The 56,762-nt window shown below is 51.6% G+C and carries 56 protein-coding genes and 6 tRNA genes (2 of these 62 only partly in view); 22 read left to right on the forward strand and 40 right to left on the reverse strand.

Features of this window, described 5'->3' with window-relative positions:
- Nucleotides 1-437, forward strand: partial view of a tRNA 5-methoxyuridine(34)/uridine 5-oxyacetic acid(34) synthase CmoB gene (gene cmoB / locus PGQ95_RS12225; RefSeq protein ID WP_430918238.1) — the 3' portion only. Its footprint begins 580 nt before the window's first position; the window shows 437 of its 1,017 coding nt (coding positions 581-1,017); its start codon lies beyond the left edge, outside the window; the stop codon is at nt 435-437.
- Nucleotides 438-568: 131 nt separating this feature from the next.
- Here cmoB and cutC read toward each other — a convergent pair whose 3' ends face one another.
- Entirely contained in the window at nt 569-1,309 is a 741-nt protein-coding gene (gene cutC, locus PGQ95_RS12230) for a copper homeostasis protein CutC (RefSeq protein ID WP_087860534.1), read from the reverse strand.
- Nucleotides 1,310-1,388: 79 nt separating this feature from the next.
- Nucleotides 1,389-1,958, reverse strand: a complete 570-nt coding sequence (locus PGQ95_RS12235) for a VOC family protein (protein ID WP_430918240.1) — start codon at nt 1,956-1,958, stop codon at nt 1,389-1,391.
- Between the two features lie 229 nt (nt 1,959-2,187).
- Between PGQ95_RS12235 and argS the strand changes: the two genes are divergently transcribed.
- Nucleotides 2,188-3,921, forward strand: coding sequence for an arginine--tRNA ligase (gene argS, locus PGQ95_RS12240; protein WP_113373564.1), 1,734 nt, complete (start codon nt 2,188-2,190; stop codon nt 3,919-3,921).
- 79 nt (nt 3,922-4,000) lie between these two features.
- Here argS and PGQ95_RS12245 read toward each other — a convergent pair whose 3' ends face one another.
- Both PGQ95_RS12245 and PGQ95_RS12250 read right to left on the reverse strand, forming a co-directional pair.
- Nucleotides 4,001-5,140, reverse strand: a complete 1,140-nt coding sequence (locus PGQ95_RS12245; RefSeq protein ID WP_430918243.1) for a glycoside hydrolase family 88/105 protein — start codon at nt 5,138-5,140, stop codon at nt 4,001-4,003.
- A gap of 4 nt (nt 5,141-5,144) precedes the next feature.
- Nucleotides 5,145-6,728 carry an MFS transporter gene (locus tag PGQ95_RS12250; protein WP_032714837.1) on the reverse strand — a complete coding sequence of 528 codons (1,584 nt, stop codon included), beginning with the start codon at nt 6,726-6,728 and terminating at the stop codon, nt 5,145-5,147.
- 358 nt (nt 6,729-7,086) lie between these two features.
- Between PGQ95_RS12250 and uspC the strand changes: the two genes are divergently transcribed.
- Nucleotides 7,087-7,509, forward strand: a complete 423-nt coding sequence (gene uspC, locus PGQ95_RS12255; protein WP_113373562.1) for a universal stress protein UspC — start codon at nt 7,087-7,089, stop codon at nt 7,507-7,509.
- A 28-nt stretch (nt 7,510-7,537) separates the two neighbouring features.
- On the opposite strand, the gene otsA is transcribed toward uspC, so the two are convergent.
- From otsA to PGQ95_RS12280, 5 genes are all read right to left on the reverse strand, one after another.
- On the reverse strand, nt 7,538-8,953 hold the full coding sequence (gene otsA / locus PGQ95_RS12260; RefSeq protein WP_113373561.1) for an alpha,alpha-trehalose-phosphate synthase: 1,416 nt from the start codon (nt 8,951-8,953) through the stop codon (nt 7,538-7,540).
- Nucleotides 8,928-9,731 (reverse strand): trehalose-phosphatase, encoded by an 804-nt coding sequence (gene otsB / locus PGQ95_RS12265; protein WP_113373560.1) that lies wholly within the window; start codon nt 9,729-9,731, stop codon nt 8,928-8,930. The genes otsA and otsB overlap by 26 nt, the downstream gene beginning before the upstream one ends.
- Before the next feature lie 161 nt (nt 9,732-9,892).
- Nucleotides 9,893-10,873, reverse strand: a complete 981-nt coding sequence (araH, locus tag PGQ95_RS12270) for an L-arabinose ABC transporter permease AraH (protein WP_045390289.1) — start codon at nt 10,871-10,873, stop codon at nt 9,893-9,895.
- 14 nt (nt 10,874-10,887) lie between these two features.
- Nucleotides 10,888-12,402 carry an L-arabinose ABC transporter ATP-binding protein AraG gene (araG, locus tag PGQ95_RS12275; protein ID WP_087860526.1) on the reverse strand — a complete coding sequence of 505 codons (1,515 nt, stop codon included), beginning with the start codon at nt 12,400-12,402 and terminating at the stop codon, nt 10,888-10,890.
- 61 nt (nt 12,403-12,463) lie between these two features.
- Nucleotides 12,464-13,444, reverse strand: a complete 981-nt coding sequence (locus PGQ95_RS12280; RefSeq protein WP_087860664.1) for an arabinose ABC transporter substrate-binding protein — start codon at nt 13,442-13,444, stop codon at nt 12,464-12,466.
- A 777-nt stretch (nt 13,445-14,221) separates the two neighbouring features.
- On the opposite strand from PGQ95_RS12280, the gene PGQ95_RS12285 reads away from it, so the two are divergent.
- Complete coding sequence (locus PGQ95_RS12285) at nt 14,222-14,725, forward strand: non-heme ferritin-like protein (protein ID WP_032711938.1); 504 nt, start codon at nt 14,222-14,224, stop codon at nt 14,723-14,725.
- A gap of 56 nt (nt 14,726-14,781) precedes the next feature.
- Here PGQ95_RS12285 and PGQ95_RS12290 read toward each other — a convergent pair whose 3' ends face one another.
- Complete coding sequence (locus PGQ95_RS12290) at nt 14,782-15,033, reverse strand: DUF2766 family protein (RefSeq protein WP_015365964.1); 252 nt, start codon at nt 15,031-15,033, stop codon at nt 14,782-14,784.
- Nucleotides 15,034-15,160: 127 nt separating this feature from the next.
- Here PGQ95_RS12290 and PGQ95_RS12295 point away from each other — a divergent pair, with 127 nt between their 5' ends.
- Complete coding sequence (locus tag PGQ95_RS12295; protein ID WP_430918245.1) at nt 15,161-16,585, forward strand: MFS transporter; 1,425 nt, start codon at nt 15,161-15,163, stop codon at nt 16,583-16,585.
- A gap of 44 nt (nt 16,586-16,629) precedes the next feature.
- On the opposite strand, the gene PGQ95_RS12300 is transcribed toward PGQ95_RS12295, so the two are convergent.
- Nucleotides 16,630-17,268, reverse strand: a complete 639-nt coding sequence (locus PGQ95_RS12300) for an RpiB/LacA/LacB family sugar-phosphate isomerase (protein ID WP_430918247.1) — start codon at nt 17,266-17,268, stop codon at nt 16,630-16,632.
- Nucleotides 17,269-17,652: 384 nt separating this feature from the next.
- Between PGQ95_RS12300 and ftnA the strand changes: the two genes are divergently transcribed.
- On the forward strand, nt 17,653-18,150 hold the full coding sequence (ftnA, locus tag PGQ95_RS12305; protein WP_430918249.1) for a non-heme ferritin: 498 nt from the start codon (nt 17,653-17,655) through the stop codon (nt 18,148-18,150).
- 35 nt (nt 18,151-18,185) lie between these two features.
- Here ftnA and PGQ95_RS12310 read toward each other — a convergent pair whose 3' ends face one another.
- Entirely contained in the window at nt 18,186-18,425 is a 240-nt protein-coding gene (locus PGQ95_RS12310) for a YecH family metal-binding protein (RefSeq protein ID WP_047037243.1), read from the reverse strand.
- 191 nt (nt 18,426-18,616) lie between these two features.
- Between PGQ95_RS12310 and tyrP the strand changes: the two genes are divergently transcribed.
- Nucleotides 18,617-19,828: a tyrosine transporter TyrP gene (gene tyrP, locus PGQ95_RS12315; protein WP_113373557.1), complete on the forward strand. Its 1,212-nt coding sequence runs from the start codon at nt 18,617-18,619 to the stop codon at nt 19,826-19,828.
- A 25-nt stretch (nt 19,829-19,853) separates the two neighbouring features.
- Here the strand turns inward: tyrP and PGQ95_RS12320 are convergent, their stop codons facing one another.
- From PGQ95_RS12320 to uvrY, 8 genes are all read right to left on the reverse strand, one after another.
- The gene (locus tag PGQ95_RS12320) at nt 19,854-20,522 is read right to left on the reverse strand and encodes a YecA family protein (RefSeq protein WP_015705973.1); all 669 of its coding nucleotides are present in this window, start codon (nt 20,520-20,522) and stop codon (nt 19,854-19,856) included.
- 119 nt (nt 20,523-20,641) lie between these two features.
- Nucleotides 20,642-21,208: a DUF805 domain-containing protein gene (locus PGQ95_RS12325; protein ID WP_087860523.1), complete on the reverse strand. Its 567-nt coding sequence runs from the start codon at nt 21,206-21,208 to the stop codon at nt 20,642-20,644.
- 298 nt (nt 21,209-21,506) lie between these two features.
- Nucleotides 21,507-21,593 (reverse strand) — tRNA-Leu (locus PGQ95_RS12330).
- Between the two features lie 13 nt (nt 21,594-21,606).
- Nucleotides 21,607-21,680 (reverse strand) — tRNA-Cys (locus tag PGQ95_RS12335).
- 40 nt (nt 21,681-21,720) lie between these two features.
- Nucleotides 21,721-21,796: transfer RNA gene (locus PGQ95_RS12340), tRNA-Gly, on the reverse strand.
- A gap of 151 nt (nt 21,797-21,947) precedes the next feature.
- Entirely contained in the window at nt 21,948-22,496 is a 549-nt protein-coding gene (gene pgsA / locus PGQ95_RS12345) for a CDP-diacylglycerol--glycerol-3-phosphate 3-phosphatidyltransferase (protein WP_045390257.1), read from the reverse strand.
- Between the two features lie 57 nt (nt 22,497-22,553).
- Complete coding sequence (gene uvrC / locus PGQ95_RS12350) at nt 22,554-24,386, reverse strand: excinuclease ABC subunit UvrC (RefSeq protein ID WP_087860522.1); 1,833 nt, start codon at nt 24,384-24,386, stop codon at nt 22,554-22,556.
- The gene (gene uvrY, locus PGQ95_RS12355; RefSeq protein WP_087860521.1) at nt 24,383-25,039 is read right to left on the reverse strand and encodes a UvrY/SirA/GacA family response regulator transcription factor; all 657 of its coding nucleotides are present in this window, start codon (nt 25,037-25,039) and stop codon (nt 24,383-24,385) included. Before uvrY ends, uvrC begins: the two co-directional genes overlap by 4 nt.
- Nucleotides 25,040-25,504: 465 nt before the next feature.
- On the opposite strand from uvrY, the gene PGQ95_RS12360 reads away from it, so the two are divergent.
- The gene (locus PGQ95_RS12360; protein WP_015365908.1) at nt 25,505-25,729 is read left to right on the forward strand and encodes a DUF2594 family protein; all 225 of its coding nucleotides are present in this window, start codon (nt 25,505-25,507) and stop codon (nt 25,727-25,729) included.
- Between the two features lie 68 nt (nt 25,730-25,797).
- Here the strand turns inward: PGQ95_RS12360 and sdiA are convergent, their stop codons facing one another.
- Nucleotides 25,798-26,520 carry a transcriptional regulator SdiA gene (gene sdiA / locus PGQ95_RS12365; protein ID WP_087860520.1) on the reverse strand — a complete coding sequence of 241 codons (723 nt, stop codon included), beginning with the start codon at nt 26,518-26,520 and terminating at the stop codon, nt 25,798-25,800.
- Nucleotides 26,521-26,665: 145 nt separating this feature from the next.
- On the opposite strand from sdiA, the gene PGQ95_RS12370 reads away from it, so the two are divergent.
- Nucleotides 26,666-28,024, forward strand: a complete 1,359-nt coding sequence (locus tag PGQ95_RS12370) for a CoA transferase (RefSeq protein WP_430918252.1) — start codon at nt 26,666-26,668, stop codon at nt 28,022-28,024.
- Between the two features lie 3 nt (nt 28,025-28,027).
- Here PGQ95_RS12370 and tcyN read toward each other — a convergent pair whose 3' ends face one another.
- The 4 genes from tcyN to tcyJ form a co-directional block, all read right to left on the reverse strand.
- A complete protein-coding gene (gene tcyN, locus PGQ95_RS12375; RefSeq protein ID WP_113373554.1) occupies nt 28,028-28,780 on the reverse strand; it encodes an L-cystine ABC transporter ATP-binding protein TcyN in 753 nt (250 codons plus the stop codon).
- On the reverse strand, nt 28,777-29,445 hold the full coding sequence (gene tcyL, locus PGQ95_RS12380; RefSeq protein ID WP_015705981.1) for a cystine ABC transporter permease: 669 nt from the start codon (nt 29,443-29,445) through the stop codon (nt 28,777-28,779). The genes tcyN and tcyL overlap by 4 nt, the downstream gene beginning before the upstream one ends.
- A 14-nt stretch (nt 29,446-29,459) precedes the next feature.
- A complete protein-coding gene (gene dcyD / locus PGQ95_RS12385; RefSeq protein ID WP_430918255.1) occupies nt 29,460-30,446 on the reverse strand; it encodes a D-cysteine desulfhydrase in 987 nt (328 codons plus the stop codon).
- 94 nt (nt 30,447-30,540) lie between these two features.
- Nucleotides 30,541-31,341, reverse strand: coding sequence for a cystine ABC transporter substrate-binding protein (tcyJ, locus tag PGQ95_RS12390; protein WP_045376245.1), 801 nt, complete (start codon nt 31,339-31,341; stop codon nt 30,541-30,543).
- 201 nt (nt 31,342-31,542) lie between these two features.
- Between tcyJ and amyA the strand changes: the two genes are divergently transcribed.
- A complete protein-coding gene (gene amyA, locus PGQ95_RS12395; RefSeq protein WP_113373553.1) occupies nt 31,543-33,030 on the forward strand; it encodes an alpha-amylase in 1,488 nt (495 codons plus the stop codon).
- Nucleotides 33,031-33,068: 38 nt separating this feature from the next.
- Here the strand turns inward: amyA and yedD are convergent, their stop codons facing one another.
- Nucleotides 33,069-33,488, reverse strand: a complete 420-nt coding sequence (gene yedD, locus PGQ95_RS12400) for a lipoprotein YedD (protein ID WP_162750162.1) — start codon at nt 33,486-33,488, stop codon at nt 33,069-33,071.
- Nucleotides 33,489-33,943: 455 nt separating this feature from the next.
- Here yedD and rcsA point away from each other — a divergent pair, with 455 nt between their 5' ends.
- Complete coding sequence (gene rcsA / locus PGQ95_RS12405; protein ID WP_087860515.1) at nt 33,944-34,576, forward strand: transcriptional regulator RcsA; 633 nt, start codon at nt 33,944-33,946, stop codon at nt 34,574-34,576.
- Between the two features lie 42 nt (nt 34,577-34,618).
- On the opposite strand, the gene dsrB is transcribed toward rcsA, so the two are convergent.
- Nucleotides 34,619-34,807, reverse strand: a complete 189-nt coding sequence (gene dsrB, locus PGQ95_RS12410; protein ID WP_015365898.1) for a protein DsrB — start codon at nt 34,805-34,807, stop codon at nt 34,619-34,621.
- A 134-nt stretch (nt 34,808-34,941) separates the two neighbouring features.
- Between dsrB and yodD the strand changes: the two genes are divergently transcribed.
- The gene (gene yodD, locus PGQ95_RS12415) at nt 34,942-35,169 is read left to right on the forward strand and encodes a YodD family peroxide/acid resistance protein (RefSeq protein ID WP_087860514.1); all 228 of its coding nucleotides are present in this window, start codon (nt 34,942-34,944) and stop codon (nt 35,167-35,169) included.
- Between the two features lie 326 nt (nt 35,170-35,495).
- Here the strand turns inward: yodD and dgcQ are convergent, their stop codons facing one another.
- The 3 genes from dgcQ to PGQ95_RS12430 all read right to left on the reverse strand — a co-directional run bounded on the left by dgcQ (nt 35,496) and on the right by PGQ95_RS12430 (nt 38,430).
- Nucleotides 35,496-37,163, reverse strand: a complete 1,668-nt coding sequence (dgcQ, locus tag PGQ95_RS12420; protein ID WP_430918257.1) for a cellulose biosynthesis regulator diguanylate cyclase DgcQ — start codon at nt 37,161-37,163, stop codon at nt 35,496-35,498.
- 99 nt (nt 37,164-37,262) lie between these two features.
- The gene (locus PGQ95_RS12425) at nt 37,263-37,442 is read right to left on the reverse strand and encodes a YodC family protein (protein ID WP_045390229.1); all 180 of its coding nucleotides are present in this window, start codon (nt 37,440-37,442) and stop codon (nt 37,263-37,265) included.
- A 76-nt stretch (nt 37,443-37,518) separates the two neighbouring features.
- Nucleotides 37,519-38,430: a DUF808 family protein gene (locus tag PGQ95_RS12430; RefSeq protein ID WP_113373550.1), complete on the reverse strand. Its 912-nt coding sequence runs from the start codon at nt 38,428-38,430 to the stop codon at nt 37,519-37,521.
- Nucleotides 38,431-38,613: 183 nt separating this feature from the next.
- On the opposite strand from PGQ95_RS12430, the gene yedA reads away from it, so the two are divergent.
- Nucleotides 38,614-39,525: a drug/metabolite exporter YedA gene (yedA, locus tag PGQ95_RS12435; RefSeq protein WP_087860511.1), complete on the forward strand. Its 912-nt coding sequence runs from the start codon at nt 38,614-38,616 to the stop codon at nt 39,523-39,525.
- Here yedA and PGQ95_RS12440 read toward each other — a convergent pair.
- Genes PGQ95_RS12440 through drpB form a run of 4 tightly spaced genes read right to left on the reverse strand, consistent with a single transcriptional unit; the run spans nt 39,500 to nt 42,467 of the window.
- On the reverse strand, nt 39,500-39,985 hold the full coding sequence (locus PGQ95_RS12440; RefSeq protein ID WP_087860510.1) for a very short patch repair endonuclease: 486 nt from the start codon (nt 39,983-39,985) through the stop codon (nt 39,500-39,502). The two genes, yedA and PGQ95_RS12440, sit on opposite strands and share 26 nt — an antisense overlap.
- Nucleotides 39,966-41,390 carry a DNA cytosine methyltransferase gene (locus PGQ95_RS12445; RefSeq protein ID WP_430918260.1) on the reverse strand — a complete coding sequence of 475 codons (1,425 nt, stop codon included), beginning with the start codon at nt 41,388-41,390 and terminating at the stop codon, nt 39,966-39,968. The genes PGQ95_RS12440 and PGQ95_RS12445 overlap by 20 nt, the downstream gene beginning before the upstream one ends.
- A 57-nt stretch (nt 41,391-41,447) precedes the next feature.
- Nucleotides 41,448-42,143 (reverse strand): phosphohydrolase, encoded by a 696-nt coding sequence (locus tag PGQ95_RS12450; protein ID WP_087860508.1) that lies wholly within the window; start codon nt 42,141-42,143, stop codon nt 41,448-41,450.
- Between the two features lie 42 nt (nt 42,144-42,185).
- Nucleotides 42,186-42,467 (reverse strand): cell division protein DrpB, encoded by a 282-nt coding sequence (drpB, locus tag PGQ95_RS12455; protein WP_213316858.1) that lies wholly within the window; start codon nt 42,465-42,467, stop codon nt 42,186-42,188.
- 550 nt (nt 42,468-43,017) lie between these two features.
- Between drpB and ompC the strand changes: the two genes are divergently transcribed.
- Together ompC and PGQ95_RS12465 are read left to right on the forward strand one after the other, a co-directional pair.
- The gene (gene ompC / locus PGQ95_RS12460) at nt 43,018-44,160 is read left to right on the forward strand and encodes a porin OmpC (protein ID WP_213794517.1); all 1,143 of its coding nucleotides are present in this window, start codon (nt 43,018-43,020) and stop codon (nt 44,158-44,160) included.
- Between the two features lie 908 nt (nt 44,161-45,068).
- The gene (locus tag PGQ95_RS12465; protein ID WP_430918262.1) at nt 45,069-46,817 is read left to right on the forward strand and encodes a hypothetical protein; all 1,749 of its coding nucleotides are present in this window, start codon (nt 45,069-45,071) and stop codon (nt 46,815-46,817) included.
- Nucleotides 46,818-47,402: 585 nt separating this feature from the next.
- Here the strand turns inward: PGQ95_RS12465 and PGQ95_RS12470 are convergent.
- Nucleotides 47,403-47,492: transfer RNA gene (locus tag PGQ95_RS12470), tRNA-Ser, on the reverse strand.
- Between the two features lie 90 nt (nt 47,493-47,582).
- Here PGQ95_RS12470 and mtfA point away from each other — a divergent pair.
- Both mtfA and PGQ95_RS12480 read left to right on the forward strand, forming a co-directional pair.
- The gene (gene mtfA, locus PGQ95_RS12475) at nt 47,583-48,383 is read left to right on the forward strand and encodes a DgsA anti-repressor MtfA (RefSeq protein ID WP_183269054.1); all 801 of its coding nucleotides are present in this window, start codon (nt 47,583-47,585) and stop codon (nt 48,381-48,383) included.
- A gap of 100 nt (nt 48,384-48,483) precedes the next feature.
- A tRNA-Asn gene (locus tag PGQ95_RS12480) sits at nt 48,484-48,559 on the forward strand.
- A 53-nt stretch (nt 48,560-48,612) separates the two neighbouring features.
- On the opposite strand, the gene ldtA is transcribed toward PGQ95_RS12480, so the two are convergent.
- From ldtA to PGQ95_RS12500, 4 genes are all read right to left on the reverse strand, one after another.
- Nucleotides 48,613-49,554 (reverse strand): L,D-transpeptidase, encoded by a 942-nt coding sequence (gene ldtA / locus PGQ95_RS12485; protein ID WP_430918264.1) that lies wholly within the window; start codon nt 49,552-49,554, stop codon nt 48,613-48,615.
- 76 nt (nt 49,555-49,630) lie between these two features.
- Complete coding sequence (cbl, locus tag PGQ95_RS12490) at nt 49,631-50,581, reverse strand: HTH-type transcriptional regulator Cbl (RefSeq protein ID WP_045390486.1); 951 nt, start codon at nt 50,579-50,581, stop codon at nt 49,631-49,633.
- Nucleotides 50,582-50,687: 106 nt separating this feature from the next.
- The gene (nac, locus tag PGQ95_RS12495; RefSeq protein WP_087860503.1) at nt 50,688-51,605 is read right to left on the reverse strand and encodes a nitrogen assimilation transcriptional regulator NAC; all 918 of its coding nucleotides are present in this window, start codon (nt 51,603-51,605) and stop codon (nt 50,688-50,690) included.
- 39 nt (nt 51,606-51,644) lie between these two features.
- On the reverse strand, nt 51,645-51,815 hold the full coding sequence (locus PGQ95_RS12500) for a hypothetical protein (protein ID WP_430918266.1): 171 nt from the start codon (nt 51,813-51,815) through the stop codon (nt 51,645-51,647).
- 105 nt (nt 51,816-51,920) lie between these two features.
- On the opposite strand from PGQ95_RS12500, the gene PGQ95_RS12505 reads away from it, so the two are divergent.
- From PGQ95_RS12505 to PGQ95_RS12515, 3 genes are all read left to right on the forward strand, one after another.
- Nucleotides 51,921-51,996, forward strand: a tRNA-Asn gene (locus PGQ95_RS12505).
- A 117-nt stretch (nt 51,997-52,113) separates the two neighbouring features.
- On the forward strand, nt 52,114-52,827 hold the full coding sequence (locus PGQ95_RS12510; RefSeq protein ID WP_213794513.1) for a 4'-phosphopantetheinyl transferase family protein: 714 nt from the start codon (nt 52,114-52,116) through the stop codon (nt 52,825-52,827).
- Between the two features lie 67 nt (nt 52,828-52,894).
- Complete coding sequence (locus tag PGQ95_RS12515) at nt 52,895-53,827, forward strand: nucleoside recognition domain-containing protein (RefSeq protein ID WP_430918268.1); 933 nt, start codon at nt 52,895-52,897, stop codon at nt 53,825-53,827.
- Here PGQ95_RS12515 and PGQ95_RS12520 read toward each other — a convergent pair.
- Entirely contained in the window at nt 53,816-55,306 is a 1,491-nt protein-coding gene (locus PGQ95_RS12520) for an alpha/beta hydrolase (RefSeq protein ID WP_430918314.1), read from the reverse strand. The two genes, PGQ95_RS12515 and PGQ95_RS12520, sit on opposite strands and share 12 nt — an antisense overlap.
- 157 nt (nt 55,307-55,463) lie before the next feature.
- Here PGQ95_RS12520 and PGQ95_RS12525 point away from each other — a divergent pair, with 157 nt between their 5' ends.
- Both PGQ95_RS12525 and PGQ95_RS12530 read left to right on the forward strand, forming a co-directional pair.
- Nucleotides 55,464-55,703 carry a histidine kinase gene (locus PGQ95_RS12525; RefSeq protein WP_087860499.1) on the forward strand — a complete coding sequence of 80 codons (240 nt, stop codon included), beginning with the start codon at nt 55,464-55,466 and terminating at the stop codon, nt 55,701-55,703.
- 128 nt (nt 55,704-55,831) lie between these two features.
- Nucleotides 55,832-56,762, forward strand: partial view of an AMP nucleosidase gene (locus tag PGQ95_RS12530; protein WP_015365878.1) — the 5' portion only. 524 nt of this gene lie beyond the right edge of the window; the window shows 931 of its 1,455 coding nt (coding positions 1-931); it begins with the start codon at nt 55,832-55,834; its stop codon lies off the right edge, out of view.

Raw genomic sequence — 56,762 nt, forward strand, 5'->3', positions numbered from 1 at the left:
TTTCGATGGGCGTGCTCTATCACCGCCGTTCCCCGCTGGATCATCTGTGGCAGCTCAAAGATCAGCTAGCCCCCGGCGGCGAGCTGGTACTGGAGACGCTGGTCGTTGAAGGCGATGAAAATACGGTGCTGGTGCCCGGTGACCGCTACGCGCAAATGCGTAACGTTTATTTCATTCCTTCCGCAGCCGCGCTGAAACAGTGGCTGGAGAAGTGCGGATTCATCGATGTGCGCATTGTTGACACCTGTGTGACCACCAGCGAAGAGCAGCGCCGCACCGAATGGATGACGACGGAATCACTCGCCGATTTCCTCGATCCGCGTGACAGCAGCAAAACGCTGGAAGGTTACCCCGCGCCGCTGCGTGCGGTGATCGTCGCCACTAAACCAGAAACGCAGCAGTCGCTGGCCAAAAAAGCGGCCGCGGCCAGGGCGTAATTCACCTCAGCCGACCACTGGTGGCGCTCGCGGGATAAAAAAAGGCCCCTGTTGAAATTGCAGGGGCCTGGTACGGGCAATCATCATATTGGGCGACATGATGTGCAGCAAAAAACGGTTAGCTTCGCGGGTTAACCCCGCGCGGCAGAAATAATCTGTTTCATTTCCGCCACCGCCTCGCCGTTAACGGCATAGCGGCAATATTCGTCGGCATCTGCGTCGGTGGACATCGATAACCCCGGATTACGAAAGCGCATCGGCGATGGCAACCACTGCCCCGCGGAACTATGCACCTCTTTGAGGCCTGCCTGCAGAAATTGTTGCAGATTGGCAGCCCGCACTCCCGCTCCGGCCATAATGATTGGAGTATCACCCAGGGCAATTAGTTCCATAATTTTTGCAAGACCTTGTTCCGCCGTTGGCCGTTGACCGGAAGTGAGGATCCGAGCAACGCCCAGTTCAGCAAGCGAATGCCAGGCCTGACGCGGGTCGGCGCACATATCAAAGGCCCGATGGAAGGTCACCGCCAGCGGCCCCGCCGCCGCCATAATTTTTTGCATGCGGGCGATATCCACCTGGCCGTCAGCATCGAGCACGCCAATCACCAGACCCGCAAAACCCAGATCTCTGACCGTCGCCACATCATCCAGCATGGCGGCAAATTCGCCCTCGGTGTAACAAAAATCGCCGCCGCGCGGGCGAATAATCGGATGAACCGGAATCGAGATACTCGCTCGCGCCGAACGCAGTACGCCCAGCGACGGCGTTAATCCGCCCTCCTGCGGCGCGGCGCACAGTTCAATGCGATCGGCGCCGCAACGCTGCGCCTCCAGCGCGCACTCCATGCTATAGCAGCAGACTTCCAGCAACATCGTTCCCTTCTCCATTTTCATTACGGGCAACACAGCATGTCACGATTTATCCTCACAGACGCCGCGCCGCTTCACACTGTTAAGTATCGGATCGCTCGCTGGCGACGATTTGCTCGATCGACCAGGGATGGAATTTAATGGTCACTTTGCCGTCCGTGACCGCCAGCGTCGGGTTCGGCAAACGTTCACGCTCCCCTTTCGGCGCACTGGTTTTCACAAAAATCCCCGGCTGGCTGAGTCCATCATCAGAAAGTAGCGCCAGGGCGCGGGCATTCAGCGTCTCCGGCTTGCCCGGCAGAACGATTTCGATATGCTCCCAGCCTTCGTGCGGGTAACGTTTTTCACCCGGCCAGGGCAACTCCACAACCGTAAAGCGCCAGTGGGCGACACAAATGGGTTCGGCAAGCTTAAATAAGCAAATGGGGCGGCCATTAATGATATTTTCCGATAGCAACGTGCTGCAACGCTCCAGCCCCTGCCGCCAGCGCTCCGCCGTCGTATTTTGATGACAACGCAGCGAAATATGGTCGGCGTCCAGCGGCGCAAGCTCCAATCCCAACCGTTCGGCCAGCGCTTGCAGCGCATCGCTAAAACGCGGTAAATCCGCCGAAATATCATTCAGTTCATCAATTTGCTGCCAGTTCGCCATCTTGCGCCTCGGTGATCGCTAAAAAGGCTAATTTATCCTGTTTCACCGCCCCGACCAACCGCCAATCCGCGCGCCGAAACAACGAATGGTTATTGATTAAGCGTGCTGCCCGGCAACTTACGTGTGGTGCTGACGACGGGGCGCAAATGCAGTATACTCCCGCCTTAATTTGTCCATGTTCCGGCGCCGCCCCACAGGGGTTCTCGCGCCTTAAAAGTAAGGTATTCCGGTGAATATTCAGGCTCTTCTCTCAGAAAAAGTCAGCCAGGCCCTGATCGCGGCAGGCGCGCCTGCCGATTGCGAACCTCAGGTCCGCCAGTCAGCAAAAGTTCAGTTCGGCGACTATCAGGCCAATGGCGTGATGGCGGTGGCCAAAAAACTGGGCATGGCGCCGCGACAACTTGCAGAGCAGGTACTGTCTCATCTCGATCTGAACGGCATTGCCAATAAAGTCGAAATCGCCGGACCGGGCTTTATCAATATTTTCCTCGATCCAGCTTTCCTGGCGGAAAACGTCAATCTCGCGCTGCAGTCCGAGCGCCTGGGCGTGGCGAAACCACAGCCGCAGACTATCGTTGTTGACTACTCCGCGCCGAACGTGGCGAAAGAGATGCACGTCGGCCATCTGCGTTCAACCATCATCGGCGATGCCTCGGTACGTACGCTGGAGTTCCTCGGCCATCGCGTTATCCGCGCCAACCACGTCGGTGACTGGGGTACCCAGTTCGGTATGCTGATCGCTTATCTGGAAAAGCAGCAGCAGGAAAACGCCGGCGAAATGGCGCTGGCCGACCTCGAAGGTTTCTACCGCGAAGCGAAAAAGCACTATGACGAAGACGAAGCCTTCGCCGAGCGCGCGCGTAGCTACGTGGTTAAGCTGCAGGGCGGCGACGAGTACTTCCTGCAGATGTGGCGCAAACTGGTCGACATCACCATGTCGCAAAACCAGATCACCTACGATCGCCTGAATGTCACTCTGACCCGCGATGATGTGATGGGTGAAAGCCTGTACAACCCGATGCTGCCGGGGATCGTTGCCGATCTGAAAGCAAAAGGCATGGCCGTCGAGAGCGAAGGCGCGACCGTGGTCTTCCTTGATGAATACAAAAACAAAGAAGGCGAACCGATGGGCGTCATCATCCAGAAAAAGGATGGCGGCTACCTCTACACCACTACCGATATCGCCTGCGCAAAATACCGTTATGAAACGCTGCATGCCGACCGCGTGCTCTACTACATCGACTCTCGTCAGCATCAGCATCTGATGCAGGCATGGACTATTGTCCGTAAAGCCGGCTATGTACCGGAGTCCGTACCGCTGGAACATCACATGTTCGGCATGATGCTCGGTAAAGACGGTAAACCGTTTAAAACACGCGCCGGCGGTACCGTCAAACTGGCCGATCTGCTGGACGAAGCGCTGGAGCGCGCACGCCGCCTGGTGGCCGAGAAGAACCCGGATATGCCGGCCGATGAGCTGGAAAAACTGGCCAATGCGGTGGGTATCGGCGCGGTGAAATATGCCGATCTGTCGAAAAACCGCACTACCGATTACATTTTCGACTGGGACAACATGCTGGCGTTCGAAGGTAATACCGCGCCTTACATGCAGTATGCCTATACCCGTGTGCTGTCGGTGTTCCGTAAAGCCGGTATCGACGAAAGCGCGCTGGCTGCCGCGCCGGTAGTTATTAGTGAAGATCGTGAAGCGCAGTTGGCTGCCCGCCTGCTGCAGTTCGAAGAAACGCTGGCCGTCGTCGCCCGTGAAGGTACTCCGCACGTAATGTGCGCCTACCTGTACGATCTGGCCGGTCTGTTCTCTGGTTTCTACGAACACTGCCCGATCCTCAGCGCCGAAAGCGAAGAGGCCCGTAATAGCCGCCTGAAACTGGCGCTGCTGACGGCGAAGACGCTGAAGCTGGGTCTTGATACTCTGGGTATTGAGACCGTAGAGCGGATGTAAAAACAAACCCGGTGAAAGCCGGGTTTGTTTTATTCGTCGCCCCGGTCCGCACAGCGCGGCCGGGGAATCAATGCCGCTATCAGAAATATTTGCGCAGATACTCCGTCAGACAAAGAATCGCCATCGCCTGGCCGTACGGCATCGAGGTGAGCGGAATTTGCCGGTAAAAATCGAGATCGGAGCCCATTCCGGTACCAAACGAGGTTTGCAGCAGTTCCCCCTCTGGTGAAATATGTCGCACAATCCCGCGTATCGCCTTTTCGGCAACCTCGGTGTACTCCGCCCCGACATAACGCTTGCGTATCGCTTTCAGGATGCCGTAAGCGAAGCCCGCCGTCGCTGACGCTTCAAGATAGGAATGCGGATCGTCGAGCAGGGTATGCCAAAGCCCGCTCTCATCCTGACATTTCGCTAACGCGGCAATTTGCGCATTCAGCACCTGTAGCAGATAGCGGCGTACCGCACTGCCCTCTGGCAAATCCACCAGCTCAAGGAAGTCCGGGATCACGATGGTGAGCCAGCTGTTACCTCGCGCCCAGCGCGCACGCGCAAAGTTGTGCCGACCGTCGTAATTCCAGCCGTGGAACCACAGGCCAGTCTCTTTATCCATCAGGTTCTGTACGTGCAGCAAAAACTGATAGGTTGCTTCTTCAATGTACTGCGGACGATTTAGTAATTTACCGATTTTGGCTAGCGGCAGCACCGTCATCATCAGCGTGTCATCCCACATCTGCTGATGGTTCTCTTCCGCCAGGGTAATGTGCTGCATGCCTCCCTGCTCGGTGCGCGGCATCTCATGCATCGCCCACTCGGCCCAGCTATCGAGCCATGGTAGATACTCCTGACGCCCGGTCTCTTCATAGCGATAAGCCAGCGTCAGAAACGGCGCCATGGTATTGACGTTTTTGGTAGTAGCCCCTTCGGCGAAGCGGTCGGCGAACCAGCCGTCAATGATATCGCGCATCGCGATATCGCCGGTTTGTTGATAATACTGGTAGATGCCGTACAGCCCAACGCCGTGGGTCCATTCCCAACCGGCCCAGCCTTTGGTATCGATGACTCGCCCGTCGTCCAGCCGAAGTAAAAACTGCCCGCTTTCATCCTTTATATTCACCAGGTTTTGCGTCACATTACGGATCAATGCCTGAAGCTCACTGCGAGCGATAAAGCGCTCAGGCTGACGCAATAATGGGCTATGTTTGACCGGCCAAACTTTCATGTTCTTAACCTCTGGTATATGTCGAATTCAAAGTGCCGCCCTGATTCAGCGCCGGGGCGGCAGGTTTATTGCGATTCAGGTAACCAATATTGTTATTGCCCCACAGGCAGTCGTAAGGCATTCCCGCCAGCATCTCAACTACCGCGCGGTTTTCCGCCGTCGCCTGCTCGGGCTGTGCGTAACCGATATCACGCATCACCAGCGTCTCGGCGCGGAGCACACTGTGCGTATGTAAATTGAGTTTAAAGCGCAGGGAGACCAGGAAGCCGCAGGCCAGCACCACTAAAGTACCGACGCTAAGGATCAATAGAATGGTGTGACTAACGCCTTCCGGCTGAATTTTTTGCCCGGAAACAAAGCCCGATAATTGCATGATGATACCAACCAGCATCACCGCCCCCGCCTGGGATGCTTTGCGGGTCAGCGTCATAATACCGGCGAAAATGCCCTCCCGACGCTGGCCGGTAATGACTTCGTCGACGTCGGCAATATAGGTGTAGGTATTCCACGGCACGTAATTAATGCCGCCGCGCCCCAGGCCCGCGATCGCGGAAATGAGCAGTAATAATGAATAGACGTCGCTCAGCCCCGCGTAATAGAGCACGGCATAAGAGAGAGAGCTCAAACCAAACAACACCACTACCATGCGGTATGAAGGCGCCGGGCCAAAGCGGATGCAGAGCGGGATCATGGCGATAACCGCGATGAACTGGAAGATAGCCATCGTGCCGAGCAGGTTAGAGGCGACAGAGGCGTCCTGCATCAGCACAAAGACCACGTAATAGGTAAACACGGCGTTGAACACGTCCTGCGCGATATAGCCGCCCAGATACATACCAAGATGCTGGCGGAAGATTTTAATGCGCAGCGTAGAGCTGAGCTCAATAAAGAGGCGATTAAGACTCTGCGCGAGGGTTAAGTTGCGCTTTTCTTCTTCCGCACGTAACGCCGCTTCAGACCACGCTTCCCGCGGGCGTTCCCAGGTGAAAAACCAGACGAAGGTCAGCATTAGCGCGCACAGCACCGAAAAGACCAGGCTTGCGTAAAAAAATGAGCTGGCGTTATCTTTACCCAGTTGGGTGAGCAGGATCCCCGGTAAAAACGAGGCTAAAATCGCCGACATTTGCGCCATGGAAATACGCGCGCCGGAAAATTTGGTTTTCTGTTTGAAATCATCGGTCATCTCCGGCACCAGCGTCTCGTAAGGCACCAGAATCATGGTATAGACAATATCAAACAGCAGATAAGTTGCGAGGTAGTACCAGAATCCCATATCGCCTACCCACATCATTGAGTAGCTAAAAACGCAGGGAATCCCGAGCAAAATAAAAAATTTGCGTCTGCCGAACCGCTTACCCAGCCAGGTAGAGCCAAAGTTATCGGTTAAGAAGCCCATCAGCGGGCTGACGACCGCGTCGAGCACGCGCGCGGTGGCGAAAATGAGCGTCGCCTCAATGGGCGATAGCCCGCAGAAGGTGGTGTAAAAATAGAGTAGCCATGCTGCGGTTAGCGCGGTGGTTCCCGCGCCGAGAAAATCGCCGGAACCATAGGCGAGATAATTAGCCAAACCGATTTTTCGTGTTTTCATCGCCGTAAATCCTGTCTCTTTTTTATTAGATAACTTCGGTCTTACCACGGGCTATACCGAAGTTTTGCGGATACATGGCTACAGTAAGATCATGAAAACCGGCTTACCTTTGCATTTTTGCCAGTACCAATCATTCAGTGGCAAAAAAACAAAGGGCCGGGCAACATGCGTCACCGATTTATAAAACAGCGTTTCTTTTAAAGCAAAAGAGGGAATCATTTTTGCGAGTCAGCTGCCAGAATCTGATACCACACGTTCGCAGAAAGGCGTTTTCAACCGCGCGAATACCCCTTGTGGAAAAATGGAATTAGGAGTAAAGAAAGTAGAAAGGTCCCGTTGCGTATCTCAAGGAGGCTAGATGCCCTACTCTCATCTGTTAGTCGCCGTCGCCCCAACGCCGGAAAGCCGCATGTTGGTCAATAAAGCGGTGTCTATAGCACGTCCGTTCAATGCGCAGGTCAGCCTGATCACTCTGGCTACAGATCCGGAGATGTATAATCAGTTCGCCGCGCCGATGATGGAGAATTTGCGTGAGATTATGCAGGAGGAGACACGTAGCTTTCTTAATGAACTCGCCGCCCAGGCGGAGTATCCCATCAGCAAAATGACTATCGCCAGCGGCGAGCTTTGTCATCACGTGAAGGATTTTTGCCGTCAGCATCACGTCGACCTGGTGATCTGCGGCAACCATAACCAGAGCCTGTTTTCCCGCGCGACCTGTTCAGCGAAGAATATCGTCGGCAGCAGCGGCGTTGATGTGCTGTTGGTTTCCCTGGAATAAGCTGATGCCGAAGCATCAGCCGTTTTGACTACGCGGAGGGAGTAACTACGGTTGGCTGCTGGCAGCTATCTTCATGCGACTTTACCCGCTTTAGATCGGCAACAAACTGCGCCTGCCAGTTATCAATATCATTACTCTCGATCGCCTTGAGCATTTTGCCATGGCGAATAATTCGCTCGGCAAGCGGCATCGTAAGTGCGCGATCCAGCGCCGCCGCCACTTCATCGCGATCGTAGGGGTTGACGATGAGCGCGGAAGTCAGTTCATTAGCCGCGCCAGCGAACTGCGATAACACCAGCACCCCTGGGTTTGCGGGATCCTGTGCGGCGACAAACTCCTTGGCTACGAGGTTCATGCCGTCGCGCAGCGGCGTGACAAGCCCCACGTCGGAATAACGAAATACCTTCATGAGCAGTTTGCGATCGAAATGCTGATTCAGATAATACAGCGGCGTCCACCCCAGTTGACCATAGTGGCCGTTGATTCGTCCGGCGGCCGTTTCCAGCTGATGGCGGATATCCTGATACGCCTGAACATCACCCCGCGAAGTGGGCGCTATCTGGGTATAGCGAATTTTCCCACGATGCTGGGGGTAGTTTTCCAATAGCGCCTCGTAAGCCTGAAAACGCTCCGGCAACCCCTTGGAGTAATCCAGCCGCTCAACGGAAAAAATATTCTTAACGCCTTTTAGTTCAGCTTTCAATTGAGCCAACTTCGGCGGCAACGGCCCGCTGGCGCTGCGCGCGACCTCCTGAGGCTCAATGCTTATCGGATAGACGGCAGTACGGAACGTCTTGCCCCAGGCGCGGTATTGCTGATGCCCCACTTCGCATAAGGTGGTTTGCTGGGCGACGCAATCAACAAATGCCTGTCGGTCATTTTCGGTCTGAAAGCCGAGCAAATCATAATCACAAAGCTGTTCAAGAAGCTCCGCATGTGGAGGTAAGGCGTTGAATATTTCAGGCGTCGGGAACGGAATATGCAGGAAAAAGCCGATGCGGTTCTTCACACCGTTTTTGCGTAATTCGCTGGCAAATGGCAACAGATGATAATCATGAACCCAAATCATATCGTCGTCGGCTAGCAGCGGCAGCAGCTTTTGCGCCACGGCAGCGTTAACGCGTAAATAGCCATCCCAGGCCGGACGCTGAAAATTGACTAAGTCGAGACGATAGTGAAAAGCGGGCCATAGCACCGCATTGGAAAATTGATTGTAGTAGAGTTCGTGGTCTTCTTCGCTCAGGTTGAATGAGGCCCAGGAAATATCCCCCTTACTCACCTTCTTCAACGGCTGGTTATCATCGCCGATTTCCCCACTCCAACCAAACCACGTGCCGCCGCTCGCCTTCAGCGCACCTAAAATGCCCACCGCCAGGCCGCCTGCGCTGGCCTTTTTATCATTCGGCGTTGCAATACGGTTAGATACTACGACTAAACGACCCATGGTCATCCCTCCCGTTAGTGAATACATCCAGGCATTGCGTATTGTCGACGACATGACGTAACCACTGATGTACGGCGGCAACATTTGCCAGCCGCCAGCGCGCCTGTGTGTCGCCTTGTCCAACTTTTATCGATATTCCGCCTAATTGATTAACCATAGTAAAACCCGCCTCATCAGTCAGGTCATCGCCGATAAATACCGGCGTTCGTCCCGCAAAAGGCGCTTCCCGCATAAACGCGGCAATCGCTTCACCTTTGTTGATGCCACGTGGCTTGATCTCTACGACACACTTCCCTTGCTGAATGGCCAGAATCGGATAACGCTGTACGATTTCCTGCGCCAATGCCAGGATGGCGCTCTGGTGTTGTGGCGCCTGGCGATAGTGCAGCGCAAAAGCGATGCCTTTATCTTCCAGTTCACTGCCAGGCAACGTCTGGAGCGCCGACGTTAATGCTTCGCCGACTTCACGGCTGAGCGCCGGCGGTAGTGATACGTCATGTCTTTTTCCATTGATATCGCGGCGTTCAGCCCCGTGGACGCCGGCAAGCGGTAATCGCCAGTGACGGGTAAGTGCATCGAGCTCTGCGAGTGAGCGCCCTGAAATCAATGCCACAGCGTCATGTTGCTGCTGTGCCAGTAATCGCAACATCTGAAGGACGTCTTCGGGGATAACAACCTGATCGGGATGAGGTTTGATATCGGCAAGCGTGCCGTCAAGATCCAGAAAAAAAGCGTGGTTTCCGGTTAGCTCAGGCGGTACAGATATCTGGTCAGCCACCCTGTGTTCCTCCTTATCATGGCCAGCGTTATGCTGGTTGTTAACTAATTGTTAGCCATGTAAGTATAGACAGTGTGACCAGCCTCGCCATTTTTGATAGTCACCGCCAGCGCAGCGGGCGCCGGCGGGACATTAGGAGTAGACTTAAAAGTTGCGCGCAATTAATGCGAACGTTTCGCTTTTTGCTTGTAACGGTCGAAGATAACCGCTGCCAGCAATATTACCCCACGGACCACATATTGCGAGAATGGCGAGATGTTCAGCAGGTTCATCGCATTCTCCACGGTACCCAGGATCAGGATCCCGGCCACCACATAAGAGATCTTACCGATCCCGCCTTTTAGCGAGACGCCGCCCAGGACACAGGCCGAGATCACAATCAGTTCATAACCAATTGAGGTCATAGGCTGCCCGCTGGTCATGCGCGAAGCCAGGATAATCCCCGCCGCCGCCGATACCAGACCTGAAAGAACGAAGATGATGATCTTGGTACGAACAACCGGCACCCCTGCCAGGCGCGCCGCCTCTTCATTGCCCCCTATGGCCAGCGTGTTGCGGCCAAAGGTGGTTTTATTCAGTAGCAGCCCAAAGACGATCAGGCAGGCAACCGTCAGCCAGATAGGCGCCGGCAGACCAAGCCAGTTGGCATAACCCAGGGTGAAGAAACGTTCATCCTCAATGCCAACCGCTTTACCATCGGAAATAATATAGGCCAGCCCGCGGACGATTTGCATGGTAGCCAGAGTTGTGATTAGCGCGTTGATTTTCAAACGCGCAATAACAAAACCATTCACCAGCCCGCTGACCGCCCCCAATAGTAATCCGGCGGCAATACCAATCCACAGACTTTCGGTGAGATTAATAACGACTGCTGTCGTCACACCGGCACAGGCAATGACCGAAGCGACTGACAAATCAAAATCCCCGGAGGCCAGGCAGAACAACATACCGCAGGCAACCATTCCCGACATGGAAATCGCCAGCCCCAGCCCTTTCATATTGACGAAAGAGGCAAAGTTAGGAACAAAGATCACGCAGCCGATGAACAACACGGCGAAGACCACCAGCATACCAAACTGATCCCAGATTCGGCCGAAGCTGAAAGAGGATCGTGCGGCGCTGGGCGTAGTTACAGATGACATCATTCACTCCTTAATCAGGCTACGGCCTGGCTGACTTTAGGCATCGCAAGGCTCAGCGCCTGCTGTTCATTCGCGTCTTCATGCAGCAATTCACCGGCCACTTCACCTTCGCGCATGACGACGATGCGGTCAGCGACGCCGAGCACCTCTGGCAGGTCGCTGGAGGCAAAAACGACCGCCACGCCAGAAGCCGCCAGCGCATAGATAACGTTGTAGATTTCATGCTTTGCGCCAACATCGATGCCGCGGGTCGGTTCATCAAGCAGGATGACCTTCATCTCTTCCGACAACCAGCGACCAAGAATAGCCTTCTGCTGATTACCACCGGAGAGATTCATAATTAACTGTTCAGCTCCTGGGGTTTTGATATTGAGCGATTTGATATGCTGTTCGGCATTACTCGCTTCCCAGGCGTTGTTAATCAGGCAGCCGGCATGAATATGCTTACGTCGCGCGCTGATATTGATGTTGTCGCGCACCGAATGTACCGGAATGATGCCCTCGGCTTTGCGATCCTCCGGACACAGCATCATTCCCGCCTGAATCGCCTGCGCGGGTTTGCGAATGTTTATCGCCTGACCGTCGATATAGACCTGACCGCCGGTAATTCTGCTGCCGCCAAACAGCCCTTTCATTAATTCACTGCGTCCGGCCCCGACCAGACCGAACAAGCCGACGATTTCGCCGCTGCGTACCGATAAACTGATCGGCATTCTGACGCCTGGCGCTTTAACCTGATCCAGTCGTAACCGCTCGCTGCCATATTCACGCGCTTTCCAGCCATAGATATCGCCAAGATTACGCCCCACCATCGCTTGCACGAGGGCATCGTGATCCACCAGCCGCATGTCGTCAAAGGTCCGCACGTAGCGGCCATCTTTAAACACGGTAATAGCATCGCTGAGGGCGAAAATTTCCTCCATACGGTGCGAGACGTAAATAATCACTCGCCCTTCTTCACGCAGTTCGCGGATGACGCGAAACAAATTGTCGATTTCGCGTGCAGAGAGTGAGCTGGTAGGTTCATCGAAAGCGATGATCTTCGCGTTACGCGCCAGCGCCTTGGCGATCTCTACCATCTGCCACTGGCCGATCGACAAATACTTCAGCGGCGTTTCCGGGTCGATATCCAGCCCCAGATGCTCCAGCTGCAGCCGCGCTTCATAGTTCAGCAATGACCGGTTCACAATGCCGCCTTTATGCGGCAACTGGCCCAGATAGATATTCTCCGCCACGGTCATTTCCGGGATCAGATGAAGTTCCTGATAAATAATCGCTACGCCAGCATTCAGCGCAGCGGTAGTATTCGTGAATGCCATTTGTTGGCTATCGATTTGCAAATGCCCGGCGGTTGGAATGTAATTACCGCTGAGAATTTTTAAGAGAGTGGACTTCCCGGCGCCGTTTTCACCCATCAGCGCATGGATCTGCCCGCGATAGCAGTCAAAGCTAATGTCAGACAGTGCTTTAACGCCCGGGAACGTCATGGTGATACCGCGAAATGAGAGATAAGGGGTAGATTGTTGCATAACGACTCCGCTCAACTACGCATAACCTCCCGCCAGCGCGGGAGGCAGAATGAACCCGGCCTTACAGCCCTTTCTTAGCCAACTCTTGCTTAAAGTTGTCGCGGGTAATCAGCACCACGTCCGTCACGGCGGTAAATTTCGGCGGCTCGGTACCTTTGGTCACCCAGTTGTAGAGCATCTCACTAGTTTTATAGCCATGGATATCCGGGCTTGGCAGCAGAGAACCATAGAACCCTGTCGGCTGGGCTTTCGAAAGCTCGTTCACCGCGTCGACGCCGTTAATACCGATGCCGATAACATCCGGCGCTTTAAAGCCCTGGCCTTCAGTTGCCCGTACGCCGCCCAGCACGGTGTTATCGTTCATACCAACAATTAACCAGTGTTTCACCTGCGGATGCTGAACCAGCATGGAGTTGCCAGCATCAAAGGCCCCTGGGATATCATTGGATTTGGTTGGCACGCGATAGATCTGTTTTTCCGGGAACCCCGCTGCTTTCAGTGCGTCAATCGAGCCGGTGGTGCGGCGGCGGGCAGTATCCAGTTCATCGGCGGTAATCGCCATCACGCCGGTATCTTTCACGTCCCAGCCGCGTTTTTGCATCTCTTTATACAATTCCTGCCCCTGACGAGCGCCGATTTCGCTGGCGGCCATCATAACCAGCGGCACGCTCTCCATCGGCTTACCTTTGGCATTAACAAACTGATCGTCGACGGTGATAACTTTCATGTCATAGCCGCGAGCCTTGGCAACAATCGCCGCCCCCAGTTTTGGGTCCGGGGTGCAGATGACAAATCCCTTCGCGCCGCTGGCGGCGAGGCTGTCGATTGCATTAAGCGTTTTTTCACCATCTGGCACCGCGATTTTAATCACCTCAAAGCCCAAATCCTTGCCGGCTTTATCAGCAAATTTCCACTCGGTCTGGAACCAGGGCTCCTCTGGCTGCTTCACCAGGAAACCGAGCTTGAGGGTTTCAGCCATAGCTGATTGTGACATAACCGCCGCGAGACCAATGGCCGCCAGCGCTTTAGTAAATTTGTGCATGGTAAACTCCAGCTTTAATTCGCTTTTCTGTAGGGAAAAATCGGACTTAAATTTTTTATCAGTCTTAAAACAAGGCATTAGAAAAAACGCAATCAACATTGCCGTTGTTAAAATAGTTTTAACTGGAAATTATTTATCCATACGAGAGCGTCATCACACCGCAGAATTACAGTAATTGCGTACATAAATTCAGCAAAAAATGACATAAAAAAAACGCTAATTGTCAGACAATTAGCGTTATGTGTGGCACAATAGTCCATATCACCAGCAGACTTATCCTTGTGGGTTCGCTAACGCCATCCCGGGCTACTCTACCCTTCGATTCTCCGTCAGCTTATACGTTATTCTTCCACTTCTAACAAAAAATGATCTATCACAAGTTCATTATCATCTCGCTATTTCCGAATAATGAATAAGCTATGATCGATATATGAATTTACCGTTAAATCACCTTCATTAATAAAAATTAACTAGCTCTACGAACTATTAAATATAACCATTTAAATTCAATTCGTTACGATTTAAAAACCACAAAAAAGACAATAAAAACAAGCAGTAAAACTGATATTGTAACAAATCGTAAATAACGCATGTTGAGAGTTTTCTTATTCGACATCTAAGGGTATTCTTGATGTATCGGCAGATATAAATAAATAGTCACGTGCAAATGGAATGCACCGTATTTATTTCCTGCCTATTGCGTTGCGCTTGCAAAACTCGCCCGTGAGGCGATGGTAGCGCGTCATACTTCCCATGCGGATAAATAAGGATATTGTTATGGCAGTTCCAGGAATGGTTCAGAAATTAAATACCCAGATTAATCTCGAGTTTCACGCATCAAATGTTTATCTACATTTAGGCGAATGGTGCGCGCAGCAGCGTCTCAACGGCACCGCCACCTTCTTGCGTACCCGAGCTCAATCAAGCGTGACGTTAATGATGCAGGTTTTTGACTATATGAAAAAGGCCGGCGCCTGGCCAATTGTCAAAGCCGATGAAAGCTATCCCCCGCAATGCACAACGCTTGAAGAAGTGTTTGCCAAAACCCTTGAAGAGTATCAGCAACGTAGCAGCATGCTGTCCGGTCTGGCGCAGGAAGCCAAAGCGCAGCGCGATGACACGACGTGGCGTTTTTTGACGCTGCTGGAGAAAGAGCAGCAGCAAGATGGGCTGTTACTACAAACCGTTCTTGAAGAAATACGGACTGCTGATAAAGCCGGGCTCGGTATGGAGCAAACGGACCGCCGACTTCTCAATCTCATCTCGCCTCAACAGCACTAATTGAATCTGGCCGTTTCAGACTGCAACGGCCAGGCAATCAACTTCTCAGAGATAATCTAGTGTGCTTCACCCTGCGGGGTAAACTTCAGCTCAATCAGCGCAATTGCTTTTTGCACTGCGCGCAGCGTCACCGGATCCGCCGAAGCAGGGTTACTCGCAAAATCAATCGCTTTTAACTGCGTCGCCATTTTTTCGCGCACCTCGACCGGGGCGATAACGTCAATCACATCGAGGATCTGTTTGATGACCAGCTGGCATGCGACGACATCGGATACCAACTCATCTTGTTCAGTGAAAGGTTGAGACATTTTTTACTCCTATTTTCAGGAGCGTAATAGTAACCTAAATCGCACCAGATAAAAAAACATGTGCGGGAGCGGCGAAAAGAAAACGTACCGCAAAGATACTTATTCACTTTGCTATGGCAACGAATCAATGGGTACAACAACAATTACGCCGAAAAAAGGCGCTTTTTCCGTCCCGGCATTATTGGTGGCTGGCGCTTTCTTTATGGAGTTTCTCGATGGCACGGTCATCGCTACCGCCCTGCCTGATATGGCGAAGGAGTTTGGCGTAGCGGCGGTCGCGCTCAATATTGGCATCAGCGCCTACCTGATCACCCTCGCGGTGCTGATCCCGGCCAGCGGCTGGATTGCTGACCGCTTCGGCGCGCGGAAAGTGTTTACGCTTGCACTCGCCATTTTTACCCTCGCCTCCGTTTTCTGCGGTTTATCGCGCAACCTCGAAAGCTTTGTGACAATGCGCATTCTACAGGGCGTCGGCGGCGCGCTAATGGTCCCCGTCGGGCGACTGGCGGTGTTGCGCACCACGCCCAAAGATCAGCTCATCAAAGCAATCGCCACGCTAACCTGGCCGGCGTTGGTCGCACCGATAATCGGCCCGCCGCTCGGGGGCTTCATTACCAGTTACGCCAGCTGGCACTGGATCTTTTTTATTAACGTTCCGCTCGGGCTACTGGCGATGGCGCTTTCGCTACGCATCATTCCCAATATCCGTGAAGAAGAACGTCGCCCTTTCGATCTACCCGGTTTTGTGGCGACATCATTGGCAATGATAAGCCTGGTGGCGGCGATGGAACGACTCGGCGACCAACAGCCGCAAAGCTGGCAAACGCTGGCGCTATTGGCGACGGGTATTGGATGTATGGCTTTTGCGCTACGTCATTTCCGCCGCGCCGCCTGGCCAATGGTACGGTTGGACGCTCTGCGGGTTCCTACTTTCCGGGTAACCATGTACGGCGGTTCACTATTTCGCGCCTCGATAAGCGCCGTCCCGTTTCTGCTTCCGCTACTATTCCAGGTAGGGTTCGGTATGGATGCTTTTCATTCCGGGCTACTGGTGCTGGCCGTTTTTGTCGGCAATCTCACTATCAAGCCCGCAACTACGCCGCTCATCCGCTGGTTGGGGTTTCGCCGCTTATTGCTGATTAACGGTGCGCTGAATGTCGCCTCGCTACTTGCCTGCGCGCTGTTAACGCCGCAAACGCCGGTATGGCTGATAATGTTGATCCTCTATCTTGGCGGGGTGTTCCGTTCCATCCAATTTACCGGCGTCAGTACGCTCGCTTTTGCCGACGTTCCTTCCGCCCAGATGAGTTATGCCAATACGCTGTTCAGCACCGCTTCACAGCTGGCGGTTGGGCTCGGAATCACTCTCGGCGCTATCGGCATTCGCATCGGTGAACAGTTGAGCGAGTGGTTTAACCTGACGACGCTACCGGGAATTGATTTCCGTTTGGCGTTTGTCTTTATCGCGCTGATTTGTTTGATAGGGATGATTGATACGCTGCGACTTACGCGAGATGCCGGTAGCACGGTATCCAGTAAAGCACGACCATAACAAACAGGCCCGCATATTGATGCAGGCCTGTTTGAAAAGCCCTATCAGCCAATAACCTGGCGGACAAAAGCTTCGATTTCTTTATCCTGGCAGTTTTCGAAGAAGCATTGCTGGAACCGCGGCCCGGAAACGGCGGTTTTTACCAGTTCCGGATCGATAGCTCGTAAGGTATCAAGATAATTTTCTTTCACCACCGCCGCTTTCACTTTATTCAGAATCCCAGCATTGCGAACCTGCGGCTCTTTACGTTCCGGCGGATAGCCCTCGCCATTACGGCCGGTGAAGGCCTTCTCGAAGATAAAGCGCACGTTAAGCTCCGCCCCCCAGCCAAAGCCTTTAGCAAAAGGCAGCGACAACGCGTTACCGTTGTTGATTTGGGCAAACAGGAAGGCATCCGCCGGGTCAATACAATAACCACAGACCACTCCGGGATGGATGTTCAACGACATCAGCGCCCCCTGCCCGGTTCCACAACCGGTCACCACAAAATCGACCGCTTTGGAATTCAGCAGGATGCTGGCCATGATACCCAGATGGATATAGGTGAGATGATGATCGTGTTCATCGCTCATTCCTACGTTGTAAACCGGGAAGCCTTTTTCATCGGCAACGGCATTAAGCTCGTTGAGAATGATAGCATTTTTGCTGGCCTGGCTGTTTTCCATCATCAGTGCGATTTTCATGCTGAACTCTCCTGAATACTGTCCGGGCGCTGCCCGATATGTGTTAGCGTTATCAGGACTCTACTACTTCATAAATGCTTTTTCAAACTTTATGAAAAGGTGTTTTATAAAAAGCATGACGCTTCACACTTCCAGCCTCACTCGGCCCGACCCTACCGTTCCATGTTCACACCACTTAATATTTGTAGTTTCTCTTTGCGCGATAATTTACGAAATAAATATCAAATTAAAACCATTCTCATTTATTATTATATTGCCAATGCGTTTTATTCCCATTTGCATTTTTACTAATTGATTTTTTTAATTTACTTTTTGCAAATAAATTACTAACAAATTATAGTGACGGCACAATATGATTTAATCTTTATTTCCGGAGTGGACGCCATGCTGAAAGCAGAAATGATCGAAAAACTTAATGAGCAAATGAATCTTGAGCTTTATTCTTCTTTGCTTTATCAGCAGATGAGCGCATGGTGCAGCTACCATAGCTTTGAAGGTGCAGCCGCCTTTCTCCGCCGCCACGCGCAGGAAGAAATGACGCACATGCAGCGCCTGTTCGACTATTTGAACGATACCGGCAGCCTGCCGCGCATTAATGCCATTAGTTCGCCGTTTGCCGAATATGCTTCGCTGGATGAACTGTTCCGCCAGACCTATGAACATGAACAGTTAATTACGCAAAAAATTAATGAACTGGCGCATGCGGCAATGACCAACCAGGATTACCCGACCTTTAATTTCCTGCAATGGTACGTAGCAGAACAGCATGAAGAAGAGAAATTATTCAAATCTGTTATTGATAAACTGACCCTTGCCGGTAAAAGCGGTGAAGGCTTGTACTTTATCGATAAAGAACTGGCAACCCTCGATACGCAAAACTAATTCCCACAGCGGCGGCCTCCCCGGCCGCCGCGCGCTCAATGACGGCAAATTTTACTCTCGCTGGTATTGAAACCCTCTTCAACTGCGATGAATTTTCCTTTCCGCTGCAAAAACGTCACCAGTTGCGCCGCGTCCAGATCCTGCGCCGAACAGGTGTGAAAGCGGGCATCTTCGCCAAATTGTCTCTTAATGGCCGCTTCGAGACTGGCAACGCTGTACGACTCGCCCGATGCGATCATCATCTGCAGTACTTCATGACCATGAATAGATGACATAACTCCTCCTGTAAAGCGTGCAGCATATATCAGCATGCGCCTGGCGGCTTTGCGCCAACGCAGCCTTTTCCGCCCCCATAAATGTAAAGATATAATTACACCAATTGTAACCATCATTTGACGAAATCACTCATTTCACATACTCTGCGCGACATAATTATTCGTTCATTCCTTCATAGATAGAGAAAAGCGTGAAGAACCGCACTCTGGGTAGTATTTTAATCGTTGCCGGTACCACCATTGGCGCCGGTATGTTGGCGATGCCGCTCGCTTCAGCGGGAGTCGGTTTTGGCGTCACCCTGGTATTACTGATCTCGCTGTGGGCGCTGATGTGCTACACCGCCCTGCTGCTGCTGGAGGTTTATCAACATGTCCCTGCGGATATGGGATTAGGCTCACTGGCGGCACGCTATCTCGGCCGTTACGGTCAATGGATTACCGGTTTCTGTATGCTTTTTCTGATGTATGCGCTAACGGCGGCCTACATCAGCGGCGCTGGAGAGCTGCTGGCCTCCAGTCTTAATCAGTGGCTGAACTGGAGCCTACCGCCTTCTGCTGGCGTATTGCTCTTTACCGGCATTGGCGGCGCGGTGGTGTGCATCGGTACTTCTCTGGTCGATCTGTTTAACCGCTTTTTATTTAGCGCCAAAATTATCTTCCTCGCGGTGATGCTGGTGCTGCTGCTGCCCCATATTCACCAGATAAATCTTCTGACGCTGCCGCTACAGCAGGGCCTGGCGCTATCCGCTATTCCGGTGATTTTCACCTCGTTTGGTTTTCACGGTAGTATTCCCAGCATCGTTAGCTACCTGAATGGCGATATTCGCAAACTGCGCCGCGTGTTTATCATCGGTAGCTTTATTCCGCTGGTAGCCTACATCTTCTGGCAACTCGCCACGCTTGGCAGCATTGACTCTCCGGCCTTTACCGCCGTGCTGGCGAAGAACTCCGGCCTGAACGGCCTGCTGGCAGCGATCCGCGATGTTGTCGCCTCGCCGCATGTAGAGGTGGCGGTACATCTGTTTGCCGATTTCGCCCTGGCGACGTCTTTCCTCGGCGTCGCACTGGGTTTGTTTGATTACCTTGCTGATTTGTTCCAACGTAAAAATACGCCTGCCGGGCGTGTTCAGAGCGGCGTCATCACTTTCCTGCCGCCGCTGGCGTTCGCCCTGTTTTATCCGCAAGGTTTCGTGATGGCGCTGGGGTACGCCGGCGTGGCGCTCGCCGTACTGGCGCTGATGCTGCCATCATTGTTGGTAATGAAGAGCCGAAAACTGCACCCGCAGGCGACATGGCGTGTACCGGGCGGCTCGATTGCGCTATGGCTGGTATTGGGCTGTGGAGTGGCGATTGTGGCCATTCAATTCGGCATTGTGGCGGGATTACTCCCCGCGGTGGGATAACAAAAGGGGCCATTTGGCCCCTTTTTTATTTAGCTAAGCAACACTGCTTATACTTTTTGCCGCTACCGCAGGGGCAAGGATCATTACGCCCCACCTTGGTCTCATTTCTTACCGGTTGCTGCACGGCCGTCGGCTGAGCATTTTCCATCCAGTAATTATATAAAGCCAGCGCAGCGGGCTTGATGCTATCAACGCTTTCGACAAATTCATCCGCGGTCAGCGTATCGAGCGCTTCGAAACGTTCTTCCGTTCCGTGCAGCGCAATGGCATCGAGCTGTGGCTGCAGTTCTGCAGGTAACGTCGACCAGTCGCACAGCGCAACGCCACGCATATAGCCAAAGCACCACTCTTCAACGATGGTCAGCTCCTGGCCTTCAAACTCGCGGGTGCCGAACAGGGGGTCAAATTGCTCCGGGTAGTCGGCCAAACGTTCGGCGATGTCGCTCATATGCTGCAGCGTCAGGTTGACGAAACGATCGCGTTCACGATCGTTAGCCCAGCGCGGCACGTTATCCGCTCCACCCCAGATAGCCAGCAGCCACTGCGCGGGTTCGATTTCACTCGGCCCGGATAAGATAGCCGTCAACAGACCATCAAGTTCGGAGACATCAAGGATGGCACCCTCGGTGGCATATTTCGACAGGATCTCATCCAGCCACTCAAGTTCACTTTCGTTCAGGGGTCCGGTTTTCATTACAGGCTCATGATGGTAGAAAAATGGCGCTTACAGTAGCGAAAATGGGAGGAGAAAACCACCCGCTCTCGCTCACACAGGTGAATTTATTAACGCCGGCAGACCCGGCGGCGCATCAATTACATATCTTTAATGATATTAGCACGCATCACTTCGTATTCACTTGCGCTTATAACGCCCTCATCGAGCATTTTCTTAGCCTGTGCCAGGCGCTCTCTGACATCATCCGCGGCAGAACTCTTGCCCATCGTATTACCGCCGCTGTTGTCATCGTTCTGTTCATCACCAAAGCGATTACTGCCAATAGTGCCACGGGTGAAAATCATCCAAATCGACATTATCAACGCGGCCAGGCCGCCCAGCGCGATCACCCATACCCATACTGCGGCTCTGCCCTCTTCGACGGTAGCGGCAATACCAATCAGACCAATTAGCATAATGCCGTACGGCGCCAGCAACCACCAGCCGGATTTGTTGAGATCGTGCAGACGGCGCACCGCAACCGCGATCCCCGGAATGATAATAATTAACCCGAAGATACCGCCAACGACGGGGATCAATCCCAGGATCGCGGACAATATAAAGTTAGCAATGGTAAAAACCACATATTCCTGGCGCGCGGAGCGGCCGCGGAAAGTGGCGTATTTTCGAAAACAGTTCCCGTAGCTTTCAAGCAACGTGGCCATAAGATCCCTCATATATAATTATCATTGCCATTAAGGCGTCACATACCCAAAGGATATCAATACAGCGTTAACATTAACGTCAGTGATATATTACCTTAAATGGTTTGCAAATTTCCTGATAAAAATAGGTAAGGGAAACGCGGTAGATTTCAGCGTATTCATGACCGATTTATAGCGCTCAAAGCCTAACCCGGCTGGTGGGAAGGATGTCAAAAAAGGACAATTCAGAAATGAAAAAACCACCCGGAGGTGGTTTCACGACACTGCTTATTGCTTTGATTATTCTACTTTATCCCAATGGTACCCGGAGTGGGACTTGAACCCACACAGCGCGAACGCCGAGGGATTTTAAATCCCTTGTGTCTACCGATTCCACCATCCGGGCTCGGGATATAAAGTGGAGGCGCGTTCCGGAGTCGAACCGGACTAGACGGATTTGCAATCCGCTACATAACCGCTTTGCTAACGCGCCTTTAATACCTAAACACCCGCTACTGCCGATGCTTTCAATTTGGAGCGGGAAACGAGACTCGAACTCGCGACCCCGACCTTGGCAAGGTCGTGCTCTACCAACTGAGCTATTCCCGCATCATCAAGTAGATTAGGTAATCACTTGATTTTGTTATCGTCTGGAAGACTGTGCCGCCGTTCGATGCGTTGCATTCTACTTATCTCACGCGGTGAGTCAACGGTATTTTTCGCAACTTCGTCTCGTTTGCTGAAATTTGCGTCGAAACGATCACTGTTCAAGCAAATCGCCGCGTGCAGCGTTCAAATATTGCAGCATTGACCACAGCGTCAACACCGCAGCAACCATGAACAGAACGATACCTGCCCACTCCACCCACATATTCGGCCGCCACAGCATCCAGACCAGCGCCGCCATCTGAGCTGTCGTTTTCACTTTACCAATCCATGATACGGCTACGCTGCTGCGTTTACCCAGCTCTGCCATCCACTCGCGCAGAGCAGAAATAATAATTTCACGCGCGATCATCGTCGCTGCCGGCAATGTCACCCACCAGGTGTGGTAGTGTTCGGCAACCAGCACCATGGCAATCGCCACCATTACTTTATCCGCGACTGGATCAAGGAAAGCGCCAAAACGCGTGCTTTGGTTCCAGCGACGCGCCAGATAGCCATCGAACCAGTCGGTAACGGCAGCCACAAAGAAAATTAACGCGCAAACGAAAGGTGCCCAGCTGAAAGGCAGATAAAACGCCAGCACGAAAAACGGTATCAGAATAACGCGAAACAGAGTGAGCAACGTCGGAATATTAAATTGCATGGTAACGGGTAACTATATGTTGTAAGTGTAAATTAGCCCTATGGTGCTACAGAGCCCCTAATGTTTCAACGAGTAGAAGATCTTTTCTGCCAGTCCGTGAGATATACCCGGTACTTGCGCAATTTCTTCTACACTGGCCTTCTGCAAACCCTGCAGACCGCCCATATACTTCAACAACATCTGTCGGCGTTTCGGGCCAACGCCTTCAATCGTCTCAAGAGTACTGGTACTTTTCACTTTCGCCCGTTTTTTACGGTGCCCTGAGATAGCATGATCGTGCGATTCATCGCGAATGTGCTGGATAACATGTAAAGCAGGAGAATCCGGCGGCAGACTAAAGCCCTCGCCTTCTGGTTCAAAGAATAAGGTCTCCAACCCGGCTTTACGATCGCTCCCCTTCGCCACCCCCAGTAGCAGAGGATGATTTTTATCCCACGGTACGTCCAGTTCGGCAAAAACGGCTTTGGCCTGGCCAAGCTGGCCTTTACCACCGTCGATCAGGATAACGTCAGGGATTTTGTTCTCTTCTATAGCTTTACCGTAGCGGCGGCGTAACACCTGATTCATTGCCGCGTAATCATCACCAGGGGTAATACCGGTAATATTGTAGCGGCGGTATTCTGCCCGCAGCGGACCATTGCTATCGAACACCACACAGGAAGCGACGGTTTGCTCCCCCATGGTGTGGCTGATATCAAAACACTCCATCCGCTTTACAGCTGGCAGTTTCAGCAACGTTGCCAACGCCTGCAAACGTTGGCTGACCGTTGATTGCTGTGAAAGCCTGGTGGTCAGCGCGACGGCGGCGTTGGTGCGCGCCAGTTTCAAATAGCGCGCGCGATCGCCGCGGGGTTTGGTCTGCACATTCACCCGACGACCGGCCAGTTCGGAAAGCGAATCGGCAAGCAGGGTTTTATCGCCCAGGTTGAAATCGAGTAAAATTTCCCCCGGTAAGGTTCGCATCTGGCTGCCCTGCAGGTAGAACTGCCCCACGAAGGTTTCCACGACCTCACCCAACTCGGTACCACCCGGAACTTTCGGGAAATAACTGCGGCTACCAAGCACCTTGCCCTGGCGAATAAACAGCACATGCACGCAGGCCATTCCGGCATCAAAAGCCACGCCGATAACATCCAGATCGTCGCCGGTATTGGAAACGAACTGTTTCTCAGTCACCCGGCGTACCGCCTGGATCTGATCGCGAATACGGGCGGCTTCTTCAAATTCCAGCGCCTGGCTGGCCTTTTCCATCCGGGAAATCAGTTGCGTCAATACCTGGTCGTCTTTGCCCGCGAGAAACAGCCTTACGTATTCTACCTGCTGCTCATACTCTTCTTCACTCACCAGCCCGGCGACGCACGGCCCTAAACAACGACCGATTTGATATTGCAGACAAGGACGCGAACGGTTGCGATAGACGCTGTTTTCACACTGGCGAATGGGGAAGATTTTTTGCAACAGCGCGAGCGTTTCGCGAACTGCGTAACCGTTAGGGAACGGACCAAAATATTCGCCTTTGGCGTGTTTAGCACCGCGGTGCATCGCCAGTCGCGGATGGGTGTCGCCGCTGAGAAAAATAAAAGGATAAGATTTATCGTCGCGCAGCAGCACGTTGTAACGTGGTTGATATAGCTTGATGTAGTTATGCTCAAGCAATAACGCTTCCGTTTCGGTATGGGTAACGGTTACGTCAATTTGCGCGATCAGCGCCACCAGAGCCTCGGTTTTACGCGAAGCCAGGTTGCTGCGAAAATAGCTGCTAAGCCGCTTTTTCAGGTCTTTAGCTTTACCAACATAAATGACGGTACCGCCGGCATCATACATACGATAAACGCCCGGTTGGCTGGTAACCGTCTTGAGGAAAGCTTTTGCGTCAAAAACATCACTCACTGACTTGCTAACGACTCCGCATTGCACAGGCCATGGCGAATTGCCAGGTGAGTTAGTTCCACGTCACCATGAATGTTTAGTTTACTGAACATTCGGTAACGATAGCTATTCACCGTCTTGGGACTCAGGTTTAACTGTTCTGAGATCTCATTGACCTTTTGGCCCTTGGTGATCATCAGCATAATCTGCAATTCGCGTTCAGACAAACTGGCAAACGGCGATTCCGTTTTTTCCGGTTCAATTTGACTGAGCGCCATCTGTTGGGCGATGTCGGAAGCGATGTAACGCTGACCCGAAGCAACGCAACGAATCGCATTGACCACTTCCTGCGGGGCTGCGCCTTTACTTAAGTAACCGGCGGCGCCAGCTTGCATGACCTTCGCAGGCAGCGGATTCTCAGTATGTACGGTCAACATGATCACTTTGGTATCGACAATAGCGCGCGCAATTTTACGCGTTGCTTCAAGCCCCCCGATACCCGGCATGTTCATATCCATCAGGACCACGTCCACAGGATTCGCACGGCACCACTTCACGGCATCCTCGCCGCAGCAGGCCTCACCGACAACTTTAATCCCTTTTATATCTTCCAGAATGCGTCGTATCCCTGCGCGCACTAGTTCGTGGTCATCAACAAGAAGTACGTTGATCAAAGGAATAATCTCCAGAATTAGGGATAACGCTACTGATAGTTTATCTCACATATATTACCGGGTTTTATCGTAACTTTAAAAGCCCAAAAAGTGTCCTGGAGAAGATTTCTCTCCCATTTATGGCAATTTGTCTCCACACCAGGTGGAAACCTATACAGAACATATAGTTGGATTATGTTTCTTTTTTAACATTCGCCCTACAGAAGGAGCAAAAAAAGCAACAGAACAGCCCGCAGATAAATACGTTTCGAAGGATGTAACAATAATTAACTTATCCCAAAAACCGCGGCAAAAATTAACGACGACCGTTAAGATGAACAGATATTATTCAGTAAATTTAACCGCTCAGCGCCCGAAGCCAGGAACATAAATCACACGCTCCTTTTTTTTCTACTGCTTGTGGTATACTGCGCCGCCTTAACATTTAGTATTGCGCAACAGCGCCGATAGCAAACGAGGATATCGATGAGCACACCAGATTTTTCCACTGCAGAAAATAATCAGCAACTGGCGCAGGAAGTCTCCTGCCTGAAAGCGCTACTGACGCTAATGCTTCAGGCTATGGGCCAGGCGGACGCAGGCCGCGTGATTATTAAAATGGAAAAACAAATCGCGCAGATGGAAGATGAGGCTCAGGCTGCCGTATTCTCCAGCACCGTTAAGCAAATTAAACAAGCTTACCGTCAGTAAGAAAGGACCGGCTGAAAGTTATCACTGACAGCCGGTTTCACGTCTGACACGCAGAACGAATGATTCGCTCAAATTAATCCTGTTGCGACGGCATAACAGGCGATTTGCGTTTTGTTGGGCGCGTTAAATTTGCGCTGCATATTCTTCTGATGAAAATTGACCGTATTTTCTGAAATAGACAATATCATCGCCACCTCGGCCGAAGTTTTCCCTTCCGCGGTCCATTTGAGAATCTCCAGCTCGCGCCGGCTAAACTTCATCTCCGGCGGCATTACCATCTCATCCTCCAGGCGCAGCAACGCCAGCAGGCTAAGTTCGGTGAGCGTTCTCAGGCGTAATTCTAATTCGTCCTCCTGATAAGGACCCGGTTGCGTATTTTTTGCAGAAACCGATAAGAATCCCAGCGCATGATTTGGTAAGGTAAGACACTGCGTCACACCTTTATTTAAACCATGATCGCGCGCGCCGTTCCATAATTCCGGCGTATCACAAAAGAGCTGGTCATTCCACGGTAAATGCCCACGAAGAAAATTTTCTCTGCGCAATACGGGATCAACAGCAAAATAATTCTCTGCCTGATAATGAGACATCCAGGCCTGAGGATAAGTTGATTGCAGCGTGAGTCTCGGGCGCGTAAAAGGCACCGGATGGCGCACACAGAGTGCGTAGTAGTCGTATTCCAGAGCCTCTGTTTGCTGCTGGAGCAGGTTATAAACCGAATCCCCATCATGAGTTGACTGGAATTGTTGCAGCATTTCCCGCCGCCAGCTGAAAAAATCAATGTCCCTCATAACCTACCAAATAACCCCTGATTGATAATCATTATTATAAATACATAAAACTAACACATAAATCTTATTTATATGTATAAAATAACGTAGCCATCGCATTATTCGATTTTCGATGACGATTATTTATCGAACTCAGGAGGAAAATATGCTCTCGCCGTCCTCGTCTATGCAGCTCTTTTCCCGGATGTGGCAAGACTTTAGCGCAAGCGCTGTCCCGCCAATCGATTTCCGCCGCCCAGGGGCTTTATCTTCTTGCTTTGCAGTCAGTGATTTTGCTGCCGCCTCTATGGGGATCGCCGCCGCTTACCTTGCCCGTTTATGTTCAACATCCGCAACGCCGATAGTGGATCGCCGGCTGGCGTCATATTGGTTTTCAGCCAGCGCCAAGCCGCATAATCGTCCAGCACAGCAGCTTTGGGATCCATTAGCGGGAGATTATCAAACCGAAGATGGATGGATCCGACTGCATACGAATGCCCCCTATCACAGACTCGCCGTGGCGCAGATTCTGGGACAACATGCGACGCGACAAACACTTGCTCAACAAGTTCGTCAATGGCGCTCGCATGCGCTGGAACAAGCGGTGGTGGAAAATGGCGGTTGCGCGGCGGCGATGCGCAGCGCGGAAGAGTGGCGAGCACATCCGCAGGGCATCGCCGTCAGTCGGCAACCGCTGCTGATAGAAGCCGATTCACCGCCGGGGCCGTCGGTTGCCTGGTCCCTCCCCCCCTCACGTCCTTTGCTCGGTATCAAGGTACTGGATTTAACCCGGATTATTGCCGGCCCCGTCGCAACTCGTTTTCTCGCAGGGTTAGGCGCTGATGTATTACGTATTGATCCTGTCGACTGGCAAGAATCAACGCTCGAAGAAGAGATTACGCTGGGTAAGCGCTGCGCCCGATTGAATATAAAAACACAAACCGATAAGCAACGTTTAATCACGTTAATCTCGCAAGCCGACGTCATTGTTCACGGTTACCGCGCTGATGCGTTGGATGCGCTAGGTCTTGATTGTCATACCCGAGCCGCACTATCGCCGGGAATTGTTGATGTTTCACTAAATGCCTGGGGATGGGAGGGGCCATGGAGAAACCGACGCGGTTTCGACAGCCTGGTACAAATGGCCTGTGGTATCGCTCATGCCGGTCAACGCTGGCGCGACGCGGATAAACCCATCCCGCTTCCGGTACAGGCGTTAGACCACGCGACGGGCTATCTGATGGCTGCAGCAGTACTAAAAGGGATAGAGCAACGCATAGAGAGCGGCAAAGGTTATCATGCGCGGCTGTCATTGGCTCGCGTCGCCGCCAGCCTGATGGAGTGGCCAGCCGCACGACATGAGATGCCTTTCGCGCCGCTGCAACGTCGTGATTTTCAATCTGCGATGGAGTGGTCGACATTTGGTCTGGCTGAACGGCTAACATTCCCCATCCGCCTGGCAGGTACGCCAATTATCTGGTCACGACCGCCCTGCCGGTTAGGGTCGGCCGCGCCAGAATGGTAAAATTTACTGCATTAAAAATTTCTCAAGGAACTGACGAGTACGCGGCTGCTGCGGGTTAGCAAATAGCTCTCTGGCCTTACCTTGTTCGACGATACGTCCCTGATCCATGAATATGGCGCGGTCGGCGACATCACGAGCGAAACTCATCTCATGGGTAACAATAACCATAGTCCGCTTTTCCTGCGCCAGCTGGCGTATGGTGTTGAGTACTTCACCCACTAACTCAGGATCCAACGCAGAAGTCGGCTCGTCAAAAAGAATAACGTCCGGACGCATTGCTAACGCACGGGCAATTGCCACACGCTGCTGCTGACCGCCAGATAAACGACGCGGATAGCTATTCTCTTTTCCTGATAGTCCCACCTTTGCCAGTAGCTGACGCGCCAAAGAAATGGCCTCGTTCTTATCTTCGCCTTTTACGATAACCGGTCCTTCAATAATATTTTCCAGCACCGTACGGTGTGGAAATAGATTGAAGTTCTGGAACACAAAGCCAACATGCTGACGCAGACGGCGGATTAGCCCTTTTTGCTGGCTAATACTACGCGAAGTATCGATTGTCACATCGCCCACGCGAATGGTACCGCTTTCGGGGTGTTCAAGCAGATTAATGCTGCGCAACAGCGTGGTCTTACCGGATCCGCTCGGACCGATAATCGCCACCACCTCCCCTTCCTGAACCTCGAGATCGATACCGTGGAGCACGGTCTGCCCGTGGAATTTCTTCACCAGTTTTTTGACTTCAATCGCACTCATTTTGGATCACGCTCCTGGCGATTCAGCTGATTTTCAAAATAATTCTGCAACGTCGATAGCACAGTCGCCATCACCCAATAGATAAGCGAGGCGGCCAGATACATCGTAAAGACCTCCAGCGTACGCGAGGTTATTAACTGCGCCTGACGGAACAGTTCCGGTACCTGAATCGTCGCCGCCAGCGAAGTATCTTTGACAAGGCTAATAAAGCTGTTAGAGAGCGGCGGCAGCGCCACGCGGGCAGCCTGCGGTAAAATAGCCCGCCGCAAAGTCTGCCACGGCGTCATGCCAATACTCGCTGCCGCTTCCCACTGCCCTTTATCTATAGAGGCAATTGCCGCTCGCAGCGTTTCCGCCGCATAGGCCGCGGTATTCAATGACAGGCCAATCATCGCCGCCGGGATCGGGTCCAGCTCAATGCCAAACTGCGGTAAGCCGTAATAGATCATAAACAGTTGGGCAATCAGCGGGGTTCCGCGGAAAATAGAGATATACATCCGCGCCAGCCATCTGACGGGCCAGATTGACGACATGCGCATCAATGCGAGGATAAAGCCCAGCAGCAGGCCGAAGAACATGCCGCCGATGCTCAGCTGTAACGTAAAAACCGCGCCCTTTAACAGATAAGGCGCGGAGTCAATGACCAGTTGGATACTTTCTTGCATTCTGTTTTTCTACATTAGACGTGCGGATGATAAGCAAACAGCGCTGGCGCGCCGCCAGTATGGATAAACAGAATCGGCCCCTCATCCTTAAAGCGATTCTGATTAATGCCGTCAATCAGCCCGGCCATGGCCTTTCCGGTATAAACCGGATCCAGCAGGATACCTTCCAGTTGTGCCAGCAGTTTGACCGCTTCCATGCCTTCTTCATTGGGCGTACCGTAGCCTGGCGCGAAATAATCATCCCACAAAGTAATTTCCGCTTTGACCTGCAGTTCAAGGCTGTTAGCAACGGCCTGCTGCAGCGCAACCACTTTAGGTAACTGGTCGGCAACGCTGCGTGACACGGTCACCCCAATTAATTCCGCGTTCGGCATCAGCTGTTCCAGGCCTACCGCCAGCCCGGCGTGGGTGCCTGCGCTACCGGAGGCGACCACTACCGACGAGATTTCCACCGCCCCTTCGCATTGCTGGGCGATTTCGAGGGCACTTTCGACATAACCCAGCGCGCCAAGGGCGTTTGAACCGCCGACCGGAATGACATAAGGACGGTATCCCTGCGCTTCAATCCGGGTTGCCAGCTCTTCAAGCTGCGCATTAGGATCGGTCAACGCATCACACATTTCGACCTGGGTATTGAACAAATCCAGCAACAGGCGGTTACCGTTGGTCAGATAATTTTCAGCACGAGTGCCTATCGGATTTTCCATCAGCGCGACGCAGTGCAGGCCCAGTTTCGCGGCGACGGCCGCCGTCTGACGCACATGGTTAGACTGTATGGCTCCTGCGGTAATCAGCGTATCAGCGCCTTCGCGTAGCGCATCAGCGGCGAGAAACTCCAGCTTGCGCAGTTTATTACCGCCCATCGCCATTGGAGTCACATCATCACGTTTAATAAAAATATCCCGCCCGAGATGATCGGACAGGCGCGGTAGATATTCCAGTGGCGTCGGCGCGCCAATAAATTCCAGGCGCGGGAAACGCGTTAAATTTTGTAGTGACATGGCACCTCCAGACTCAGTTATCCTTATTATGCACGCAGTTGCGCGCTAAATAAAAAAAGGCGCCATTATCAGCGCCTTTTTTCATCTGCAGACGTTACTTAGTGACGTCTGCACCAAACCATTTTTCTGAAAGCGCCTTCAGGCTGCCATCTTTCTGCATATCTGCGATGGCCGTGTCCACCGCTTTCAGCAGATCTTCATTACCTTTACGCAGCGCCACGCCGGATTCCTGACGGGAGAATGCTTCACCGGTTACAGCCAGGGTATTGTTGGTTTTCTTCACCAAATCCAACGCTGCCAGGCGGTCGACCAAAATAGCGTCAATACGGCCTACGCGCAGGTCCTGGTATTTTGTCGGGTCATCATCATAGGTACGAATATCAACGCCCTGTACATTCTGGCGCAGCCACTCTTCATAATTGGTGCCCAGGCCAACGCCGACTTTTTTGCCTTTCAGGTCCGCCGCGGTTTTAATTACGCCTTCGTTACCCTTCTTCACCAGCGCCTGAATACCAGAAATAGTATACGGGGTGGAGAAGTCGTATTTTTTCTTACGCTGGTCGGAAATAGTGACCTGGTTAATCACCACATCAATACGTTTAGAATCAAGAGAAGCCAGCATACCGTCCCATTTGGTGGGTTTGAGGTCTGCTTTCACACCGATGTGTTTCGCCAGTTCATTGGCAAACTCAACTTCAAAACCGGTCAATTTTCCATCATCGCCTTGATAACTAAACGGCGGGTATGTGCCTTCCAGGCCAACGCGCAGCGTGCCGCGCTCTTTGACCTGATTAAGCAGATTTTCAGCGGCAAAGGTTTTCACGCTTACACCAGCCATCAATGCTACGGCCATTGCGCCCATCAGCGCCTGGCGACCCAGAAGTGCTAATTTCATAGATACCCCGAATATGATGAGATTTTCCTGTAGTGTAAGGCGTTTAGCAGCAGCCTACCAACATCTATCCGCTACATCTTATGCCAATTTATTATATATGCAGCCATTTAGGGTATAGCGAAAAAGCAACGAAATTATTCATATTTGCCAGTTATCTCCCATACTGCAAAGGTCAGCTTGATGACGCCAGGAGCATGGAAGATGAAAAATCCCACGTTGTTGCAATGTTTTCACTGGTATTACCCGGAAGGTGGCGAGCTATGGCGGGAAGTAGAAGCCCTTGCGCCAAATCTCAATGAAATCGGCATTAATATGATTTGGTTGCCGCCAGCCTATAAGGGCGCTTCCGGCGGTTATTCGGTTGGCTACGATAGTTACGATCTTTTCGACCTTGGTGAATTCGATCAGAAAGGATCGGTTGCCACCAAATATGGCGATAAGGCTCAGTTGTTAGCGGCGATACATGCGCTAAAAGAGCATCAAATTGCCGTCCTACTTGATGTCGTCGTAAACCATAAGATGGGTGCCGATGAGAAAGAGCGCATTCGCGTACAACGCGTTGATGAACAGGATCGAACAAAAATTGCGGAAGAGATCATCGAATGTGAAGCCTGGACTCGCTATACCTTCCCGGCCCGTGGTGGACAATATTCACAATTCATCTGGGACTATAAATGTTTTAGCGGCATCGACCATATTGAAAATCCCGATGAAGATGGTGTATTCAAAGTGGTTAATGACTACACCGGCGACGGCTGGAACGATCAGGTCGACGATGAAATGGGCAACTTCGACTATCTCATGGGCGAAAACATCGATTTCCGGAACCATGCCGTCACCGAGGAGATAAAATACTGGGCCCGCTGGGTCATTGAACAAACTGGCTGCGATGGTTTTCGCCTTGATGCCGTCAAGCATATTCCGGCATGGTTTTATAAAGAGTGGATTGAGCACGTACAGAGCTCCAGCGAAAAACCACTCTTTATTGTTGCCGAATACTGGTCGCACGAAGTGGATAAACTACAGCAGTATATCGACCTTGTTGACGGTAATACCCTGCTGTTCGATGCGCCGCTGCAGATGAAATTCCACGAAGCCTCACGTCAGGGGCGCGATTACGACATGAGTCAAATATTCACCGGCACGCTGGTTGAAGCCGATCCCTTCCATGCGGTTACGTTGGTCACGAATCATGACACCCAACCGCTTCAGGCGCTGGAAGCGCCGGTCGAAGCCTGGTTTAAGCCGCTAGCCTATGCGCTGATTTTACTGCGTGAAAACGGGGTTCCCTCGGTATTTTACGCCGATCTGTTCGGCGCCAGTTATGAAGATACCGGCGGAGATGGCCAGACTTACGCCATCGAAATGCCGGTTATCGAGCAACTTCATGAACTCATCGACGCACGTCAGCGTTTTGCTCACGGCGTACAAACTCTGTGGTTCGATCATCCTAACTGTATTGCCTTCAGCCGCAGCGGTACCGATGAACATCCTGGCTGCGTAGTGGTGCTATCTAACGGCGATGACGGCGAGAAAATGCTCCCGCTTGGCGAAAATTACGCCAATAAACGCTGGACGGATTTTCTTAATAATCGCCAGGAGATAATTGAAACCGATGACGAGGGCAATGCCGTATTTACCTGTAATGCCGGCAGCGTCAGCGTGTGGGTCATTGAAGAGGTACTGTAAAGCAAACGGGCCGGCTTTCGCCGGCCCGTCAAAATAGATTACTGTGCGGTTTTACTCGCCGCCTGATTCTTTTTCCAGGCCTGTTCGCACTCCGGCGTTAAGCGTTCGACGCGGGTCAACGTCATTCGATCGTATTCCAGCGTGTTTCCATTACGTTCAATAGGATAAATATCAAGGCTGCTGGTCACATTATAAACCTGATCGTCGCGGTTCATTAATTTTCCCGGTTCAGCAATCACCCGTTGCCACTGACGGCAATCGAGGGTATCCCCGTCTTTGGTGACGATCAACGTCGCTATCGCCTCAGGGCTAACCATCGCGCTTTGCGGGCCCTTCGATTGCCAGAACCCTTCCAATCCTGCAGGCGCTGGCGCTTTAACCACTGCCTGATAGGAATCAACCTGTGCGCATCCGGACAGAGCAAGCAACGCGCCAGCCATAACAATCTTTTTCATCATCCATCCCACAAACCGATAAAAAAGTATTGTGGCATTAAAGCGTTAAGGCCGCCACCCCTACGCGATACCCAGGTTGCTTAGGCTCGCCGCTAATCTCAGCATTTACGCTTATCGATTATTATTAGCCGTATTAAACATGAATGAAAAATACATTTTTTGAATAAAATACAGACAGCACCAATTTAATTGGCGGTCGCCCCATAAGGATAATCCGAAAATAAATTGAAATCGTGGCGACGCCATGGCCCAGCGCCGGGCATTATTACTGTCAGGAACTGTTTATTCTTTTTTCATGGCTTTACTTTAAGAATATTCCTGGCAAATTATGAGTATTATTAGCGAATAGTTTAGTCTGGCTAATGCTTTCCGCATAAAGTCAGGCGTTATAAAAATGGACTTCATCACACGGCCAGGCGCCAGATGAATTATCGTTACGTGTTGATTGAGGATGGGTCATGTCAACGATTATCATGGATTTGTGCAGCTATACCCGGCTAGGTTTAACCGGATATCTGGCAAGCCGGGGAATAAAGAAGCGCGATATCATTGAGGTGCGTAGCGCACTTAGTTTGAAGGAGCGCTGCGAATCACTGCGTCCGGCGGTTGTGTTTCTCAACGAGGACTGTTTTATACATCACGATGAGAGCAATCAACTTATCCGCGACATCATTACCACCAACCCTGATACCTTATTTGTTATTTTTATGTCTTTGGCAAACATCCATTTTGACCACTACTTACTTGTGCGCAAGAATCTACTTATCAGTTCAAAATCGCTAACACCGAAAGACCTTGATAACATTCTGGGTAATTGTCTGCAAACCGATACCGCCAATCATCTAAACCAGTTACGCACCCGCATTCCTACTCTATCGCTCAGTCAGGCAGAATCGAATATGCTGCAGATGTGGATGGCCGGACACGCGACCTCACATATTTCAAGACAGATGAATATCAAAGCAAAAACCGTGTCGTCACATAAAGGTAATATTAAGAAAAAAATCCAGACGCATAATAAACAGGTGATTTACCATATTGTTCGGTTGGCTGAAAACATTACTTCCGGGATTTACGTCAATATGCGCTGATAGCAAACTGGCGGCGATACCCGCCAGTTTCTGCCTGTGGACCTACTCAGCTTTCTCAACAAAAATGCCGTCCGGGTGCCCCACTTCGTTGAAAAACCAGATCCCCAGCGGATAGTCTTCCAGCGCAACAAGATACATGGTTCCTTCACTAAACGACTCAATTGCCAGTACTACCCCCGAACGACGTGGGCCACCGTCGGTCTTTACCGTGACACGATCGTTTACCTGCATAACTCGCCTCCTCTCGTTTTGAGCCAGTGTAGAACAAAACCCGTCATCACGCAGCGTTCAGCCAGCGTGACTGCCGTTTTTATAGACCGTCTATACTTAAAGAGGCCCTATCAGAGCCGAGCGAGGTAGTGATGATGAAATCCGCTAAAGACCGCGGTGTGACGAATACAGACGGGATTGACATTAATGTCGATGCCCTACTGGCGGCGATCAATGAGATAAGCGAAAGCGAAGTGCATCGTAGCGAAGATGATCCGCACCATGTCAGTATCGATGGTCGTAACGAACACACCTGGCGCGAGCTGGCTGAAGCTTTTGAGCTTGATATTCATGACTTTAGCGTTACTGAAGCCAATCGCTAAGCATAGGTGAAAAAAATCCCGACTCGCAGGAGTCGGGATCAAACTTGCTAATGCAAGAAGCACTTGAAAATTCGTTACACCGGGAAATCCGATGCATGGAAGACATTATCCTCAATTATTTTGCATGACAAGAAGTATTGATGATGAGAATTATTGAGAAATGCGGCTTATATGTACAACCAATTTAATAACCCAGGCGTGACAAGGCCTCCCCCTTATCGTTCTGTTACGAACGGTGCGGCGAAGCGGTGTATTTTTTAAGAATTTTCCTATACCGAAGAACATCAACGCCGCAGATAAGGTGAGCGTTCTCACCTTACCAAAGTCTATCCGGCCGAACATACCCGGTTGCGTCCATTCTGCTTTGCCAGATACAAACGATGATCGGCAATCGACTGCAGCTCCTCAAAGTTAAACTCATCTGATGTCTCACTACTACTGACCCCCAATGAGGCGCTGATCCGTAAACTAACGCTGTTGTGCAGCAATATCTCCCGGCTATGGATACGCAGACGAATACGCTCAGCAATCGCGCGCGCTTGCGACAGTTGCGTATTGGGTAAAACGATACAGAACTCTTCCCCGCCAACGCGTCCGGCAATATCCTCCTCGCGAATCTGCCCCATAATGGTGCTTCCCACCAGGGTCAGAACACGGTCCCCGGCCTGGTGTCCGTGTTTATCATTAATACCTTTAAAATAATCCAGATCCAGCTGAATGACGGATATGGGTTGATTATTCCGCCAGCAGCTTCGTGCCGCCGCAATCGCTCGCTCAAACAGGGCACCGCGATTTAACAGCCGTGTTAATGCATCATGCCAGGCTTGCCATTCAAGCGACGCCTGCAACACGCTCATATTGATGACCATGCGGCGGATAACAATCCAGGACACGATCAGCATGAGGGTAAACATTAACCACATCAGGGTCAGGGCGATGGAAATGGTCCCGAAATCACCACGCACCCCCTCCTTCAGGGTATGAATATGCAAAAGTACGCCGTCAAAGTTACGGATCTTTTCCCAACTGATATAGCGAGTTAACTGGCGTATGCCGCCATGGTTATCATTGGCCAACGCATAGCGAAGTTTTTCTTGTTCCGTGGGCGAGAGCGGCGTCAGCACATCATCCGGCGCCGAAGAGGCCAGCAAATTGAGCTGCTTGTCATACAGCTGATATTCGCCCATTTGCCCTCCTTTTACCGCACTGACGAGAAAATTCTGCAGGTCGCGGATGGAAAAATCCATCGCCAGCACGCCCAGCCAGTAGTGCTCATAGTCCAGGGGAATCGAGGCCGTAACCACCTGCGGTTGCGTATATCCGTCTTCCTGTTGAGTGGTTTGCCAAAGGATCCCTCGCCCCGGATTATCACGCTGGGTTTGCCGCATAAACCATGCTGAACCCGTATCTCGCGAAAACTGCGCCAGCACCTGGCTGGAGCTGCGCGGAGCATCGGTGGTGGTGTAGAAACCGCTACGAGAAACGTAGGACATGCGCTCGCTGAAGATTCGGTTATTGTTGGTCAAACGCAGAAGATAGCCAAGCTCAAGGGTAGCCATCAATTCATTGCTGGCCTGCGGATTGTTACGCGACAACAGATCATCAGCGTCGACAAAAGAATCGGAGACTCCGTATACCGTCAAAGTACGCCGGTTGTTTAGCTCGACTGACCAGATGGGATCGTGCCGTTTACTGATGTACTCCTGCTCGGCCCGGCGCAGGATGGCGAAATCCAGCGGATTCTCCAGCGCCGATTGCATACTGTTGCGAAAAAAGAGCAGCCGGTTGAGATTAAATTGCAACAGCCCATCCATTTCATGGGCCACGTTCTCAAGATTATTACGTTGGTTGGCGACGTATGCTTCTTCCAGTACCCGGATCTCTCGCCAGATGAGTAACGTTGAAAAGAACAGCACCACGATGAAACAGATATTGACCACACGCCCCGGATTGAAGAGGCGACGGAACTTTTTTAGCCACAGCGGCTTATCCATTATTCACTCGCAGTACGGTCAAAGAAACCAACAACATCAACGCTCCTTGTCCGAACGTAATCAATATTAAAAGCGCCCGCACCAGCGGGCGCTGCACATCTAATTATGCTGCGAACGTTGCCCTTCGCCGCGGACCAACTCATCTTCACGGAAGGCTTCACGCTGTACGACGTGACCGTCATACCACCGGCACTCGACCATGTCGCCGGCAATGCCGGTGACGACCATTCGCGGCCCGCCGCTTTTCCGTCTGACTTCATCACTGACCAACAAGACCATTTTTGCCTCCGGTATCAGGAAGAAACAGTTTCACCTTAGACGACACCGGCCCATCTTGCGTAACCGGCGCAGGGATTTATTTCGCGTTACCGCGTAATGCGGCTATAGCTTTAACAACGCCAAAAACGATAGCGCCAATAATAAATCCTAGCACCAGATTAGCGACCACAGGCAATGTGGATGCCAACATTCCACTCAGTCCATGGGCAAGATTTTCGATGAAATGATGCAGCGGCGCTACGCCGTGAACCACAATACCGCCGCCAACCAAAAACATCGCCAGGGTACCGACGAAAGTCAGAATTTTCATCAACCGCGGCGCGATGGCCAGGAGAGCTTTTCCTACCCCCTGCGCCAGTACGCTTTTTTTCTCTACCAGCCAATAGCCCATGTCATCCAGCTTGACAATGACGCCCACCAGACCGTAAACCCCAACGGTCACAAGAATGGCGATACCGGATAAAATCAGGATCTGATTAAGCAAGGGCGCATCAGCTACAATACCCAAGGTTATCGCGACGATTTCAGCTGATAAGATAAAATCGGTACGGATCGCCCCTTTTACTTTATCGCGTTCAAAGGCCAGCGGGTCCTGGGCGGCGAGCGTTTCCAGGCGCTGCTGGCGCAGTTTCGGGTCTTCCTTATTCTTGCGCGCATGCAGGTTATGCAGCACTTTTTCAAAGCCTTCAAAGCAGAGAAAAGCGCCGCCCAGCATCAATAGCGGCGTAATGGCCCAGGGAATAAATGCGCTGATAAGTAACGCCAGCGGCACCAGAATCACTTTATTCAGAAACGAGCCTTTTGCTACCCCCCACACCACCGGGAGCTCGCGGTTAGCCCTTACGCCAGTAACCTGCTGCGCGTTGAGAGAAAGATCATCGCCCAGTACGCCCGCCGTTTTCTTAGCCGCTAGTTTTCCCATGACGGAGATATCATCCAGCAGCGTGGCAATATCGTCCAATAAGGTTAAAAGACTACTTCCCGCCAAAATGTGCTTCCTTCAATTTCTGTTTATGAAACATAGAGTATGAGGCAAAAGCGCCCTCTCGCCCAGAGATGTCATTAGTCAACAAAAATATAACAAAAAAATCACATTGAAAGCGCTCGCCAGCACGTTAGTTTTCACGTTAACTATATGTTCCCTTTCTATCTCTTTTCGTCGCGAGGAAGTATGTCTACCCGTCAGCTGTTCCCCCTTATCGGCGCGCTGTTTGCGCTGTATATCATTTGGGGGTCAACCTATTTTGCTATCGCTATTGGCGTCGCCAGCTGGCCGCCGTTGATGATGGCCGGGATCCGCTTTCTCTCTGCCGGCGGCGTGTTGCTTATCTATTTACTGGCCACCGGTCATAAACTCCCGGCCCGACGACCGCTACTTAATGCGGCGCTGATAGGCATCCTGTTGCTTGCCGTTGGCAATGGCTTCGTTACTCTTGCAGAACATCAGCATGTACCATCAGGTATCGCCGCGGTGATGGTCGCCACCGTCCCGCTATTTACGCTCTGCTTCAGCCGTTTTTTTGGCATTGTCACGCGCAAGCTGGAATGGTTCGGTATCGCGATTGGCCTGGCGGGAATTGTGATGCTCAATAGCGGCGGCAATCTCAGCGGCAACCCCTGGGGAGCATTGCTGATTCTGATTGGTTCCCTGAGCTGGGCGTTTGGCTCGGTTTACGGCTCGCGTATTGAATTACCAACCGGGATGATGGCTGGCGCGATTGAAATGCTGGCGGCAGGGATTGTGCTTTCCGCGGCATCATGGTTCTCAGGGGAGAAGCTCACTCAAATGCCTTCCTGGTCCGGTATTTTGGCCGTTGCTTATCTGGCCATTTTTGGCTCGCTTATCGCCATTAACGCCTATATGTATCTGATACGTAACGTGACGCCGGCGGTTGCTACCAGCTATGCCTATGTCAACCCGGTGGTCGCCGTGCTACTGGGGACCGGGTTTGGCGGTGAAAGTCTCTCCATGATCGAGTGGCTGGCGCTGGCGGTGATTATTTTCGCCGTCGTATTAGTGACGCTAGGTAAATATCTCTTCCCTGCCCGCTCAACCGTTACTCCTTGTCAATCGGATCGATAAAACCGATGCCCTGAGTGTCGATCTGCGCGCAATTTCCACCGCCGCAGATCCACTCCTCCAGACGATCGCGTAAGGCCTCATCGCTTAATTTCTGCCGCCCGCGGAGCGCGCACTCCCAGACAATAAGCACCCGCCAGCCTTGTTCTATCAACATCGCCAGGTCACGGCGATCGCGCCGCACGTTAGCGCCAATCTTTTTCAGCCAGAAATCGGTACGGGTCGCCGGTACTTTGAACAGATAACAGTGATGATGGTGCCAAAAGCAGCCATGGGTAAAGATAACGCAGCGGTAGTCAGGCAGCAGAAAATCAGGCCGCCCGGGTAGCGATGCTTCCTGAACGCGAAAAGTGAATCCAGCCTGCGTGAGCAGCGCCGCCAACCGCTTCTCAATTGCCGTATCGCGGGTTGCGATAGCGCGCATATTTTTACTACGAGTGGCCTTATCGTGAACGTCCGCCATCGCTGTCTCCGGCAACGCGCAGTTTTACCGCTTCGGCAATCCGCGGCGCCAGCAGTTTTGCTACCGCGGCAAACACCGGGACTACCACCGAATTACCGAATTGGCGATAGGCCTGAGTATCGGAAACAGGAATACGAAAACGGTGTTCTCCCGGTGCTTCGAAGCCCATCAATCTTGCGCACTCGCGCGGTGTTAAACGCCGCGGGCGGCGTAGTTGATTTTGTGGATCGTCAAAATGCTTTTCGCCCAATGGTTTATCCCAACCGCGATCGACCAGGATCTCAGCACCATCTTTGTAGTAGCGCGCAGATAGCGTTCGCGCGACGCTGCCTGGATTGGTCGGGTCGACCAGACCGTAACCGAAACCGTTGCCACGCGCCTGATGTTTACGCGCGTAACGATAGAGATACTTCCACAGAACCGGCGTCAGAATGAATTTAGCATCGACGGTGGGATCCAATAACTCGCCGAAGGTTGGCCGCTGCGGCGGATACAAACTGGTGATATCGCGCAGCGTAAATCCTTCATGCAATTGTAAATCGCGACGAAAACCCACCAGCACAATACGCTCACGGTGCTGGGGTAAGAAATGACGCCCATCGATAACCTTGGGGTCATCGGCGCCTACGTGATTGGCATCCGCCACCTCATAACCAAGCTCATCCAGCGTCTGCATGATAATGCGAAAGGTTCTGCCTTTATCGTGGCTCTTCAGATTCTTGACGTTTTCCAGCACGAAGATCGGCGGACGACGGGCGGCAATAATTCTGACAACATCAAAAAAAAGTGTTCCCTGAGTTTCACAGGCAAAACCATGGGCGCGCCCCATGGCATTCTTCTTTGATACCCCGGCCAGGGAAAAGGGCTGGCAGGGGAAGCCCGCGAGCAGTACATCATGTTGCGGGATCGCCTCGCGGATAGACTTCGCCGCCTCTTCATCACTGATATCGGTGCGCTGGCTGAGGGTAATTTCTCGGATATCGGCGTTAAAGCTGTGCTGCAGCGGATCGCAATACCAGTTAGCTTTATAGGTACGTACAGCGTGTTTATTCCACTCGCTGGTAAATACGCACTGCCCGCCAATAGCTTCAAAGCCGTGGCGAATACCGCCAATGCCGGCGAAGAGATCGATAAAACGAAACGTATAGTTTGGATGATGGCGCGGCGGAGACGGTAACAGGCTCGCCAGAAAAGCGCACTCCGCGTTCGTTAACCTGCTTGCCGCATGACTCACCGTCGCCACCCGTTTGAGTATCGCCGGGCTCCAGTGCTGATCGCCAACCGCTAGCAGCTGCGCGACCAGGGTTTTGACATCATAGATCGTCATCAGCTGGCGCAATAACGCCTGCGCGTGTTCCCCTGACGGCTCAGACAGGAGATTTTCTTTGGATATTTTTTGCGGCATAACCTCAACCAGCACGGACAATTTTTGCAGAGAGTACCACAAATAGTCGCAACGGATTTAAACCGCAGGTGCAAAGCGGCGCAAAACCGCTTCATCCAACGACAACGGGTCGCCACGCAGTTCGGCGCCCAGCTTCGCCATAAATTGCACCAGAAATTGGGCATTATGCACCGCCAGCGCTCTCCCCTGCTCCGTTTGCATGGTCTCAGGCAGGCGTAGCAATTTACACTGAAAATGGTCGAGGGCAAATTTCTTGTCATCAAGATCGCGCTGGTCAGCAAAGGGATCGTCAGCATCAAACAAGATAGTGTTTAGCGCGCCGGAAACGGCAAAAACACGAGCCAGACCAATCGCCCCCAGCGCTTCCAGTCGGTCCGCATCCTGCACAATTTTCGCCTCTACGCTTTGCGGTAATATAGCCGCACTAAAGCTATGCGCTTCAATAGCATGCATAACTGCAGGATAACGGTCGGCGGGAAAGTCGGGGAAAGCGCTTTGCAGGATAGATCGCGTTTTCTCTGCCGCCATCCGCGAAGAGTTATGACGCTGAGGATGGTTTTTAGCCAGGCTGACAATATCGTGAAAGTAGCAGGCCGTCAGGATAACCAACTCGTCAGCGCCGCTATCGCCGACCAGCTGCTGCGCGGTACTCCAGACGCGGCGAAAGTGCGAAATGTCATGAGCCGCATCCTCCTGCGCATGATGCGTATTTAACCAGTTTTCAAACCGTTGTTGCCATTCAGCTAATAACATGAGCGTTTCCTGATGCCTGGACTAGCCTCGAGCATAGCAACTTTAATCGCGCTGTTCATGTACCTGAATAGGGGGACGCGTATACCAGGCTATCGCCCCAAGGATTGCCCCCACTCCTCCCAGCACCAAAAAACCCAGCAGCGCGCCAATCCATTTGCCCGCCGTTGACCCCAATTCGCCATCAATGCTGACGCCGGGGACGCTTTGAATGCGCCCCACTATCCACCAGTACCGTACCATCGCCCACACAAAGTAACCGCAAAAGGCGTAAAAAGCCCATAACGCCAGCTTTCCACCGGGGCCCCGTTTCGCTTTAGCGTCCATTAAATCCTTCTCCCTATATCAACCACAGCGCATCATCGCCAACCACACATCTGTGACACACATCACATTATACAATTATCGTGCTTATCTGGAAGCATGAGTATGGTACCGGGCGTGTTTTGCCATCCACGAATGTTGGTTAGGGTCAGCACCTTTATATACTACGGATATCGCCATGCTTTTAAATAAGACGATTTGATGAAATCCAACGATATTCATTATCAAACAAAATTATTTAATAATATAACTTATCACATTATAATCGATGATATTGTTATGTCATTTACAGCGTAGATATCATTATCACTGGGAATTAAAAACCGCCTGACATTAAAAATCAAAATAAAACATCAATAAACCACGGAAATATACATTACCTAAAGAATAGAAAATACATATATTGAATATAAAATAAATATTTTGAAATATTTTAATATACTTTTATTACATTTTTTATTTAATTAAAAATGAACTTATGCGGCTAGTATCAATTCGTCATTCCACAGGGAATTAGACAATTCATATTAATTATGATTAAAGGGAATACATAATGAAAAGAAAAGTATTGGCTATTATGCTGCCAGCGTTATTAGCAGCAGGCGCGGCGCACTCTGCGGAAATTTATAACAAAAACGGCAACAAGCTTGACCTCTACGGAAAAGTTGACGGTCTGCACTATTTCTCCGACGACGCTTCTGAAGATGGCGACCAAACCTACGCGCGTTTAGGCGTGAAAGGCGAAACGCAGATCAACGATCAGCTGACCGGCTACGGCCAGTGGGAATACAACATTCAGGCTAACACCACTGAAGGTGAAGGCGCTAACTCCTGGACCCGTCTGGGCTTCGCGGGTCTGAAATTTGCTGACTACGGTTCTCTGGACTACGGCCGTAACTACGGCGTTATCTATGATGTCGAAGCGTGGACCGACGTACTGCCGGAATTCGGCGGCGACAGCTACACCCAAACTGACGTCTTCATGCTTGGCCGTACCAACGGCGTGGCGACCTATCGTAACAGCGATTTCTTCGGCCTGGTTGATGGCCTGAGCTTTGCCCTTCAGTATCAGGGTAATAACGAAAACGCTGGCTCCGGCGAAGGCACCAATAACGGCGGTGGTCGTAAACTGGCGCGTGAAAATGGCGACGGTTTCGGTATCTCCTCTTCCTACGATCTCGGCATGGGCATCAGCTTCGGCGCGGCATATGCTTCTTCTGACCGTACCAACAATCAGGTGGCCGCAGCGGCCAACAGCGCTTACGCCGGCGGCGATAAAGCCGATGCCTGGACCGTGGGCGCGAAATACGATGCTAACAACATCTACCTGGCCGCAATGTACGCGGAAACCCGCAACATGACTTCCTTCGGTAAATCCACCAGCTATCTTGGCGGCGGTATTGCCAACAAGACTCAGAACTTCGAAGTTGTTGCCCAGTATCAGTTCGACGATTTCGATTTACCGCTGCGTCCATCTGTCGCTTATCTGCAGTCTAAGGGTAAAGACCTGTACAACAGCGGCGACAAAGACCTGGTTAAATACGTTGATGTGGGTATGACTTACTACTTCAACAAAAACATGTCTACCTACGTTGATTACAAAATCAACCTGCTGGACGAAGACGACTACTTCTACCGCGCCAACGGCATTGCGACAGATGACGTAGTCGCGCTGGGCCTGGTCTATCAGTTCTAATATCCCCTCATTATCAAAGCCTGCCACGTGCAGGCTTTTTTTTAACGATCGGCTTTTCGCGGCGTCGGCATATATCAATCCACTGAAGTAATTCAAACTTTTGTCATGGGAATGGCTTAATAATACTCTGGCGCAGAAGGCAGGATATTTGCCCTCCGGTTGCCAGGTGACCCTCTCTCTTACACTCCCTACATCTTCCGCCACTCCAGTGGCAGAACGGAATACCCTTACAAAAACGATCGTTTTAACCGATCGATTTAACAAAATCGATCTGTCATAACAATTATCCACATGAAAAATACGCCTTTAAAATATCCCCTTCACAGGGAAGGACATTTTGTGACTCTTAAACAGGTAATAACCGAGCTAGCTTATAGCGTGAGGAGCTTTGTCGTGTCGCTTCACAACACGTAAAAACCCTTATGAGAGCATGACTACAGCAGGCTTAGCTGTCTGAAATGCATTGATTGAAAAAACAACAAATTGGTATAGTTACACAGTGAAATTATTTAAATGTAAATACTGCATGCGCTGCGGTAAAAAGCTTAGGTTTTTCGAAAGGTTAATGGCTGAGAAGGATCGTCTCTGTGATGATTGTTGTTCTAAAGTTAGCAAATACATGTATGACAAGAGACATTAAATTTCAGCCGCGATGCAGGAAAACGTCTCAAACTAACATGGATAAGGGCTATGCCATGTAAAATCCCATGGCAAGCGAAGAAAGTTATGGGATTCGTGTTCTCTTAAAATTGCGATATCACTAGCGACTAATACGGATGGTCAATAATATTGTTCAGGTATGCCATTTGGTTGCGATAGCCACGGGCAGCATCGCCAATAATAATCTCGGTTAGTTGTCAACCATCCTATTAAATTTCACCAGGCATTAAATAATAAAAAGAGGAATAATGGAAACAGCAAAATGCTTACAGCGGTTGGTTATGCCAAACGCCAGGTTTGGTGCATCTGAAAGCATGTACATCAGAGGGAGCCTTTTTTCATTTTCGGAAAATATTATTACCGTATTTCCCGGAGGGAAAATTTCTTTTGATACCTATTACAATGGTTTTTCCACTATTCTCTGGAAAGAAAAATGCGGAATACACGATCTTGCATTCAATGCATCAGGCACTGGCTCAGCAAAAATCAGCGCCTTGCTTATTACAGAAGAAATGTCAAGATATGAACTGGCATCAGCAACCGTGTCGCTGAATAGCCTGTCTCAAGAAATATTCACTCTGGATTTGGCTGATACTCTCAATCGCGGCATTATATATATAGAAATAACTCCGATAAATGGGATTGTCTCCCTTAATAGCGGCGAATGGTTTACCAATCAATCTCCCCGCAGAAAAGTAAAGCTCGGAATATCAATAACACATTTTGACAGAAAAAAATATGTCATCCCCTCAATGATGAGAATAAAGCGAGAAATACTAGAAAATGATGACTATCGCGGACTCATTGACTTTACCGTTATTGATAACTCAAAGAATATAACGGCTCGCGAGGCTAATGGGATTAGGGTTATTCCCAATAAGAATACTGGTGGTGCGGGTGGATTTATGAGAGGTCTACTTCATTACATTGATGAAGGTGATTTCACCCACACATTATTCATGGATGATGATGCAAGTTGCGAAGCCGAATGCATCAAAAAGACATACTCTGTACTGAGTTATGCATTAAACGACAACGCTGCGGTTTCTGGTTCATTATTTACCGGTGTGCGCCCCGATGCTTTAGTTGAAAAAGGTGCATTTTTTGATAGGGTATGTCATCCAATTTACTCAGGGTGGCGATTAAATGATGTGGAATCTCTGGTAAAAACAGAAACCCTCATGCAATTTCCTAACTATGGCGCGTGGTGGTTCTTTGCATTCCCGATAAATCACGTCAAGAGTTTTGCATTTCCTTTTTTTGTTCGCGGTGATGATATCTTATTCGGCATGATGAACGACTTTGATATATTAACAACAAATGGCATTGCTTGTTATGCGGAGGAAGATTTCTCTTCTAAGACCTCACCGTTGACGGCCTACCTTGATACGCGCAATCATCTTGTAAATATGTTATTTTTTGGCCGACCAGTTAAAGACATAATCGGCACATATATTTCCTTTCATCTGAAAAGCCTGCTTGCTCATCAATATGGTAGTGCAGCCGCCATCAATTTAGCTTTCAAACATGTCTATGGCGATCCCGACTTTTGGAAAAATAATGCAGACATGAAGGATGTTCGTGAAGCATTAAATGCTATAACTTTTAATGAAAAAATGAAACCGATATCTCCTCCAGATAACAGCGTAGAGTTTAAGTGTAATTTCGAAACAAAATCACGGCGACTTTTCAGAATTATTACGTTAAATGGATTTCTGGTGCCTTCAAAAAACAAAATCATTTATCAGGAAAAGACATCAGGCGTGTCACTGAGACAGATTTTCAGGTACAAAAAGGTTTTTTATTACGACCGCGGCAATAAAACAGGCTATATTGCTGAGGTATCAAAAAAACAGCAGGCATCAGGTTTTATTGAGATATTGTTTAATACCTTAAAGATAATCCTTGCATCGAGAACACAGAGAAAAAAATACTCAGAAGTGACTAACAAGCTCACAACAGAAGAATTCTGGAGGAGTATACTTATTCGCCAATAAATTTTCTTACTGGCTATCGATACATCAGGTAATTTTGTAGTTGCAGGGATTGAAGCTTCGATAACCTGCAACTTTTTATGTTAGTCCATTCATTCCGTCACACTGACTTATCAAGATCGTCTATTTACGACAGTAAATTCCGTGAATAACTTTTTGCAGAACTATTATCACCGCACCACTCCAGATGGAACTTTGCTACTGTAAACTGCCTCTCAAGGCGATTCGGGACGAGATGTGTTCATCATCACCACCTCTATACCGGTAGGTGGGCTACTGACCACACTCTTTCATGTGCCGCCGGCAAACCTGCTCCCCATACTGAAGCCTCTTAGGATTGCCGTGAAAAGGATCACGGAGGTGCTACTGAATGGTTAGGGCGTAAACTCAAAATAACCTTGAAAGCGAAAGGCATTTCATAACAGGAAAGTTCGAGCAAAGATAGGCAACGTTTCGCCCACACCCGGTGTAGCAATTATCGAGGATTCAGAAGATGATTATTGATAAAAATATAGCAACGGAATATACCAACAGTATACCAAGTGTGATGGATGTCGTTGAAGGGAATTGGCGTAAGTGATTGAATAGTGGCGGAGAGAGGGGGATTTGAACCCCCGGTAGAGTTGCCCCTACTCCGGTTTTCGAGACCGGTCCGTTCAGCCGCTCCGGCATCTCTCCGCTGTTGAGGTTGCTATAATGCCAGGTTCTTTGGCATTTTAATAGCTCCAGTCCCTTAAATTGAGTTCAAGTGACGACTTTGCGAGCGATATGATGTTTAAATGGCCGTGGAAAGCAGAAGAACAGACAGGTAATGGCGAAATCCCGTGGCAACAAGCGGTTGCCATTCCGGTTTTAGCAAACCTCACTCAACAGGAACAGCAGCAGCTGTGCCAAATGGCAGCTCGTTTTTTACAACAAAAACGTCTGGTGCCGTTACAGGGATTTGAGTTAACCCCACTACACAGCGCGCGTATCGCACTACTCTTTTGCCTGCCGGTACTTGAGCTCGGCCTTGAATGGTTAGATGGCTTCCATGAAGTCTTGATCTACCCTGCCCCCTTTGTCGTTGATGACGAATGGGAAGATGACATCGGCCTGGTGCATAATCAACGCGTTGTCCAGTCCGGCCAAAGCTGGCAGCAAGGTCCCATTATCCTTAACTGGTTAGATATCCAGGACTCTTTCGATGCCTCCGGTTTTAACCTGATCGTGCATGAGGTCGCGCACAAGTTGGATTCGCGTAACGGCGATCGCGCCAGCGGGGTTCCTTTCATTCCCTTGCGTGAAGTCGCTGGTTGGGAGCACGACCTACATGCGGCGATGAACAACATTCAGGATGAGATCGATTTGGTCGGCGAAAGCGCCGCCAGCATTGATGCCTATGCGGCAACCGACCCGGCAGAGTGCTTTGCGGTGCTATCTGAATATTTCTTTAGCGCCCCAGAGCTATTCGCCCCCCGTTTCCCGGCGCTATGGCAGCGGTTCTGCCAGTTCTATCGTCAGGATCCGCTACAACGTTTACGGCAAAACGATCTGCTGGATGAAGACGACGTGCGGGTTGTTCATTAAAAACACGCTTTGAACTAAATTTCGCCAATTGAATCAGCTGGTTAAATTTAGTGTTGACACCAAAATGCGAGGCCAGTAGTATGCGCCTCGTTCACACGATTCCTCTGTAGTTCAGTCGGTAGAACGGCGGACTGTTAATCCGTATGTCACTGGTTCGAGTCCAGTCAGAGGAGCCAAATTTAGAAAGCCTGCTTTTAAGCAGGCTTTTTGCTTTTTAGCCTTCATGCCGTTAAAAACTGGCTTCCACCGCTGAGCTACTAATATTCACCGGCATCCCGGAACGTCTCTGTAACGCTGAATCCGCGCGCCCGACGTTCACGCCAGCTCCTTGCACAAACTCGCGTATTGCCGGGGTATACGGCAGCGGCACTTTGCGGTCTGACTCAAATTCCGAACGATTACGCGACAACGGTTCATGCACTTCCAGCCAGCGGCTGCCGTCCGGCTCGGTGGTGTACTTCACCGGCTGATCGATAATCTGTACTCGCGTGCCGACCGGTACATTATCGAACAAGTATTTAATGTCATCGTTGCGCAGGCGAATACAGCCCTGGCTCACCCGCAGGCCAATGCCAAAATTGGCATTAGTTCCATGAATGGCATACAGCCTGCCGATGTAGATAGCATACAGCCCCATTGGATTATCTGGCCCGGCGGGTACCATCGCCGGCAGGGTTTTACCTTCTTTAGCGTACTCACGACGGGTATTCGCCGTCGGTACCCAGGTAGGCCCTTCCTGCTTACGTTCCACGGTCGTTACCCAGTTACGCGGCGTCTCGCGCCCCGCCTGGCCAATACCGATCGGTAGCACCTCGACGGTAGTGCCCTCAGGCGGATAATAATAAAGCCGCATCTCGGCGACGTTTATCACGATACCGCTACGCATGGTAGCAGGCAGGATCAATTGCTGCGGAATAATCAACGAAGTTCCGGATTTGGGTAAATAGACATCGACGCCGGGGTTAGCCTCCAGCATGTTGCTCAGCCCCTGCCCGTACTGCGCGGCAAAGGTTTCCAACGGCTGGGTATTACGCTCGGGCACGCTGATTTTAATCGGACTGCCAACCAGACGACTCCCTTCCGGCGGCAACGGATAACTTACCGCCAACGCGCTGTAGCTGGCCAACATCATCACCAGAGAGCAAAGCAACTTCATACGCCGCACCATCATTTTCCCTTCCTCAGTCGCGACTCACGTGAATGAATTATAGCTGCTTTGACGCCTCCCGCTTGCCTGCTGCCCGCACTCAGATTTGATAATCGATAGCCACTTCCTCCGGCTCCATCGCCTGGCGCTTAATCTCATCCAATGACAACCCGGCATTGCACAGTTCAATGAAACGCCAGACGTAGTTACGCTGTAACTGACCGCGTTTTAACCCCAACCAAACGGTATTGGCATCAAAAAGATGGCGTGTTTCCAGCCGGGTAAAAGTATCCGCTTCGCGAGCATCGCCGGATTGCTCCGCCACCAGCCCCACCCCTAACCCCAGCTCCACGTATGTTTTAATGACATCGGAATCCTGGGCGCTGAGAACGATATCCGGCATCAGTCCTTTACGGGTGAAGGCTTCATCAATACGCGAACGCCCGGTAATGCCCTGGCGGTAGGTAATTAACGGCCAGCGCGCAATCGCCTCGAGAGTCAGCGGCGTAACCTCAATCAGCGGATGATCTTTCGGTACTAATAAACTGTGGTGCCAGCGGAACCAGGGGAATGCCACCAGCGTCGGGTCGTTACTTAAGCGCTCGCTGGCGATACCAATATCCGCCCCGCCATTGTGCAGCAGCGCTTCGATCTCCTGCGGCGTCCCTTGCACTAACTCCAGCCGCACATCGGGGAAAAGTTCGCGAAAAGCTTTAATCACCGGTGGCAGGCTATAACGTGCCTGAGTATGCGTGGTGGCAATGGTTAATACGCCTGAAGCGTCGTTGGTAAAAAGATCGGCAAGCCGGCGGACATTGCTGGCCTCGTTGAGGATCCTTTCGGCAATAGAGAGCAGCGCTTTACCGGGCTCGGTCATCCCCAGCAAGCGTTTACCGCGGCGGATAAAGATTTCTATCCCCAGCTCTTCTTCCAGCTCACGAATATGGCGGCTGACGCCAGATTGCGAGGTGTACAGCATGTTAGCGACTTCCGTCAGGTTGTAATCCCGACGGGCAGCCTCGCGAATAATTTTAAGTTGCTGGAAATTCACCTTTTCCCCCAGGTCTTCAGACATAACATAATGTCTATTGTTAAAGTCTGTTTACCCGGCAAACAAATAATAAAAACCAGCAACTTATTCCTTAAAAGAATATAACCTAACTGACCAGCTGTAATTCACGATTCTCCAGGGACGGACGACTGACCAGCGACAGCAGGATATCTTTGACCGCCTGCGCTTGAGGAGATAAGCCGCCGCGCGCCGAAGTATTCAGCGATAGCGACAGGCTCATCGACGGCGTGCTGATGCGCGCCATCCAGCCATTAGCCGTCCCACACAGCGCGCGCGCCGCCGATTCCGGCAGTACGGTGACGCCCATACCGCTGGCGATTGCCGCAGTTAACGTGGTGATGGATTCGATCTCGCCAATCACTTTAGCCGACAGGCGGCGTAAGGTGAAAGCCTCCGTAACTCGTGCGCAAACGGCGCTATAGTCGCGGGGTAAGAACAGGCTCATTTCCGCAACGGCTGAAAGATCAACGCTTTGTCCCGGACAGTTTTGCGTGCCGACCAGATACAAATCCTCTTTCAGCAGCGGCTGGCTGACCACGCCCGCCACCGGCGAACGTTCATACAGCACCGCCATGTCCAGCTGACCGCCAAGCAGCTTGTCATTCAATACGCTGCCGCTGCACTCCTGCAGATATACGTTCACCTCGGGCAGTTCATTACGTACCGTTTGCAACAGCGGCATGGTGATCGCCGAAGCCGCCGTTCCCGGCGCAAGGCCAATTGCCACCTGCCCGCTCAGCGTCTGGCCAACGTTATGTACTGCCAGATGCGCCTGCTCACACTGGCGTAAAATGGTCCGCGCGTGGGTATAGAGAATCTTCCCCGCTTCGGTTGGCGTAACGCCGCGTTTGGTGCGGATCAGCAGTTTCTGCTCCAGTTCACCTTCCAGGGTCGCTACCTGCTGGCTCAGCGCCGGTTGTGCGATATGCAAGACTTCAGCGGCCTGGGTCAGACTGCCGATATCGACGATTTTCACAAAATACTTCAGTCGTCTTAAGTTCATTTTGCCTCCTGTAAGGGAATGCCACTACTGGCCATTAAGTTACAGGGATTTTGCAAGATGCTTGCCAGGTTTTACGTCGTTGCGCCATTGCCCTTCCGGTGCGGCAAAATAAGGGTTTGTGATAATACTGGTGGCTTCCATGAGCGCATGATATGCCCCATTAGGGGTATAAATGCACCATCGTGGTGCATTTTCAGCGAGCTTTACCATAAAAGGCTTTTGATTGTTGAAATTGTCAGCAGTCGAACGCTTTATGGCGAATCAGCCTTTGACAACACCGCAAGTCATCGATAATATGCGCCCCGTTCACACGATTCCTCTGTAGTTCAGTCGGTAGAACGGCGGACTGTTAATCCGTATGTCACTGGTTCGAGTCCAGTCAGAGGAGCCAAATTCTAAAAAGCCTGCTTTCGAGCAGGCTTTTTGCTTTATATTTCACATAACTCTTCTGCTTCGTTCATCACCTGCGATATGGTAGCGCCATACTTGTTTTGCCTGATGAGCCTGCATGTTTATCGTTACCGATATCTTTCACGATCAACCCTTTATTCAGCATGCCGAGTGCGGCTATCTTCGCGCTGACCCGGCGTTAAAATTTTGTCGGGTACGTTTCGCCAGGTCGCAACTACAGGACGCTCTTTTTAGCCAGTACGCCATCCCGCTCCCGCCTTCTCTTACTGGCGCCGTCGCCAAACGTAAAGCCGAATATCTGGCCGGGCGCTATTGCGCGCACTATTTGCTGCGACAATCCGGCTGCTTAGAGCCGGTGTTAATCGCCGCGGACCGCGCGCCAATTTGGCCGGCAGGCTGGCGAGGAAGCGTCTCACATAGCGAAGATATCGCCATCGCGGTGGTTAGCGCCGAGGACGACGGCCTGCATCCAGGGGTCGATATCGAGCATCTGCAACCGGAGATCATGCTGGAAAGCGCCGATATGTTTGTTTCAAGAACGGAACAGGCGCAGCTTTCCTGCTGCGGCCTGGATAAGGAATGGGCACTGCTGCTGGCTTTCTCAGCCAAAGAAAGCCTGTTCAAAGCGCTTTATCCGCGCGTGCAGCAGATGTTTGATTTCGATGCCGCCGCCATGGTCGCTCTCGACCCGGCAAATCAGCGTTTCACGTTGCGCCTTAATAAAACCCTCAGCGACGCCTTCCCCGCAGGTAGCCAGTTCAGCGGCGAGTATTACTTCAGTGAAGGCACTGTTCTTACCTGTCTGCGCTAGCTGTTCATTTCGCCACTTCGGGATTATGATGACGCTAACTATTTGACCTGCCTACAGTGATAGATAAATGGATGTCATCGGCATCATTATGTCAGCGGGAAAATCCTCCGTCGACGTAGCGCTTTATACCTTGTTACCCATTATGGTCGTCATGCTGATCATAATGAAATATCTCGAAGTCCGCGGAATTCTCGACATCATCGTGCGCTGGCTGGCGCCGCTGCTGAAGCCCTTTGGGTTGACCGGTATGAGCGCCTTCGCGCTGATTCAGATAAATTTTGTGAGTTTTGCCGCCCCGCTCGCCACGTTGGCGATTATGGATAAACGTGGTGTTTCCGACCGACAAATGGCCGCCACCCTGGCGATGGTGTTCGCCATGGGCCAGGGCAACGTTTTCTACCCCTTAACGCCGTTCGGCCTGCACTGGCTGGCCGCGATCGCCATTTCTATTATCGGTGGGCTCTGCGCCGCAGCGGTCTGCTGGTACGCCACCGGGCGTAAGTTATCCATTGTCGAGAGCAGCCGGGCAGAAGCGCTCCTGGAAAGCGAACAAAATAATCACGGGCTGATTGCGGTGATCAATAGCGCCGGCGCCGACGCTATCCGTCTGGCGCTTGGCGCCGTGCCGATGCTGATTTTATCGTTGACCATCGTCGGCCTGATGCAGGCGGCCGGCGTCATCGAGATGCTGCAGCGCGTACTGATGCCGCTGCTGCTATGGCTACATATCCCCGAAAACTTCGTCCTGCCCGCGCTGGTGAAATGTGTTGCGGGTGGCACCGCCTATTTCGGGGTTATCTCCGAGCTGGCGCAGCAGGGTAAAGTGACGCTCAGTCAGATTAACGCCTCCGCAGGGCTGCTCATCCAGACCTTCGACCTACCCGGCATCGGTATTTTCCTTGGCGTCAGCTCAAGATTTGTGCGTCTTTTCCGCTTCGTCGCCCCTGCCGCCCTCATCGGTATTGCGCTGCGCACGGTACTGCACATCCTATGGTTCTGAGAACGACGGCAGACGCTGATTAACCCGCTGCAGCAGGTAGGGGAAAAATGGGTTAGAGGTGGCGCGCATTAACGTATCAAGGCCGACGCTCAGCGTCGCGGTCTCGCCGCGTAGCGAAATGGTGCCAAGGCTAATACCGCTAAGGTTTTTCTCCGTCGGCTCGCGGCCATACAGCGAATCGGTGATGGGGAACGGCACCGCGATATGCGAAAGCGAGTACATATCCTGCGGCCAGGCCAGATGCAGCGCCTGCGTTCTCTCGGCAGTGTGCCCCGCCAGCGTCAGGCGCGCGACGGTATCGAGGGTGTGCGGAGTCGCATTCGTCACGATCGTCGTGGAGTACGGACGCGGCGCCGGAGGTAACAAGGTATTCATCGCCGAATAAGTCGCCGGGCGAAACAGCGCCCGCAGGTTCGCCGCCTGATTAATATCGAAAATCACCAGTTCGCTGCCGTTGTCCGGCAAATAGCGGTATAACGAATCAACCACCGCTCGGGTACTGACTGTAGAATCAATCACCGACTGAAAAGTTAACACCGGCGCGATAGAGGCTAAGCGCTGGCTCTGCGCCGCATCAAGAATCTGTTTTTGCAAGGCCTGGGTCAGCAGCCACGACTGGCGCGCTGCCTTTACCGGAAAGGAATTGTATTTATAGGGATTAAACTCCGGAACAACGTTTAGCCACGCCGCGCGCGCAAAGGCGGGAAATATCGAAGGCAGGCCAGCCAGTCCGGCGAACCGGGCAAAAGCGGTTACGCCAATCATCGGCGATAACAGTATTATCTGCTGCGGCCTGACCAGCGATTTATCGGTCAATTCATCGAGCGCATACTTCAGCGCCAGCGCGCCGCCGTTAGAATATCCCACCAGATGCAGCGGCACATCCCCACCGGCACGTCGCATCGCTTCCCGAACCGCCAGGCGGGTTGTCGCCAGCCATTGTTGCCAATCAACGCGGGTTAATGCGCCCGGCGCGGTACCGTGGCCGGGTAAGCGCGGCGCCACCGCGACAAAACCTTGCCGTTGATACTCTTCCGCCAGATAGCGCACGCTGTAGGGGGAGTCGGTTAATCCATGCAGCAACACCACCGCACCACGCGGTTTGCCGGATGGCAGTAATATAAAGGAGCGATTCCAGTCTGGCGTAAAACGTTGCGGATAGACCAGGCTGTCGCGATAGAAGCGATTTATCGGCGTTTTGTCAGCGGCAGGCAGTTGGTCGCTGACCTCACGCCGCAAATCGGCAAATATCTTATCTTCCCGTTTGAGATAGCTGGCAAAACTGGCTCGGTCGATTTCATCAGCGGTCATCTCATCCCCAGACCAGGTATGCCAGCGCTGCAATGCAGGACCACGTTCCGATTCATATATTCGTCCGATGAAAAATACCACCGCTACAATAACCGCCGCTGCCAGCGCTTTTTTCGCCAGCGAGACTATCCTTAATCCAGATTGATTCAGAAGCTTGTTAAATCGCATCAAAGCCATAGGTGGTATTTGCCTGTCCCGCTGCATCGCAGAGTTAAGATTTAACAACTTCAGCTAAACGTAAATTAAACCAATGGGTAGTTTCAGTTGTCTTTAAAGCACTAACGCGTCAATTATCATTCTGAGTGTAACAAGCCTGGGTGAAAACATGGAGTGGTGGGTCAAGAAAGTACGGAAAAATGCCTCTACAGCAACAACTTGCGTGGTTCTACAGAGTGGCCAGATCGTGGTAATTGCTGAAATCGAAAGCCGATGCAGACTACAGGAAGGTGATAAGCTAACGCCTGGTCCTAATGCACTTTATTACATCAACAATAACGACGCGGCGACATTAAGAGTGGTAAGCGCAAGTAATTTTAGCGCCGAACGCTGGGCACAGACTGCCTGACCCTGCGCGGCTAAGCTTTTATTATCAACGAGTTTGACTATTTACCCGGGCCTGTAATTTTCCTTCGCCATTTTCACGCTGTAGCATACTATCAACAGTATCAGCAGACCTGAAACAAGGAGCGAATGATGAACCAGAAGGCCGTCAGTCTGACCCCGGAGCAGGCGCTTTCCCAGTTGGAAGCGCAGTATGAAAGAGCGGTTAACGCGTTGCGTAAGGCCATTGGCGAGTACATTCACCACAATATCCTTCCTGATGAAATAGCCCGTGCTGAAGGCTTATTCGTCTATCCTCAATTGTCTGTCTCGTGGGATGGCGCCGAGCACAAAGCCTTAAAAACCCGAGCCTGGGGGCGATTCACCCATGCAGGCTGCTACACCACCACCATAACCAATCCAAAACTCTTTCGCGCTTATCTGCTGGAACAATTAACTCTGCTATATCAGGATTACGGCGCGCATATTAGCGTCGGCAATTCGCAGCACGAAATTCCCTTCCCTTACGTGATTGATGGCTCTGCGCTGACGCTGGATCGCTCGATGAGCGCCGGATTAACGCGTTATTTTCCGACCACCGAACTGTCGCAGATTGGCGATGAAACCGCCGATGGCCTGTTCCACGCCACCGAGTATTATCCGCTGTCGCATTTTGACGCCCGCCGCGTCGATTTTTCACTTGCGCGCCTGAAGCACTACACCGGCACGCCGGTTGAGCACTTCCAGCCGTATGTCTTGTTTACCAACTACACGCGTTACGTCGATGAGTTCGTCAGCTGGGGCTGTAGCCAGATCCTCGATCCGGATAGCCCGTACATTGCCCTCTCCTGTGCAGGCGGGATTTGGATCACCGCCGACACTGAGGCCCCGGAAGAGGCGATTTCCGATCTGGCGTGGAAAAAGCACCAGATGCCGGCCTGGCACCTGATCACTAACGACGGTCAGGGTATTACGTTGATCAACATCGGCGTCGGCCCGGCCAATGCCAAAAATATTTGCGATCATCTCGCGGTGCTGCGCCCTGACGTCTGGCTGATGATTGGCCACTGTGGCGGCCTGCGTG

It is taken from the genome of Klebsiella sp. 141240 (assembly GCF_050600805.1).
In the GTDB taxonomy this organism is placed as follows: domain Bacteria; phylum Pseudomonadota; class Gammaproteobacteria; order Enterobacterales; family Enterobacteriaceae; genus Klebsiella; species Klebsiella aerogenes.

Bases quoted from the DNA above. Each gene is read 5' to 3' on its own strand.
- dcyD (WP_430918255.1), bottom strand. From the start codon at position 30,446: ATGTCACTACAAAATTTAACGCGTTTCCCGCGCCTGGAATTTATTGGC.
- ldtA (WP_430918264.1), bottom strand. From the start codon at position 49,554: ATGATGGTGCGGCGTATGAAGTTGCTTTGCTCTCTGGTGATGATGTTG.
- PGQ95_RS12245 (WP_430918243.1), bottom strand. From the start codon at position 5,140: ATGAAAGTTTGGCCGGTCAAACATAGCCCATTATTGCGTCAGCCTGAG.
- PGQ95_RS12370 (WP_430918252.1), top strand. From the start codon at position 26,666: ATGCTCTCGCCGTCCTCGTCTATGCAGCTCTTTTCCCGGATGTGGCAA.
- cutC (WP_087860534.1), bottom strand. From the start codon at position 1,309: ATGTTGCTGGAAGTCTGCTGCTATAGCATGGAGTGCGCGCTGGAGGCG.
- rcsA (WP_087860515.1), top strand. From the start codon at position 33,944: ATGTCAACGATTATCATGGATTTGTGCAGCTATACCCGGCTAGGTTTA.
- araG (WP_087860526.1), bottom strand. From the start codon at position 12,402: ATGCAACAATCTACCCCTTATCTCTCATTTCGCGGTATCACCATGACG.
- PGQ95_RS12515 (WP_430918268.1), top strand. From the start codon at position 52,895: ATGGATGTCATCGGCATCATTATGTCAGCGGGAAAATCCTCCGTCGAC.
- amyA (WP_113373553.1), top strand. From the start codon at position 31,543: ATGAAAAATCCCACGTTGTTGCAATGTTTTCACTGGTATTACCCGGAA.
- yedD (WP_162750162.1), bottom strand. From the start codon at position 33,488: ATGATGAAAAAGATTGTTATGGCTGGCGCGTTGCTTGCTCTGTCCGGA.
- nac (WP_087860503.1), bottom strand. From the start codon at position 51,605: ATGAACTTAAGACGACTGAAGTATTTTGTGAAAATCGTCGATATCGGC.
- uspC (WP_113373562.1), top strand. From the start codon at position 7,087: ATGCCCTACTCTCATCTGTTAGTCGCCGTCGCCCCAACGCCGGAAAGC.
- PGQ95_RS12280 (WP_087860664.1), bottom strand. From the start codon at position 13,444: ATGCACAAATTTACTAAAGCGCTGGCGGCCATTGGTCTCGCGGCGGTT.
- yedA (WP_087860511.1), top strand. From the start codon at position 38,614: ATGTCTACCCGTCAGCTGTTCCCCCTTATCGGCGCGCTGTTTGCGCTG.
- PGQ95_RS12290 (WP_015365964.1), bottom strand. From the start codon at position 15,033: ATGTCTCAACCTTTCACTGAACAAGATGAGTTGGTATCCGATGTCGTC.
- dgcQ (WP_430918257.1), bottom strand. From the start codon at position 37,163: ATGGATAAGCCGCTGTGGCTAAAAAAGTTCCGTCGCCTCTTCAATCCG.
- PGQ95_RS12235 (WP_430918240.1), bottom strand. From the start codon at position 1,958: ATGGCGAACTGGCAGCAAATTGATGAACTGAATGATATTTCGGCGGAT.
- ftnA (WP_430918249.1), top strand. From the start codon at position 17,653: ATGCTGAAAGCAGAAATGATCGAAAAACTTAATGAGCAAATGAATCTT.
- sdiA (WP_087860520.1), bottom strand. From the start codon at position 26,520: ATGAGGGACATTGATTTTTTCAGCTGGCGGCGGGAAATGCTGCAACAA.
- ompC (WP_213794517.1), top strand. From the start codon at position 43,018: ATGAAAAGAAAAGTATTGGCTATTATGCTGCCAGCGTTATTAGCAGCA.
- otsA (WP_113373561.1), bottom strand. From the start codon at position 8,953: ATGGGTCGTTTAGTCGTAGTATCTAACCGTATTGCAACGCCGAATGAT.
- PGQ95_RS12500 (WP_430918266.1), bottom strand. From the start codon at position 51,815: ATGGTAAAGCTCGCTGAAAATGCACCACGATGGTGCATTTATACCCCT.
- araH (WP_045390289.1), bottom strand. From the start codon at position 10,873: ATGTCATCTGTAACTACGCCCAGCGCCGCACGATCCTCTTTCAGCTTC.
- PGQ95_RS12445 (WP_430918260.1), bottom strand. From the start codon at position 41,390: ATGCCGCAAAAAATATCCAAAGAAAATCTCCTGTCTGAGCCGTCAGGG.
- PGQ95_RS12425 (WP_045390229.1), bottom strand. From the start codon at position 37,442: ATGGTCTTGTTGGTCAGTGATGAAGTCAGACGGAAAAGCGGCGGGCCG.
- PGQ95_RS12525 (WP_087860499.1), top strand. From the start codon at position 55,464: ATGGAGTGGTGGGTCAAGAAAGTACGGAAAAATGCCTCTACAGCAACA.
- PGQ95_RS12250 (WP_032714837.1), bottom strand. From the start codon at position 6,728: ATGAAAACACGAAAAATCGGTTTGGCTAATTATCTCGCCTATGGTTCC.
- PGQ95_RS12360 (WP_015365908.1), top strand. From the start codon at position 25,505: ATGAGCACACCAGATTTTTCCACTGCAGAAAATAATCAGCAACTGGCG.
- PGQ95_RS12520 (WP_430918314.1), bottom strand. From the start codon at position 55,306: ATGCGATTTAACAAGCTTCTGAATCAATCTGGATTAAGGATAGTCTCG.
- mtfA (WP_183269054.1), top strand. From the start codon at position 47,583: ATGATGTTTAAATGGCCGTGGAAAGCAGAAGAACAGACAGGTAATGGC.
- PGQ95_RS12510 (WP_213794513.1), top strand. From the start codon at position 52,114: ATGTTTATCGTTACCGATATCTTTCACGATCAACCCTTTATTCAGCAT.
- PGQ95_RS12295 (WP_430918245.1), top strand. From the start codon at position 15,161: ATGGGTACAACAACAATTACGCCGAAAAAAGGCGCTTTTTCCGTCCCG.
- PGQ95_RS12440 (WP_087860510.1), bottom strand. From the start codon at position 39,985: ATGGCGGACGTTCACGATAAGGCCACTCGTAGTAAAAATATGCGCGCT.
- tcyJ (WP_045376245.1), bottom strand. From the start codon at position 31,341: ATGAAATTAGCACTTCTGGGTCGCCAGGCGCTGATGGGCGCAATGGCC.
- drpB (WP_213316858.1), bottom strand. From the start codon at position 42,467: ATGGACGCTAAAGCGAAACGGGGCCCCGGTGGAAAGCTGGCGTTATGG.
- tcyL (WP_015705981.1), bottom strand. From the start codon at position 29,445: ATGCAAGAAAGTATCCAACTGGTCATTGACTCCGCGCCTTATCTGTTA.
- PGQ95_RS12300 (WP_430918247.1), bottom strand. From the start codon at position 17,268: ATGAAAATCGCACTGATGATGGAAAACAGCCAGGCCAGCAAAAATGCT.
- PGQ95_RS12285 (WP_032711938.1), top strand. From the start codon at position 14,222: ATGGCAGTTCCAGGAATGGTTCAGAAATTAAATACCCAGATTAATCTC.
- pgsA (WP_045390257.1), bottom strand. From the start codon at position 22,496: ATGCAATTTAATATTCCGACGTTGCTCACTCTGTTTCGCGTTATTCTG.
- PGQ95_RS12465 (WP_430918262.1), top strand. From the start codon at position 45,069: ATGGAAACAGCAAAATGCTTACAGCGGTTGGTTATGCCAAACGCCAGG.
- PGQ95_RS12450 (WP_087860508.1), bottom strand. From the start codon at position 42,143: ATGTTATTAGCTGAATGGCAACAACGGTTTGAAAACTGGTTAAATACG.
- PGQ95_RS12320 (WP_015705973.1), bottom strand. From the start codon at position 20,522: ATGAAAACCGGACCCCTGAACGAAAGTGAACTTGAGTGGCTGGATGAG.
- yodD (WP_087860514.1), top strand. From the start codon at position 34,942: ATGAAATCCGCTAAAGACCGCGGTGTGACGAATACAGACGGGATTGAC.
- tcyN (WP_113373554.1), bottom strand. From the start codon at position 28,780: ATGAGTGCGATTGAAGTCAAAAAACTGGTGAAGAAATTCCACGGGCAG.
- PGQ95_RS12310 (WP_047037243.1), bottom strand. From the start codon at position 18,425: ATGTCATCTATTCATGGTCATGAAGTACTGCAGATGATGATCGCATCG.
- PGQ95_RS12325 (WP_087860523.1), bottom strand. From the start codon at position 21,208: ATGGCCACGTTGCTTGAAAGCTACGGGAACTGTTTTCGAAAATACGCC.
- dsrB (WP_015365898.1), bottom strand. From the start codon at position 34,807: ATGCAGGTAAACGATCGTGTCACGGTAAAGACCGACGGTGGCCCACGT.